52 protein-coding genes, 1 pseudogene and 1 riboswitch (2 of these 54 cut by a window edge) are annotated in these 56,331 nt (G+C 66.0%); of the genes and pseudogenes, 34 read left to right on the top strand and 19 right to left on the bottom strand.

The genetic code is table 11. The features are described from left to right. Positions 1-526, bottom strand: partial view of a TrkA family potassium uptake protein gene (locus NNX38_RS03925; RefSeq protein WP_255797004.1) — the 5' portion only. 113 nt of this gene lie to the left of the window's left edge; the window shows 526 of its 639 coding nt (coding positions 1-526); its start codon is at positions 524-526; its stop codon lies beyond the left edge, outside the window. A gap of 22 nt (positions 527-548) precedes the next feature. Beyond that, a complete protein-coding gene (locus tag NNX38_RS03930; protein ID WP_370646361.1) occupies positions 549-1,958 on the bottom strand; it encodes a TrkH family potassium uptake protein in 1,410 nt (469 codons plus the stop codon). A gap of 106 nt (positions 1,959-2,064) precedes the next feature. On the opposite strand from NNX38_RS03930, the gene NNX38_RS03935 reads away from it, so the two are divergent. The 7 genes from NNX38_RS03935 (at position 2,065) to NNX38_RS03965 (ending at position 6,835) form a co-directional block, all read left to right on the top strand. After that, positions 2,065-3,273 (top strand): acetoin utilization protein AcuC, encoded by a 1,209-nt coding sequence (locus tag NNX38_RS03935; RefSeq protein WP_255796849.1) that lies wholly within the window; start codon positions 2,065-2,067, stop codon positions 3,271-3,273. Positions 3,274-3,356: 83 nt separating this feature from the next. Then, positions 3,357-3,731 (top strand): TetR/AcrR family transcriptional regulator, encoded by a 375-nt coding sequence (locus NNX38_RS03940; RefSeq protein ID WP_255796850.1) that lies wholly within the window; start codon positions 3,357-3,359, stop codon positions 3,729-3,731. Further along, the gene (locus tag NNX38_RS03945; protein ID WP_255796851.1) at positions 3,728-4,090 is read left to right on the top strand and encodes a hypothetical protein; all 363 of its coding nucleotides are present in this window, start codon (positions 3,728-3,730) and stop codon (positions 4,088-4,090) included. The genes NNX38_RS03940 and NNX38_RS03945 overlap by 4 nt, the downstream gene beginning before the upstream one ends. A gap of 105 nt (positions 4,091-4,195) precedes the next feature. Beyond that, complete coding sequence (locus NNX38_RS03950; RefSeq protein WP_255796852.1) at positions 4,196-4,675, top strand: helix-turn-helix transcriptional regulator; 480 nt, start codon at positions 4,196-4,198, stop codon at positions 4,673-4,675. A 103-nt stretch (positions 4,676-4,778) separates the two neighbouring features. Next, positions 4,779-6,119: an NADP-specific glutamate dehydrogenase gene (gdhA, locus tag NNX38_RS03955; protein WP_255796853.1), complete on the top strand. Its 1,341-nt coding sequence runs from the start codon at positions 4,779-4,781 to the stop codon at positions 6,117-6,119. 198 nt (positions 6,120-6,317) lie between these two features. Continuing rightward, positions 6,318-6,530, top strand: coding sequence for a helix-turn-helix domain-containing protein (locus NNX38_RS03960; protein WP_255796854.1), 213 nt, complete (start codon positions 6,318-6,320; stop codon positions 6,528-6,530). Positions 6,531-6,736: 206 nt separating this feature from the next. Beyond that, entirely contained in the window at positions 6,737-6,835 is a 99-nt protein-coding gene (locus tag NNX38_RS03965) for a 30S ribosomal protein bS22 (protein WP_003792170.1), read from the top strand. Between the two features lie 138 nt (positions 6,836-6,973). Here the strand turns inward: NNX38_RS03965 and NNX38_RS03970 are convergent, their stop codons facing one another. Beyond that, positions 6,974-7,786, bottom strand: coding sequence for an HAD family phosphatase (locus tag NNX38_RS03970; protein ID WP_255796855.1), 813 nt, complete (start codon positions 7,784-7,786; stop codon positions 6,974-6,976). A 66-nt stretch (positions 7,787-7,852) separates the two neighbouring features. Here NNX38_RS03970 and NNX38_RS03975 point away from each other — a divergent pair, with 66 nt between their 5' ends. Then, a complete protein-coding gene (locus tag NNX38_RS03975; protein ID WP_255796856.1) occupies positions 7,853-8,104 on the top strand; it encodes a glutaredoxin family protein in 252 nt (83 codons plus the stop codon). After that, complete coding sequence (locus NNX38_RS03980; RefSeq protein ID WP_255796857.1) at positions 8,104-8,862, top strand: redox-sensing transcriptional repressor Rex; 759 nt, start codon at positions 8,104-8,106, stop codon at positions 8,860-8,862. Before NNX38_RS03975 ends, NNX38_RS03980 begins: the two co-directional genes overlap by 1 nt. On the opposite strand, the gene NNX38_RS03985 is transcribed toward NNX38_RS03980, so the two are convergent. The 3 genes from NNX38_RS03985 to NNX38_RS03995 form a co-directional block, all read right to left on the bottom strand. Further along, complete coding sequence (locus NNX38_RS03985) at positions 8,818-10,029, bottom strand: hypothetical protein (RefSeq protein ID WP_255796858.1); 1,212 nt, start codon at positions 10,027-10,029, stop codon at positions 8,818-8,820. The genes NNX38_RS03980 and NNX38_RS03985 overlap by 45 nt on opposite strands. Before the next feature lie 977 nt (positions 10,030-11,006). Further along, on the bottom strand, positions 11,007-11,738 hold the full coding sequence (locus NNX38_RS03990) for a hypothetical protein (RefSeq protein ID WP_255796859.1): 732 nt from the start codon (positions 11,736-11,738) through the stop codon (positions 11,007-11,009). A gap of 228 nt (positions 11,739-11,966) precedes the next feature. After that, positions 11,967-12,506 carry a YceI family protein gene (locus NNX38_RS03995; protein WP_255797006.1) on the bottom strand — a complete coding sequence of 180 codons (540 nt, stop codon included), beginning with the start codon at positions 12,504-12,506 and terminating at the stop codon, positions 11,967-11,969. 158 nt (positions 12,507-12,664) lie between these two features. Here NNX38_RS03995 and NNX38_RS04000 point away from each other — a divergent pair, with 158 nt between their 5' ends. The 5 genes from NNX38_RS04000 to ccsB all read left to right on the top strand — a co-directional run bounded on the left by NNX38_RS04000 (position 12,665) and on the right by ccsB (position 17,641). Next, entirely contained in the window at positions 12,665-13,327 is a 663-nt protein-coding gene (locus tag NNX38_RS04000) for a histidine phosphatase family protein (RefSeq protein WP_255796860.1), read from the top strand. A gap of 59 nt (positions 13,328-13,386) precedes the next feature. Then, on the top strand, positions 13,387-14,022 hold the full coding sequence (locus NNX38_RS04005; protein ID WP_370646362.1) for a TlpA family protein disulfide reductase: 636 nt from the start codon (positions 13,387-13,389) through the stop codon (positions 14,020-14,022). A 5-nt stretch (positions 14,023-14,027) separates the two neighbouring features. Next, positions 14,028-14,825, top strand: coding sequence for a cytochrome c biogenesis CcdA family protein (locus NNX38_RS04010; protein WP_229950272.1), 798 nt, complete (start codon positions 14,028-14,030; stop codon positions 14,823-14,825). A 66-nt stretch (positions 14,826-14,891) separates the two neighbouring features. Then, on the top strand, positions 14,892-16,613 hold the full coding sequence (locus NNX38_RS04015) for a cytochrome c biogenesis protein ResB (RefSeq protein ID WP_370646363.1): 1,722 nt from the start codon (positions 14,892-14,894) through the stop codon (positions 16,611-16,613). Then, a complete protein-coding gene (ccsB, locus tag NNX38_RS04020) occupies positions 16,613-17,641 on the top strand; it encodes a c-type cytochrome biogenesis protein CcsB (protein WP_255796861.1) in 1,029 nt (342 codons plus the stop codon). Before NNX38_RS04015 ends, ccsB begins: the two co-directional genes overlap by 1 nt. Before the next feature lie 154 nt (positions 17,642-17,795). Here the strand turns inward: ccsB and NNX38_RS04025 are convergent, their stop codons facing one another. Then, positions 17,796-18,167, bottom strand: coding sequence for a PLD nuclease N-terminal domain-containing protein (locus tag NNX38_RS04025; protein WP_229950268.1), 372 nt, complete (start codon positions 18,165-18,167; stop codon positions 17,796-17,798). An 84-nt stretch (positions 18,168-18,251) separates the two neighbouring features. Between NNX38_RS04025 and NNX38_RS04030 the strand changes: the two genes are divergently transcribed. Then, positions 18,252-18,557 (top strand): DUF4229 domain-containing protein, encoded by a 306-nt coding sequence (locus tag NNX38_RS04030; protein ID WP_255765024.1) that lies wholly within the window; start codon positions 18,252-18,254, stop codon positions 18,555-18,557. Between the two features lie 20 nt (positions 18,558-18,577). Here the strand turns inward: NNX38_RS04030 and NNX38_RS04035 are convergent, their stop codons facing one another. The 3 genes from NNX38_RS04035 to NNX38_RS04045 are packed head-to-tail and all read right to left on the bottom strand — an operon-like array spanning position 18,578 to position 21,607. Next, on the bottom strand, positions 18,578-19,462 hold the full coding sequence (locus NNX38_RS04035) for a 1,4-dihydroxy-2-naphthoate polyprenyltransferase (RefSeq protein WP_255796862.1): 885 nt from the start codon (positions 19,460-19,462) through the stop codon (positions 18,578-18,580). Positions 19,463-19,509: 47 nt separating this feature from the next. Continuing rightward, complete coding sequence (locus NNX38_RS04040; protein WP_255796863.1) at positions 19,510-20,646, bottom strand: AMP-binding protein; 1,137 nt, start codon at positions 20,644-20,646, stop codon at positions 19,510-19,512. A gap of 7 nt (positions 20,647-20,653) precedes the next feature. Further along, positions 20,654-21,607 (bottom strand): 1,4-dihydroxy-2-naphthoyl-CoA synthase, encoded by a 954-nt coding sequence (locus tag NNX38_RS04045; protein ID WP_255796864.1) that lies wholly within the window; start codon positions 21,605-21,607, stop codon positions 20,654-20,656. 149 nt (positions 21,608-21,756) lie between these two features. Here NNX38_RS04045 and NNX38_RS04050 point away from each other — a divergent pair, with 149 nt between their 5' ends. From NNX38_RS04050 to NNX38_RS04085, 8 genes are read left to right on the top strand one after another with little or no spacing between them, the layout of a single operon-like run. Then, positions 21,757-25,476, top strand: a complete 3,720-nt coding sequence (locus NNX38_RS04050) for a nitrate reductase subunit alpha (RefSeq protein ID WP_255796865.1) — start codon at positions 21,757-21,759, stop codon at positions 25,474-25,476. Then, positions 25,476-27,233: a nitrate reductase subunit beta gene (gene narH, locus NNX38_RS04055; protein ID WP_255796866.1), complete on the top strand. Its 1,758-nt coding sequence runs from the start codon at positions 25,476-25,478 to the stop codon at positions 27,231-27,233. The genes NNX38_RS04050 and narH overlap by 1 nt, the downstream gene beginning before the upstream one ends. After that, on the top strand, positions 27,230-27,928 hold the full coding sequence (gene narJ / locus NNX38_RS04060; RefSeq protein ID WP_255796867.1) for a nitrate reductase molybdenum cofactor assembly chaperone: 699 nt from the start codon (positions 27,230-27,232) through the stop codon (positions 27,926-27,928). Before narH ends, narJ begins: the two co-directional genes overlap by 4 nt. Continuing rightward, positions 27,925-28,740, top strand: a complete 816-nt coding sequence (gene narI / locus NNX38_RS04065; RefSeq protein WP_255796868.1) for a respiratory nitrate reductase subunit gamma — start codon at positions 27,925-27,927, stop codon at positions 28,738-28,740. The genes narJ and narI overlap by 4 nt, the downstream gene beginning before the upstream one ends. 34 nt (positions 28,741-28,774) lie before the next feature. Beyond that, positions 28,775-30,007 (top strand): MFS transporter, encoded by a 1,233-nt coding sequence (locus NNX38_RS04070; protein WP_255796869.1) that lies wholly within the window; start codon positions 28,775-28,777, stop codon positions 30,005-30,007. A gap of 38 nt (positions 30,008-30,045) precedes the next feature. Further along, complete coding sequence (locus NNX38_RS04075; RefSeq protein WP_255796870.1) at positions 30,046-30,786, top strand: histidine phosphatase family protein; 741 nt, start codon at positions 30,046-30,048, stop codon at positions 30,784-30,786. After that, complete coding sequence (locus NNX38_RS04080) at positions 30,767-31,648, top strand: NAD(P)H-hydrate dehydratase (protein WP_255796871.1); 882 nt, start codon at positions 30,767-30,769, stop codon at positions 31,646-31,648. The genes NNX38_RS04075 and NNX38_RS04080 overlap by 20 nt, the downstream gene beginning before the upstream one ends. Positions 31,649-31,690: 42 nt before the next feature. Continuing rightward, entirely contained in the window at positions 31,691-32,455 is a 765-nt protein-coding gene (locus NNX38_RS04085) for a CPBP family intramembrane glutamic endopeptidase (protein WP_255796872.1), read from the top strand. A 179-nt stretch (positions 32,456-32,634) separates the two neighbouring features. Here the strand turns inward: NNX38_RS04085 and NNX38_RS04090 are convergent, their stop codons facing one another. From NNX38_RS04090 to NNX38_RS04100, 3 genes are all read right to left on the bottom strand, one after another. After that, positions 32,635-33,039: a hypothetical protein gene (locus tag NNX38_RS04090; protein WP_255796873.1), complete on the bottom strand. Its 405-nt coding sequence runs from the start codon at positions 33,037-33,039 to the stop codon at positions 32,635-32,637. A gap of 15 nt (positions 33,040-33,054) precedes the next feature. After that, positions 33,055-33,187, bottom strand: a riboswitch (SAM riboswitch). A gap of 199 nt (positions 33,188-33,386) precedes the next feature. Next, complete coding sequence (locus NNX38_RS04095; protein WP_255796874.1) at positions 33,387-34,157, bottom strand: hypothetical protein; 771 nt, start codon at positions 34,155-34,157, stop codon at positions 33,387-33,389. 368 nt (positions 34,158-34,525) lie between these two features. Next, positions 34,526-35,545, bottom strand: coding sequence for an LLM class flavin-dependent oxidoreductase (locus tag NNX38_RS04100; protein ID WP_255796875.1), 1,020 nt, complete (start codon positions 35,543-35,545; stop codon positions 34,526-34,528). A 72-nt stretch (positions 35,546-35,617) separates the two neighbouring features. Here NNX38_RS04100 and NNX38_RS04105 point away from each other — a divergent pair, with 72 nt between their 5' ends. The 3 genes from NNX38_RS04105 to NNX38_RS04115 all read left to right on the top strand — a co-directional run bounded on the left by NNX38_RS04105 (position 35,618) and on the right by NNX38_RS04115 (position 38,742). Further along, on the top strand, positions 35,618-36,169 hold the full coding sequence (locus NNX38_RS04105) for an alpha/beta hydrolase (protein WP_255796876.1): 552 nt from the start codon (positions 35,618-35,620) through the stop codon (positions 36,167-36,169). A 10-nt stretch (positions 36,170-36,179) separates the two neighbouring features. Next, entirely contained in the window at positions 36,180-37,247 is a 1,068-nt protein-coding gene (locus NNX38_RS04110; protein WP_255796877.1) for an ATP-dependent DNA ligase, read from the top strand. Between the two features lie 112 nt (positions 37,248-37,359). Continuing rightward, entirely contained in the window at positions 37,360-38,742 is a 1,383-nt protein-coding gene (locus NNX38_RS04115; protein ID WP_255796878.1) for an FAD-binding oxidoreductase, read from the top strand. Positions 38,743-38,805: 63 nt separating this feature from the next. Here the strand turns inward: NNX38_RS04115 and NNX38_RS04120 are convergent, their stop codons facing one another. Further along, positions 38,806-39,765 carry an SGNH/GDSL hydrolase family protein gene (locus NNX38_RS04120; protein ID WP_255796879.1) on the bottom strand — a complete coding sequence of 320 codons (960 nt, stop codon included), beginning with the start codon at positions 39,763-39,765 and terminating at the stop codon, positions 38,806-38,808. Between the two features lie 241 nt (positions 39,766-40,006). Here NNX38_RS04120 and paaZ point away from each other — a divergent pair, with 241 nt between their 5' ends. Next, positions 40,007-42,082, top strand: a complete 2,076-nt coding sequence (gene paaZ, locus NNX38_RS04125) for a phenylacetic acid degradation bifunctional protein PaaZ (RefSeq protein WP_255796880.1) — start codon at positions 40,007-40,009, stop codon at positions 42,080-42,082. Positions 42,083-42,101: 19 nt separating this feature from the next. On the opposite strand, the gene NNX38_RS04130 is transcribed toward paaZ, so the two are convergent. Beyond that, positions 42,102-42,782, bottom strand: coding sequence for a CGNR zinc finger domain-containing protein (locus NNX38_RS04130; RefSeq protein WP_255796881.1), 681 nt, complete (start codon positions 42,780-42,782; stop codon positions 42,102-42,104). Between the two features lie 206 nt (positions 42,783-42,988). Between NNX38_RS04130 and NNX38_RS04135 the strand changes: the two genes are divergently transcribed. Beyond that, positions 42,989-44,302 carry an MFS transporter gene (locus NNX38_RS04135; RefSeq protein ID WP_255796882.1) on the top strand — a complete coding sequence of 438 codons (1,314 nt, stop codon included), beginning with the start codon at positions 42,989-42,991 and terminating at the stop codon, positions 44,300-44,302. 13 nt (positions 44,303-44,315) lie between these two features. Here NNX38_RS04135 and NNX38_RS04140 read toward each other — a convergent pair whose 3' ends face one another. From NNX38_RS04140 to NNX38_RS04150, 3 genes are read right to left on the bottom strand one after another with little or no spacing between them, the layout of a single operon-like run. Then, positions 44,316-45,026, bottom strand: coding sequence for a TetR/AcrR family transcriptional regulator (locus tag NNX38_RS04140; protein WP_304661483.1), 711 nt, complete (start codon positions 45,024-45,026; stop codon positions 44,316-44,318). Positions 45,027-45,055: 29 nt separating this feature from the next. Beyond that, positions 45,056-46,408, bottom strand: coding sequence for a phenylacetate--CoA ligase PaaK (gene paaK, locus NNX38_RS04145; RefSeq protein ID WP_255796883.1), 1,353 nt, complete (start codon positions 46,406-46,408; stop codon positions 45,056-45,058). Beyond that, the gene (locus tag NNX38_RS04150) at positions 46,405-46,899 is read right to left on the bottom strand and encodes a hotdog fold thioesterase (RefSeq protein ID WP_255796884.1); all 495 of its coding nucleotides are present in this window, start codon (positions 46,897-46,899) and stop codon (positions 46,405-46,407) included. The genes paaK and NNX38_RS04150 overlap by 4 nt, the downstream gene beginning before the upstream one ends. 149 nt (positions 46,900-47,048) lie before the next feature. Here NNX38_RS04150 and NNX38_RS04155 point away from each other — a divergent pair. The 6 genes and pseudogenes from NNX38_RS04155 to NNX38_RS04180 form a co-directional block, all read left to right on the top strand. Further along, positions 47,049-47,711, top strand: a pseudogene (locus NNX38_RS04155) (VTT domain-containing protein); the annotation flags it as partial. A 636-nt stretch (positions 47,712-48,347) separates the two neighbouring features. Next, entirely contained in the window at positions 48,348-49,649 is a 1,302-nt protein-coding gene (locus tag NNX38_RS04160) for an ABC transporter substrate-binding protein (protein WP_255796885.1), read from the top strand. Positions 49,650-49,740: 91 nt separating this feature from the next. Then, positions 49,741-50,700 (top strand): carbohydrate ABC transporter permease, encoded by a 960-nt coding sequence (locus NNX38_RS04165; protein WP_255796886.1) that lies wholly within the window; start codon positions 49,741-49,743, stop codon positions 50,698-50,700. Further along, the gene (locus NNX38_RS04170) at positions 50,697-51,641 is read left to right on the top strand and encodes a carbohydrate ABC transporter permease (protein ID WP_255796887.1); all 945 of its coding nucleotides are present in this window, start codon (positions 50,697-50,699) and stop codon (positions 51,639-51,641) included. Before NNX38_RS04165 ends, NNX38_RS04170 begins: the two co-directional genes overlap by 4 nt. Before the next feature lie 2 nt (positions 51,642-51,643). Continuing rightward, positions 51,644-53,110 carry a GH1 family beta-glucosidase gene (locus NNX38_RS04175; protein ID WP_370646364.1) on the top strand — a complete coding sequence of 489 codons (1,467 nt, stop codon included), beginning with the start codon at positions 51,644-51,646 and terminating at the stop codon, positions 53,108-53,110. Beyond that, positions 53,107-54,159 carry a LacI family DNA-binding transcriptional regulator gene (locus NNX38_RS04180; protein ID WP_255796889.1) on the top strand — a complete coding sequence of 351 codons (1,053 nt, stop codon included), beginning with the start codon at positions 53,107-53,109 and terminating at the stop codon, positions 54,157-54,159. The genes NNX38_RS04175 and NNX38_RS04180 overlap by 4 nt, the downstream gene beginning before the upstream one ends. A gap of 137 nt (positions 54,160-54,296) precedes the next feature. Here NNX38_RS04180 and NNX38_RS04185 read toward each other — a convergent pair whose 3' ends face one another. Next, positions 54,297-56,331, bottom strand: the 3' portion of a protein-coding gene (locus tag NNX38_RS04185; protein ID WP_255796890.1) for a S9 family peptidase. It continues 143 nt past the right edge of the window; the window shows 2,035 of its 2,178 coding nt (coding positions 144-2,178); its start codon lies beyond the right edge, outside the window — the gene reads right to left on this strand; the stop codon is at positions 54,297-54,299.

The following is a 56,331-nucleotide window of genomic DNA, read 5'->3' on the forward strand; positions in this document are numbered from 1 at the left end:
ATTTCACCCCCACGACAGTGACGCCGTACTTGGCCCGCACATTGGACTCGCCCAGGGTGAAGCCCTGCGTCTCCTTCGGCGGGTACATCTTCACGATCGCGAAACCGTCGTCGAACTCGATGAAGTCCAGCATCCGGCCGCCCACCAGGTGCGCGGCCCGCCGGCCGGCGTCGGCCTCCGGATAGATCACGTGGTTCGCGCCGATGCGCGTGAGGATCTTGCCGTGGGCAGGCGTGATGGCCTTGACCCACAGGTGCTCGATGCCCAGGTCCACCAGGTTCACGGTGATGAGCACGCTGGACTCGATCGAGGTTCCAACGCCCACGACGGCGGCCGAGAAGTCCTCGGCGCCCAGCTGCTTGAGTGCCTCGATGTTCGTCGCGTCGGCCTGGACCACGTGCGTCAGCAGGCCCGAGGCCTTCTGCACCAGCGCCGGATCGCGTTCCACGGCCAGGACTTCGCGGCCCTGCCGGACCAGCTGCTCGGCGGTGGCTGCACCGAAGCGGCCAAGTCCGATGACCAGCACCGGGGCATTGTGGGGAGGTCTGTCAGCCAATGATCGGCCTTTCTTCGGGGTAGTGGTAAAGGGTGTTGCGGTGGCGCACGGCGAGGGCCGCGGCAAGGGTGATGGTGCCGACGCGTCCGGCGAACATCAGCATCGACAGGACGTACTTGCCCGAGGGTGGCAGGGCCTCGCTGAGTCCGGTGCTCAGCCCCACTGTGGCGAAGGCGGAAATCACCTCGAACACGACCGGCTCCAGGGACTCATCCGTAATGACCAGGAGCGCGGACGTGGCCACCGCCACCAGTGTGGCGCCCAGGATGGTCACCGAGATGGCCACCCGCATGGCGCCCTGGGGGATGGTGCGGCCGAAGGCGCGGACATCGGTGTCGCCGCGGGCCTCGGCCACCACGGCCAGGAACAGGACGGCGATGGTGGTGACCTTGATGCCGCCGGCCGTGGAGGCGGAACCGCCGCCCGCGAACATCAGCATGTCAGTGACGAGCAGGGTGCTGGAGTCCAGATCCGTCATGGAGACCAGATTGAAGCCGCCGGAGCGGGTCATCACCGAGGCGAAGATCGAGTGGATGATCTTGTCGCCCAGGGACAGGTCCCCGATGGTGCGGGAGTTGAACCACTCGAACGCACCCCAGATCACGGCACCGGCCACCAGCAGGATGGAGGACACCAGTATTGTCAGCTTGGTGTGCAGGTTCCATTTGCTGACCCGGGCCCGGGTCTGCAGCAGGACCATGATGACGGGAAAGCCGAGCGAGCCGATAAACACACCGAGCATCAGCGGAATGAGGATCCACAGGTCCTCTTCATACGGCACCAGGCCGTCGGAGTGCGGCGTGAAACCGGCGTTGTTGAACGCGGAGATGGAATAGAAGACCGCATGCCAGATGGCCTGGCCGGGGGACTCGCCCAGGATCATGAAGCGCGGTGCCATGATCAGGGCGAGGGCCAGCTCAATTACGACGGCGGTGCTGAAGACAATGCGCAGCAGGTGGCCCACTTCGCCGAGCCGGCCCGTGTTCATGCCTTCCTGCGCCATGAGCTTGCCGCGGACGCCGAGCCGCTTGTTCACGGCCAGGGCCAGCAGGGAGGCCAGGGTCAGGATGCCCAGGCCACCCACCTGGATCGCGATCAGGATCAGCACCTGCCCGAAGGTGGACCAGTAGGTGGCGGTGGAGACCACGGTCAGGCCGGTGACGCAGACCGCCGAGACAGCGGTAAAGAAAGCATCGTGCAGCGGTGCGGATTCGCCGCTGCTGGAAGCAGCAGGCAGGCTCAGCAGGGCGGTGAACAGCAGGATGACCAGGCTGAAGACGATCAGCGCCAGCCGGGCCGGCCGGCCGGTGACCATTCCGCCCACGAACCCGCGGACCCCGGCAACAATGGCGGCACCGCTGCGCTGATCTTTCTCCAGCAGTGATTGCCGTGGGATTGCCATGGTGGTCAGATCTTTTCCGCGGGTTTCCGCAAGTAGTAGCACTTATCCGTCAGATGGGCGCGGACACCAATATCAGAGTAGCGCCCGCATCACGTAGCCTGTCTGCATGATCAGTTCCGGGCTAAGCCTTCCCATTATGCCGACGTGCATTGTCTGGGATGAATCCATGCTGGCTTACGACTTCGGTGCAGGCCATCCCATGAGCCCGGCGCGCCTGGACCTTACCGCCCGGCTGGCCCGTGAACTGGGACTTTTCGACCTCCAAGGGGTCTCCATGGCCGAGCCGTATGTCGCCTCGGCGGCCGACCTGCTGACCGTCCACGGCTTCGACTACATCAGTGCCGTGCAGGCCGCCGGAGCCGATCCGGCGAACTGCAATACGCTGCTGGGGCTGGGCACCGAGGACACCCCCGCCTTCGCCGGCATGCACGAGGCCAGTGCCCGGCTGGTCGGCGGTTCCCTGGCCGCTGCGGACGCCATCCTGTCCGGCGAAGCTACGCATGCGGTCAACTTTGCCGGCGGGATGCACCATGCCGGCTATGAAAAGGCGTCCGGCTTCTGCGTGTACAACGATGCCGCGGCCGCCGTCGCGCGTCTCCTCGCCAACGGTGTGCAGCGGGTGGTGTACATCGACGTCGACGCCCACCACGGCGACGGGACGCAGAACATCTTCTGGGACGATCCGCGCGTGATGACCATTTCGCTGCATGAAAGCGGTCTGACCCTGTTCCCGGGGACGGGATTCGCCAATGAAACCGGCGGCAAGGCAGCCGAAGGAACCGCGGTCAACATCGCCGTCCCGGCGCGCACCTCCGACGCCGGCTGGCTGCGGGCGTTCCATGCAGTGGTTCCGCAGCTGACGGAGGCCTTCGCTCCGGAAGTGATTGTCAGCCAGCACGGCTGCGACAGCCACACGGATGATCCCATGACCAGCCTCCGGATCAGCGTGGAGGCGCAGCGGCAGGCCGCCCTGACCATCAGCGATCTGGCCGGCCGGCTGTGCGAAGGCCGTTGGATCGCCACCGGCGGAGGCGGCTACAACGTCGCCTCCGTGGTGCCGCGGTCCTGGGCGCTGCTCATGTCAGTGGCTGCCAACGGGCGGGTGCGTCCCGCCACCCCGCTGCCCCCGGCCTGGCGCGACTATGTGCTGGAGAAGCACGGAGTGAAGTCCGGCGAGACGCTGGGGGACGGGGCGGATATCTGGTGGCGGTCCTGGGAAGTGGGCTACGACCCGAATGACGAGATTGACCGGACCGTGATGGCCACGCGCAAGGAACTGTTCCCGCTGCACGGGCTGGATCCATGGTTCGACTAGCCGGTTGCCGGCCCGAGGCTGTAGGCGGGAAACGGTAAAAACTTTTTCTTGACTGATTGTTCTTGAATGACTATTCTCAAACCATGGGTCGTCCACGTAAGTTTGAGGAAACGGGTGCAGTGGAAGCCGCCGCGGCGGTGTTCCGGCAGCGAGGGTATGCGTCGGCCTCGGTAGACCACCTTGTCGAAGCGACGGGTGTGCACCGGGGCAGCCTGTATGGGGTCTTCGGGAGCAAGCATGGGCTGTTTCTGCGGGTTCTCGATGCGGTCGACGCGGCAAGCGGCTCGGATGAAAGCCTCGACGTGATCCTGGTCGGATTGCTCGAACTCGCCCCTACCGACCAGCGTGTCCGCGAGCGGATCACGGGTCTTCTCGAAGCGAACAACATCACCGAAGAGCAACTAGGCAGGCGCCTGCTGACCCGCGCAGGGCTGCGTAAGGAGAAGGATTCGGCATGAGCAGCAATGAAGTCACGGTCACCCCGGCGAACCTCGTGGTCGAACCGGTCGGACTGAACAAGATGTGGTCGTTCAAGCGCCGCCTGCGGTTTCCACTCGAGCACGTCCGGGGAGCGACCTTCGATCCAGGTATGCGAGACGAACCGAAGGGCTGGCGCGGTCCCGGCCTGGGACTACCGGGGAAGCTGTCCGGCACCTTCCATTCCGGTGGGAAAAAGCAGTTCTGGAATATTTCCGGATATGACCGCGCCGTCGTCATCACTCTCGATCCCGCGGAGCAATTTGACCGTCTTGTGATCACGGTCGAGGACCCGCACCAGCTAGTGGACATGATCAACAACGCAGTGGGCGCACGCTAGAGCAGCAGAACCGCGCAAAAACATCAAACAACGTCCGTGCCTCGTGCAGCTGGCCTTACGTTCCTTCGGGATGCTCCCGGTTCCATATCCGCTAGGGTAAATGCCATGGTCTTTGACGATGTGTTTGCAGTAATCGCGGAAGGTACGCGGCGAGAAATCCTGGGCGCCCTGCGTACCGGCGACAAGTCCGTAGGGGCACTGGTGGAAGAACTTGAGGTCAGCCAGCCCACGGTTTCCAAACACCTCAAAGTGCTCCGCGAAGCCGGGCTCGTCTCCATGCGGGCCGAAGGCCAGCGCCGGTACTACTCGCTGGAGACTGCCCCTCTGGAGGAGCTGGTCCTGTGGCTGCGGGCCTTTGACCTTCCGTCACTCACGGAATCCCGCCTGGCGTCCGTTGCTGCAAGCCCGCAGCCCGCCACCGCGGCCGCCGCGGCGGCCGGCGCGCTGGTGCCCGGCGCCGCAGAGGCCCGCCCGCTACCGGTGGACGCGGGCGGGCAGAACCTCGGCCGCACCGTGGGACGGGCCGCCGAGCGGGCCGCTGACCTCTTCGGCCAGTTCCCTAAATTCCGCCGCCGCCGGCCCTAGGGGCGCGGCGCGCAGGCACTTTGGTCCGCCTCCATCGCATCCCCGGCGTCCGCGGGGCTAGCGTAGTCCTAACCGGGGGAATCCAACCTCTAAGGAGCAGCACATGGAACGTGTACTGACACGCGTACGCGACGACGTCTTCCGCCGCAATCCGGGTGAGACTGAATTTCACCAGGCCGTCGTGGAAGTCTTCGACTCCCTCGCCCCCGTGCTGCGCAAGCATCCCGAATTTGCCGAGGCCGCGATCCTGCAGCGGATCTGCGAACCTGAACGGCAGATTATCTTCCGGGTGCCCTGGGTAGACGACAAGGGCCAGGTGCAGATCAACCGGGGCTTCCGGGTGGAATTCAACTCCGCCCTCGGCCCGTACAAGGGCGGGCTCCGGTTCCACCCCTCGGTGTACCTGGGCATTATCAAATTCCTCGGTTTCGAACAGATCTTCAAGAACGCTCTCACCGGCATGCCGATCGGCGGCGGCAAGGGCGGCTCGGACTTTGACCCGCGGGGAAAGTCAGACGCTGAAGTGATGCGTTTCTGCCAGTCCTTCATGACCGAGCTGTACCGGCACATCGGCGAGTACACTGACGTTCCGGCCGGTGACATCGGCGTCGGCGGACGCGAGATCGGTTACCTCTTCGGGCAGTACAAACGCATCACGAACCGCTATGAATCGGGTGTCCTGACCGGGAAGGGCGTGAGCTGGGGTGGATCCCTGGTCCGTCCCGAAGCCACCGGCTACGGCGCGGTGATGTTTGTCGAGGAGATGCTCAAGACCAAGGGCATGAGCCTGGACGGGCAGCGGGTGATTGTCTCCGGGTCCGGCAATGTGGCCATCAACGCCATAGATAAGGCCCAGATGCTCGGCGCTACAGTGGTGGCCTGCTCTGATTCCTCGGGCTACATAGTTGATGAAAAGGGCATTGACGTTCCGTTGCTTCGGCAGATCAAGGAGGTGGAGCGGGGCCGGATCTCGGAATATGCCGAGCGCCGCGGACACTCCGTGAACTACGTGACGGAGGGTTCCATCTGGAACGCGGGAGCCGGCGTCGCCCTGCCCTGCGCCACCCAGAACGAACTGGATGAAGCAGACGCGCTGGCACTGATCAAGTCCGGGATTCGGGCCGTGGCCGAGGGTGCGAACATGCCGTGCACTCCGGCGGCCATCTCCGCCTTCCAGGCCGCCGGGGTGCTCTTCGGCCCGGGTAAGGCTGCCAACGCGGGCGGTGTCGCCACCTCCGCGCTGGAGATGCAGCAGAACGCCAGCCGGGATTCCTGGTCCTTCGAGCATACGGAACGCCGGCTCAGCGAAATTATGGTCAACATCCATGAACGGTGCGCCCGGACGGCCGAGGAATACGGCTCGCCCGGCGACTACGTGGTGGGCGCCAACATCAGCGGCTTCGTGAAGGTAGCCGATGCAATGCTGGCCCAGGGCGTGATCTAGGACCGGCTTGCACCGGCCGTGCCCGCGGCTGCGGAAAGAACTTCCACTATGGTTACTCCTGCCACTACAGTAGGGACCGTACGGGGCCATCAGTGACGCACGTCGCAGCAGGCCGGTGACGCGATGTCCTTCAGCCGCAGGTGCTCCCACATGGCTTGCTGTGGGAAACGGCGGCAATGAGCAAAGGAACGGGACTAAATGGCAGACGAGGGAAACTTCTCGGATGTGCGGTTTCTGACGGTATCGGAAGTTGCCGACGTCATGCGGGTCTCCAAGATGACCGTGTACCGGCTGGTCCATTCCGGCGATCTGCCGGCCGTCCGTTTCGGCCGGTCCTACCGTGTGCCGGAATCGGCCGTTCAGAAGGTACTCCGCGACGCCGTCATCGACCGGCGTACCGACACCGCCTGAGCCCTGCACCGGGTACCGCGTCGGTGAACAGCGCCGCAACGGGCCGTTCCCCGTTGCTGGTATGCGCTGGCAAATTCCACAGCCTTGAAGCTGTACCCTGTTAAGGAACGTTTTAATTGTCGCCAGTAACTACCGGCAACCAGCCCCTCTGCCCACGGCAGCAGGGGAGGGGAACCGGTGACTCCTAATAAGTTTGTGAGGACTCTGTGGGTTCAGTAATCAAGAAGCGCCGCAAGCGTATGGCCAAGAAGAAGCACCGCAAGCTGCTTCGCAAGACCCGCCACCAGCGTCGCAATAAGAAGTAGATCCTTCTTAGCGACAGTTGTCAGCTGGCCCCCTCTGCACGTTCAGTGCCGGGTCCGCTAAGGCAGAGCCCGCCAGTCCTCAGGGATAGGCGGGCTCCGGTTTTTAAGGGGCTTTGGGTGGTGAGCTGGGCCGGGCGGTTAACGGGCCCGCACCCAGGAGAATCCCCGCCACAGGCCGTAGGTCGCCCCGGCAACGGTCGCGGACTTCAGGCCCAGTGTTGCTGCCCTGCGGCCTGAACGGAAGTCGTACACGGGCCAGTTGCGCTCACGGGCATGACGGCGCAGGCGTGCGTCCGGATTGATTGCCACCGGATGCCCCACCAGGCTCAGCAGCGGAACGTCGTTGTAGGAATCGCTGTACGCCCAGCAGCTTTGCAGGTCCAGGCCTTCTTTCTCAGCCAGTGCCCGGACGCCGGCAGCCTTGGCCGGCCCATGCAGGAACTCACCCACCAGGCGTCCGGTGTACATGCCGTCGGCGACCTCGCTGACCGTTCCGAGGGCGCCGGTGAGGTCGAGCCGGCTGGCGATGACCGAAGCAACTTCGATGGGCGTTCCGGTGACCAGCCAAACCGGCCGCCCGGACTTCATATGCTGCTGGGTCAGCGCCCGGGTGCCGGGCCAGATCTTGGAGACAATCATCTCGTCGTAGACTTCTTCGCCCAGAGTGCGTACATCCTCCGAAGAGAGACCAACAGCGAAGGCCAAGGCTGCATCGCGGACCGAGTGGACGTCCTTGAGGTTTTCACCCTGCAGCATGAACCTCAGCTGTTTGCTCGCGAACCCGGCTGCTTCACGGATCGTGAAGACTTTCCGCTGGTACATTTTCCGGCCCACGTGGAACAGGCTGGCACCGCGCATGAGTGTATTGTCGACGTCGAAAAAGGCCGCTTCGCCAGGTTTGCCCGCCGCGTCCGTGGTTCCGGTGGCTCGGACTACAGTGGCTCGGGGCATGGTCCGAGTCTACGCAAAACCCGGCCTGAGCGCGGAAATCCGACGTATTGGGGCTATTTTGGACATATGAGTGAATCCGTCGGACCGGAAGTCGTCCTCCTAACCCGGCCGGGCTGCCATTTGTGCGAAGACGCCCGCTTGGTGCTGCGGCGCGTGGGGGATGACCTAGGCGTGTCCTGGCAGGAACGCAGCGCGGAGGAGGACCCGGAACTCGCCGCCCGCTTCGGCGAGGAGATTCCGGTGTTGTTCATCGACGGCGTTCAGCGGGACTTCTGGAAAATAGACGAAGCGCGGCTGCGGCGTCTGCTGGGGGCGTGATGGCACCCGAGGAAGTCCGGTCGGACCGAGCAGCCCTGGAGCGCGAGACGGCTAACAGCGACCAACCGGCCCCCACGACGTCGGCCGGTGCGGGAGCAGGACGACACATACCGCCGGCGTCGCTGGCGCGGTTGACCATCTACCTGAGGGCGCTGTCCGCCATGCTCGCCGACGGGATAGAACGTGTGTCCTCCGAAGAGCTGGCCGAAGCCGCCGGCGTGAATTCGCCCAAGCTGCGCAAGGACCTGTCCTACCTGGGGTCCTATGGGACCCGGGGCGTTGGATATGACGTCCCGTATCTCAGCGGGCAGATTTCCGCCGCGCTTGGCCTGACATTGAACTGGCGTGTAGCCATAGTAGGCGCCGGCAACCTCGGCCGTGCCTTGGCAGGCTATCCAGGGTTCGGCTCCAGGGGCTTCGAGGTTGTGGCACTGTTCGACGCCGACCCGATGGTAATCGGCCAGGAGGTGGGCTGGCTGAGGATCAGCCCGGTGGACTCGCTTGAAGCAGTGCTCGCGAAGACCGGGGCAAACATGGCCGTGCTCTCGGTGCCCGCCGAGGTTGCGCAGGATCTATGCGACCGCCTCGTGGAGTCCGGCATTACCAGCATTCTCAGCTTTGCTCCAGTAGTGCTCCAGGCGCCCGAACATGTCCAGATCCGCAAAGTGGACATGGCGACCGAACTGCAGATCCTTGCCTACCACGCACAGCGTTCACAGGTTTCGCAGATCGCCGCCCGCGCCCGCCTGGCGCGCTAGGACCGGATCCGCCTGCAGGGGTTCCGCCTGGGCTTCTACTTGATGCTGCGGCTTTGTTTGGTGCCTTAGCGGCGGGAACGGCTGCACCGACAGGACCCGCCGTCGGAACCACGGAGCTGCTCCCTTGGTGAAGGTGATCGCGGCGCCTGCGACACCCAGTCCTGCTGCAAGTGACTGGGTCCCGGTACCTGCGTTCAGCGCATAGAACAGCGCCGTGCCCGCAAGGACCGCGGAGACTATCCGCGCCCAGCGGCGCTTTTCCCGAACGGCAACCGCGAGCAGGAGTGCGGTTCCCAGGATCACCAGGGCGTAGGCGAGCTCTACCGCCGCGAGCGTCCTGGCATAGTGGGTGGCGGTCACTCCGTACCGTTCGAGGAGGGACAGGACCGGCGGCAGCGAATCCGGTACGGGCGTCCGGGAAATGGTTGAAACGGTGCCCCACAGATTGAGCAGGCCGGCTCCCGCAATCAGGACGAATGCCGCTGCAATGGCAGGAACCGGGTTGCCGGTATTGGCAGGCAGGCGACGTTGCACCGCCCGCACCACCACGGCTATCGCGTGCGCTGTGGTGCGGGCTGCCACGGCCGTTGCATGGGCGACGGTGCGGGTTACCACTGAGACGGTGTGTGCGACGGCGCGGGCTCCGACCGCTGTGACATGGGCTGTGGTTCGGGCGCCTACTGCCGTGGCGTGTGCGGTGGTTCGGGCGCCTACTGCTGTGGCGTGTGCGGTGGTGCGGGCGGCTACTGCTGTGGCGTGTGCGCCGGCGCGGGCTCCTACTGCCGTGGCGTGCGCTGTGGTGCGGGCGGCTACCGAGGTGGCGTGCGCCGTAGTGCGGGCGCCTATGGCTGTGACATGTGCTGTGGTTCTGGCTGCCGTCGTAACGGAGCGGGCGAAGGCGCGGGCTCCTACCGCTGTGGCGTGCGCTGTGGTTCTGGCTGCGACGACAGTCGCGTGGGCGGCGGCGTGAGCCGCTACCGATACCGCGTGGGCGACGGTACGGGCCGCTACCGATACCGCGTGGGCGACGGTACGGGCCGCTACCGATACCGCGTGGGCGACGGCGTGAGCCGCTACCGATACCGCGTGGGCGACTGCGCGCGCCCCGGCAGCAGTCGTGTGCGCGGCGGATTGGACCGCCGCTGATGCGGCGTGTGCAGCGGACACCATCCAATTCCAGAAGGTATGGGCCACGTTTTGAACCCAGGCCGAGGCGGCACGGGCTCCGGCGCCAACCCGGTTGGCCCCGGCCTGGACCGCAGCGCTGGTGGCATGGGCACCTGCTTGGACCTGTTTCGATGTTGCATGCGCCCCGGCCTGGACTCCGGCGGAAGTTGCGCGGGCCCCCGTTTGGACCCGCAATGAAACGGCGTGTGCCCCGCTGTGGACCCGGACGACTCCTGCACGGACCCCGGCGGAGGTTGCCTGCGCTCCGGCCCGGGCTCGATTCGAGGTAGCGTGCGCGGCGGCCTGGACACGAGTGGACGTGGCGCGTACCAAGCTGCGGAGCCACGTGTAGCTTCCCTGCACTCCGGTGCGGAGCCAGGCATAGGTTCCTCCCGCTCCGACGCGGAGCCAAGCCGATATACCCCGCAGTCCTGAACCCAACCACGCAAAGGTGCCATGCAGGCCGCTGCCAATCCAGGCGAACATGCCCTGAAACCCCGCCCGGAGCCACAGGTAGAGGGCATGGCCGCTGCCATCCTCCCCGGTCTCGGCGGACGGGCCGGGTCCAGGAGAGGTATCTCCTTCCCATTGCGGGGAGCCATGGCCGTGGTCTGAACCGGTTACGGCGCCTCCGGAGACCGTCGGGGGATAGAGCGGTACTTCCGGGATGAAGATGTTCGTCCCTTCATGCTCCGGAGAGTCGACTGCCCGGTGCGGAAGGCGCAGGGGAATGCGTGTTTTTTGTTGCTGCGGGTTAGGAAGCAGAGCTGCCATGGTCCTCCCCTTCACGGCGGAACGGCACCTCCGGGGCACCTTGCGTAGCAACTCGCCGCCGGAAGAGAACACAACGCTACGCGGGCTCGACCGGCATGTGACCCCTCCACTGCGAAACCCGATCCGGCAAGGGAAAAGTCCCGCCGAAACCGACGGGACTCTGCGTGGATGCCCGGGGACGCTGAGACGGGATGGTGCGCAGCTCAGTAGGGGTACAGCGGAGCCTTGCGGAAGTACGGGGTGGACGGCCGCAGATACAGCATCACGATTCCGGCAATTCCCAGCAGGCTGGACACCAGCGAAATCAGGCTTAGTGGGGAGGTGAAGTAAGCGCCCAGCATGGTGAAGATGCCGATCAAGGAGAAGGCGGCAAACACCGTGCCTAGAATGCGGGCCCAGTTCTTTCCCCGCCGCACAAAGAGCGCGATCAGCAGGTAGATTGCAAAGCCGATCAGGGCCACAACGATGCCAAAGGAAACGAGGAAGGAGTTCACGCTGTCTCCGTCCAGGCCTGTTTCAGCGAACGCCTGCTCCTCCTGGGGGGTCATGATCGACGGCAGGCTGAACGAGGTGATGACGTTGTTGATGAGGCTCAGCACGCCTGCAGCAATGATCAGCCACGATCCGATGATGACCTCGCGCGGGGCAGGGCCCTTCGGCGGCTTTACCGGCGGTGCATAGGTGTAGGGCTGGGTGTAGCCCGAGGGCTGGGTGTAGCCGGAGGGGCCGGACTGGTCGTAGGGTCCGCTGGGAGCGTACTGGCCGTACTGCGGCTCCGGACGGGATCCGGGACCGGTCCCGGGACCGGATCCGGGACTGGCAAATCCACCGGGATTCGCAGGGCCGTCTGCACCCGCGGGGCTGTTTGGACCGTCAGGATTGGTCGGGTGGTTGGGCTCGCGCCCCGGCTCGGGAGTGTTCTCTGGTGTAGTCATGTCCGCCTGCTTGCTGGTTGGTATCTCGAAGCGGCTGGACGAAGGTGCCATCGGCTTGGCCGGGGGCGCCCCCGCAGCCAAGCATCCAGCGTATCGCGGAGGGTCCGGGACGGTCAGGGGTCCCGGAAAGATGGTCCCGGAAAACAGCCCCAGAAAAAACAGCACCAGAAAAAACGGCCCCGGACCAATAGGTCCGGGGCCGCCCTGTGGGGGGAATGGGGGAGGTTTCTAGGCTGCTACGAAGGCTGCGTCAACGTTGATGGTGACCTTGTCGCCCACCAGGACGCCGCCGGTTTCCAGTGCCGCGTTCCAGGTCAGGTCGAAATCCTTGCGGCTGATGACCGTGCTGGCGGAGAAGCCGGAGCGGGTAGCGCCGAAGGGATCCACGGCCACACCGTTGAACTCCGTGTCCATAACGACGGAGTGGGTGATGCCCTTGATCGTCAGGTCGCCTGTGATCTTGTAGGTGGAGCCGGCGCTCTCAATTCCGGTCGCCGTGAACGTCAGCTCCGGGAACTGCTCGACGTCGAAGAAATCCGCACTCTTGACGTGTGCATCACGGTTTGCGTCGTTGGAGTTGAAGGAATCAGCGGCAATCACCGCAGTGACCACGGTTTCACTCAGGGTCTCGCCGACCACGAGGGTCGCTTCGACCTTGTCGAAGTTGCCGCGGACCTTGCTGATGCCGGCGTGACGGACAGTGAAGCCCACTTCGCTGTGCGAGGCGTCGAAATTCCAAGTTCCGGTGGTGAGGCCGCTGGGGACCATGGAGAGCTCCTTCTGGTAGCAGTGCTGCCGGGAGGCCCCGACGGCACTTTCATGCATTTGCATACAGTGTTGCACGACTTGGTTAAAGGTTCAAGTGAAATGGTTCGGCGATTTGCAGAGATTTAGCTGACGGCTCCATCTCTGCGAAACTGGGACACATGTCCCGCTCATCCATACACCTCGTACGCCACGGTGAAGTCTTCAATCCGGACAAGGTCCTCTACGGACGCCTCCCGGAGTTCCATTTGTCCGACCTCGGGCGCCAGATGGCGGACCGCGTGGCGGAACACTTCATCGAAGAGCGCAGCAAGGGTGCCAACCTGGTCTACCTGGTTGCTTCGCCGCTGACCCGGGCCCAAGAGACCGCCGCCCCTTTGGCGGCCGGGCTGAACTTGGAGATCGCGACGGATGAGCGGATCATTGAGGCGGAAAACCGCTTTGAGGGCATGTCCCGCATTAAGAGCCAGCTGCGCAATCCGCGCTACTGGCCGCTCCTGCGCAACCCCATGCGCCCCTCCTGGGGGGAGCCGTATGCCAAGCAGGTTGCCCGCGTGATGTCTGCCGTCGACGACGCGCGGATGCGTGCAGTGGAACTCGGCGGAGACAATGCCGAAGCGGTTCTGGTCAGCCATCAGCTGCCCATCTGGGTCACCCGGCTTGCAGCCGAGGGCAAGAAGCTCTGGCACGATCCCCGCCAGCGTGAGTGCACCCTGACCTCCGTTACCACCCTGGAGTTCGACGGCGCCGTACTCACCGGCGTGCGCTACGCCGAGCCCAGCGCGGACCTCCTTCCCGGTGCAGCAAATGTTCCGGGAGCATAATAGAATTACTACGCGTTGTAGAAGTGGCTCCTCCCTGCCGCGATGAAAGCTGGAAATCCTTGAAGAACCGCACACGCCCTGCTGAGCCGGAAGCCCTCGGGCGCCGCTCCTTCCTTCGGCTCGGTGCCGGGCTGGCCCTCGCCGTCCCCTTTGCCGCAGCTGCCGCCGGCTGTTCCACGGATGATCCCCTGGCCGAGCAGGCCAACGCAGGAGACAACAAGAACTACATTGCCGGCGACGGCTCCGTCACTGAGTACGACGCCGCCGACCGCGGCGAAGCGGTGCAGCTCACTGGAACCCTGTTTGACGGCACAGAGGTATCCTCCGCTGACTGGGCGGGCGACGTCGTCGTGCTCAACTTCTGGTACGCCGCCTGCGCTCCGTGCCGGAAGGAAGCCCCGGACCTGGTGGAGCTGCACAATGAGTTCGCAGGTGCCGGTGCCCGCTTCTACGGCGTGAACATCCGGGACGAGAAGGCCACCGCGGAAGCGTTTGAGCGCAACTTCAACATTCCCTACCCCAGCTTCAGGGACAAGGACGGCGGCGTGCTGCTGGCCATGACCAACTTCGTTCCACCGTCTGCCGTGCCCACCACGCTGGTGCTGGACCGGCAGGGCCGCGTGGCCGCCCGCATCCTCGGACTGGCCGACAAGGGCACCCTGAAGGCCCTGATCAGCGACTCGCTGGCAGCGTAGGGACAGTGTCCTTCCTTCCCGCCGTCGTGGCCCCGGTGGCCGAGTCCACCGCCAATACCTTTGCCGACACCGTACTGAACGGCTCCGTACTGCTGGCCATCCCCGTGGCTGCCCTCGCCGGCCTCGTATCCTTCCTTTCCCCATGCGTGCTGCCCCTGGTTCCGGGCTACCTCGGTTATGTCACGGGGTTGACCGGCGTTGACCTGCAGAAGCAGCGGCGGGGCCGGATGTTCGCCGGGATCGGATTGTTCGTGCTCGGTTTCTCCGTGGTCTTCGTGGCCCTGGGCGCCGGAATCGGACAGTTGGGTGCGTGGCTGAAAGGCTCCGAACAGGCCTGGATCTCGCAGGTCCTCGGCCTCGTCGTGATTCTGCTGGGCATTGTTTTCATGGGCGGCATGAGCTGGTTCCAGCGCGACCGCAAGATCGAAGCCAAGCCTCCCGCCGGACTCTGGGGAGCTCCGGTGCTCGGCATCACCTTCGGCCTGGGCTGGGCGCCGTGCATCGGTCCCACGCTTTCAGCGGTCCAGCTGCTTTCCTTCTCCGGCAGCGACGCCAGCGCCGCAAAGGGAGCGCTGCTGACCTTTGTGTACTGCCTCGGGCTGGGGCTGCCGTTCCTGCTCATCGCCGTCGGGTTCCGCCGCGGAATGGGTGCCCTTGGCATCTTCCGCCGCCACAGGCTGGCCCTGCAGCGTTTCGGCGGCGGCATGCTGATTGCCCTGGGCCTGCTGATGGTCAGCGGAGTCTGGAACCTGTGGATCAACCAGCTCCAAGGTTGGTTGGGTAACGTGACCCTGCCGATCTGATGCCAAACCAACGAATTCTGAGAACAGACGACCAATGAGAACACCTTGACCCCGGGACCGGATGACGTGACAGACAAAGCAACAACGCCCCGCCCGTCCAAGCCCCGCCCCGACAAGGGACGCCGGGACGACGTCGCGCTGCCCGCCCTCGGGCTGCTCGGCACGCTGCGCTGGGCCTGGAACCAGCTGACCAGCATGAAGACGGCGCTGTTCCTGCTGCTGCTGCTCGCCGTCGCCGCCGTGCCCGGTTCACTGTTTCCGCAGCGCCCCGCCGATCCCTCGGTGGTCACGCAGTACATCAAGGACAATCCCGAAACCGGGCCCTGGCTGGACCGCTTCCAGCTTTTCGACGTGTATTCCTCCGTCTGGTTCTCGGCGATCTACCTGCTGCTGTTCATCTCGCTGATCGGCTGCGTGATTCCCCGGGCCAAGGCCCACTTCAAGGCCATGCGCTCCAAGCCCCCGCGCACGCCGAGCCGGCTTTCCCGGATGCCCGAGTACGGCACGCTCACCGTGCCGGCATCCATGTCGCTTTCCCCCGCCGAAACCGTGCGGGACGCCGCAAAGATCCTGCGCCGCCGCGGCTACCGCGTAGACATCCGGGATGAGGGCACCGACCGGCCCTCCGTCGGAGCCGAGCGCGGATTCGCCAAGGAAGTGGGCAACCTGGTCTTCCACACCAGCCTGATCGGCGTCCTGGCCTGCGTGGCTTTGGGCGGGTTGTTTGGCTACAGCGGGCAGAAGATCGTGGTGGAGGGCGAGTCCTTCGTCAACACCCTGGTCAGCTACGACACCTTCACGCCCGGCTCCAACTTCACCGAAGACCAGCTGAGCCCGTACTCGCTGACGCTGGACGACTTCGAGATCGAATTCGACCGTGAATCCGAGACCCACTACGGACAGCCCCTGGACTTCACCGCCAACGTGACGGTGAAGGCAGACCCCGAGGCCGAGGCCGAGGAACAGGTGCTGAAGGTCAACTCGCCCCTGACGCTGGGCGGCACCCGGGTGTACCTGGTGGGCAACGGCTACGCCCCGGTAGTGACGGTGCGCGACGGCGAGGGCAATGTGGCGCTGGAAGGCCCGGTTGTCGCGGTGCCCACGGATGCCATGTACACCTCCCTTGCCGTGATCAAGGCCCCGGACGCCAAGCCTGACCAGCTGGGCTTCGTCGGGTTCTTCCTGCCCACCGCCATGATCGACGACGCCGGTGTCAGCTACTCCGGTGACCCCGATCCGATCAACCCCCAGCTGAACCTCAACTCCTACTACGGGGACCTGGGACTGGACGAAGGCGTGCCCTCCAATGTCTACGTGCTGGAAACCGAAGACCTGACCCCGCTGAACAACCGCGACCTCGACGCCGGCGGCATCGTGCTGGGTGCCAACCAGACCTACGAGCTCCCCGACGGCAAGGGGTCCATCACCTTCAGCGACCTCAAGCGGTACGCGGCGCTGGACATCCACTACGATCCGGGAAAGACCGGTGTCCTCGTGTTCGCCGTGCTCTCCCTGTCGGGTCTGGCTGCCTCGCTGTTCCTGGCACGCCGGCGGGTGTGGGTCCGGGCAGGCCAGCATCCCGACGGACGGGTCATGGTCGAATACGGGCTGCTGGCCCGGGGCGAAGATCCCCGGCTGACCAGTGAAGCAGCTGCGCTCCGCAGCCTGTTCGCTGAGAAGTGGTTGGCACAGCAGGACGCAGAAGGAAAGAATGTTGGACGGGCCACCGTCTCTGCAAACGCAACGGCGGACAGCAATGCCGCAGAAGAATCAGGTAAGGACCAGTAATGCCCTCCATCGATTACACCCTCGCCCTATACAGCGAGCGCTTTATGCTGCTGGCGGCATTCGCCTACACGGTCGCCTTCCTGGCGTTCGCGTGGGACCTGGCGAAAAGCAGCAAGACCATCCGGGCGGTGGAGAGCCGGCTGGAACAGAAAACCGCCGTGCGTGAAACCGTTCCAGCCGGCTCCGGCAACGGCTCCGCCCGGGACTGGGATGTCGACGGCAGCCGCGAGGCGCAGACCGCCGACAGTGCCATGGGCTACACCGGTCCGCGGCGCAACGCAGCACGGGTAGGCGTGGCCCTGACCGTGCTGGCCGCAGCCGTCCACGCGGCCGGCGTCGTCACCCGCGGCATGGCCGCGCACCGGGTGCCCTGGGGCAACATGTACGAGTTCTGCACCACGGGCGCCCTGGTCGTGGCCGTGGTGTTCCTGCTGGTGCTGACCCGCCGGGACCTGCGCTTCCTCGGCACCGTGGTGGTGGGCCTGGTGCTCGTCATGATGATGGCTGCCACCATCGGATTCCCGACGCCGGTGGCACACCTGGTTCCCGCGCTGCAGAGCTACTGGCTGATCATCCACGTTTCGGTTGCCGTGATCGCCTCGGCACTGTTCACGCTGACGTTCGCCATGTCCGTCCTGCAGCTCCTGCAGGCGGACCGGGAAACCCGGATCCGGTCCGGACGCAAGGAACGGCTGCCGTTCATGCGCATCGTGCCTTCCGCGCAGAGCCTGGAAAACCTGTCCTACCGCATCAACGCAGTGGCATTCGTGCTGTGGACCTTCACCCTCATGGCCGGCGCCATCTGGGCCGAACAAGCGTGGGGCCGGTACTGGGGCTGGGACACCAAGGAAGTCTGGACCTTCGTGATCTGGGTGGTCTACGCCGGTTACCTGCATGCCCGTGCCACCCGCGGCTGGACCGGAACCCGTTCCGCCTGGCTGTCGATTGTCGGCTACCTCTGCGTGGTCTTCAACTTCACGATCGTCAACATGTTCTTCTCCGGACTTCACAGCTACTCCGGGGTCTAGCTACTCCGGGGGTTAACTACTCCGGAGCCTGGCTCCACCGGGCCCTGACGGCCCCGGCATGAAAGACACAGAAAGACCCGTTCCGGGAACATCCGGAACGGGTCTTTTTCGATGCGGTGGTCAGCTAGCTGCGCAGTATTGCAAGAACCGTTTCTCAGGCGCCGGGCTTGCCGTCGTCGTTCTGTTTATTCCTGCCTTCTTCCTTGGCCCTCAGCTCGGCCTCCCGGGCCCGGAGCTCGGCTTCCTTCTGAGCCTGACGGCGCCGGACCTCGAGATTGCGCAAGAACTCGGGATCGTCGTCGGGCGCCGAGGGGCGCCGGGGCTCGCGCGGCCCGGGGCCTGCGGAGGGACGGCCGAACAGGAACCAGAGCACTGCGCCCAGGACCGGAATCAGGACGATGGTGAACATCCAGGACACCTTGGAAATGCTGCGCACCTCGTTTGCCCGGGACATGAGGCAGTCAATGGCGGCGTAAATGATCACGGCAGCGACGATGATGACGCCGAACAAGACAAGACGGGGCATACGGCCATTGTAGTGGAGGGCACGGTCCGTGGCGCCGGGTGGACGGAAGGAACGCTAAGGACGCCGAGCGCCTAGAATGGAGGCGTGGCTTTCTGGAAATTTACTGCTCTCCGCCTGGGTTTGGTGGCCGTCTTCTTCGTAATCTGCATGGTGCTGCAACTCGGCCTCCTGCTCTCGGCACTTGCTGCCGCCGTGCTGGCCTGGTGCGTGACCTACCTGTTTGCCCGCGATATGCGGGACGAAGCGGCCCGCACCGTGCAGCGGCGCTTCACCGAGGAACGTGCGCCCAAGCGCAACCGCGGGGAACTGGATGATTCCGCGGCAGAGGACACCTTGGTAGCCGAGAACCCGGACGTGCAGATCGACAACGACCGCCGCCGCGACGCCTAGCCTGCCGCGACGCGGTAAGCCTAGGCCAGCAGGCGCGTGAGGACGAGCCCGGCGCCGTAGAGCACGCTGAAGCCGAGGTTGATCAGCCCGGTGTGTTTCAGGACCGGGATCAGGCTGGAACCCTTTTTTCCGGTGAGCATCAGCCCGCAGGGCAGGATGCACGCCGGAATGAGCAGCAGCACCAGCAGGATCCACGGGTAGCTGCCCGCGATGAAGAGCGGCAGCAGCAGGGCCAGGGCCAGCATCATCACGTAGCTGATCCGTGCCGCGCCGTCACCCAGCCGCACGGCGAGGGTCCGCTTGCCGGCCACCCGGTCCGTGGGGATGTCCCGGACGTTATTGGCCATCAGCAGGGCCATGGCGATCAGGCCGGTACCGATGGCGCCCAGCACCGCGGCGGTGTTGATTTCCAGTGCCTGCGTGTACGTGGTGCCGAGTGTGGCGACGAGCCCGAAGAACACAAAGACGAAGATATCTCCCAGCCCCCGGTAACCGTAGGGGTTCTTCCCGCCGGTGTACCCCCAGGCCGCGGCGACGCAGCCGATGCCCACGAGGATCAGGTACGGGGTGCCGGCCAGGACCACGAGGGCCACTCCCGCCAGCATGGCGGCGGCAAAGCACCCGAAGGCCGTGTACTTGACCTGCTTCGGGGACGCCAGCCGGGAACCGGTCAGCCGCAGCGGGCCCACCCGGTTGTCATCCGTGCCGCGGATTCCGTCGGAATAGTCGTTCGCGTAGTTCACGCCCACCTGCAGCAGCACGGCGATCAGGGCGGCCAGGACGGCGCGGACGGGAGAGAACCCCCCGAGGTCGTATGCGGCGGCGGATCCGATGATGACCGGCGCGATTGCCATCGGCAGCGTCCTGGGGCGGGCGCCTTCTAACCATTGGGCGGCTGTAGCCACGGTGTTTTTCCTTAGTTCTTGAGTTGAGACAGGTGCGTAAAGGCGGGTCAGTGCCGCGCGGCGGCCAGGAGCCGCAGCAGCGTCATCCGGTCCGCCTTGCCGTTGGGCAGCAAGGGCAGGGATTCAAGCAGCAGGACCACCTTCGGGACCGCAGCGGCGCCCAGCCGGGAGCGGACGGCGTCGCGGACCAGTTCGGGGTCCACGCTGCCCACGACGGCGGCACCCACCCGGGAGCCCCATTCGGCGTCATCCAGGCCCAGCACAAAGGCCTGATCGACGCCGTCCACCGTCTCCACGGCTTCGGCCACGGCCTGCGCGGAGATCTTGATCCCGCCGCTGACAATCACGTCGTCCAGCCGGCCCGAGACGGTGACCTTGCCGGCGTCGTCCACCGTGCCGGTGTCATCCGTGCGGAACCAGCGGCGTCCGGAGTTGAACCGGAAACGGTCCTCGGTCAGGTCCGGCCGGCCCATGTACCCGTCCGCAAGGACGTCACCGGCAATCCACAGGCGCCCCTCCCACCGGATGACGTCGACGCCGGGCAGCGGCACGCCGTCGTAGACACAGCCGCCGCATGTCTCGCTCATGCCGTAGGTGGTCACCACGTTCAGCCCGTAGCCGCGGGCCTTTTCCAGCAGGGGAGCTCCGGCCGGTGCGCCGCCGAGCAGGATGGCGTTGAACCGGCGCAGCACGCGCAGGGTTTCCGGCGCTGGATCCTGCAGCAGACGGTGGAGCTGGGTGGGCACCAGCGAGGTGAAGCGGTTGCGGTCCGTCATGTCCTCCGCGGCCCGAGTGAACACCTCGGCGCTGAACGGCACGGACAGGTCCATGAAGACCGGCTGCGTCCCGGCGTACAGGGAGCGGACCAGGACCTGGATGCCGGCAATGTAGTTGACCGGCAGGGCAGCCAGCCACTGGCCGTCCGCCTTCAGGGCCAGGGCGGTGGCCATCGAGGATGCAGCCAGCGCGTCCGTGCTGAGCATGGTCTGCTTCGGGGTGCCGGTGGAGCCGGAGGTGCTCACCACCAGGGCAATGTCGTCATTGGGCAGTTCACCGGTGAAGGCCTGGGCCGGGTCGGTGTGCGGGGCCACCGCGGGGCCCTCTCCGGCCAGCGCATCGGCCAGCGGGGAGAGCAGCATGCCGGCGTCGAAGCCGGGGGTGATCAGGACTGGGAGCAGTTCCAAGGAGGTCCTAGAAGTAGTAGGGGAACGAGGACCAGTCCGGGTCACGTTTGGCAAGGAAGGCCTCCTTGCCCTCCACCGCCTCGTCCGTCATGTAGGCCAGCCGCGTCGCCTCGCCGGCAAAGACCTGCTGTCCGGCCAGGCCGTCGTCGGCCAGGTTGAAGGCGAACTTGAGCATCCGGATGGCCTGCGGGGACTGACGGGCAATGTCTGCGGCGTATTCCAGGGCGACCTTTTCCAGGTCTTCGTGGTCCACGGCTTCGTTGACCGCACCCATGGCGACCATGTCCTCGGCGGAGTACTCCCGGGCCAGGAAGAAGATCTCGCGGGCCTTTTTCTGGCCGATCTGCCGGGCCAGCAGAGCCGAGCCGTAGCCGGCGTCGAAGCTGCCCACGGTTGCATCGGTCTGCTTGAACTTGCCGTGCTGGCGCGAGGCGATGGTCAGGTCCGAGACCACGTGCAGGCTGTGCCCGCCGCCCGCGGCCCAGCCGTTGACGACACTGATAACCACCTTGGGCATGGTGCGCATCAGGCGCTGCACTTCCAGGATGTGCAGCCGGCCGGCGCGTGCCGGGTCGATGGTTTCCTTGGTCTCCCCCTCGGCGTACCGGTAGCCGTCGCGGCCGCGGATCCGCTGGTCCCCGCCGGAGCAGAACGAGTGCCCGCCGTCCTTGGGGGAGGGGCCGTTCCCGGTGAGCAGGACGGTTGCAACGTCGGGTGTCATCCGGGCATGGTCCATGGCCCGGTACAGTTCGTCAACGGTACCGGGGCGGAAGGCGTTGCGGACCTCCGGCCGGTTGAAGGCAATGCGCACGGTCGGCAGGTCCCGCACGACTGCGCCGTCGGCGTCGCGCTCCACCTGGCGGTGGTACGTCATGTCCTGCAGGTCCTCGAACCCGGAAACGAGACGCCACTGCTGCGGGTCGAAGATATCGGACACCTGTGCTGGAAGTTCTGTGCTCACAAACCGAGTTTATCGCCCGTGGGCAAAACCGCCGGACGGTGGGCCTTCGGTGCGGTAAGCCGCTGCCCGTGCGCCGGTGTTCCCCGCTCCGGAGGCAGTTCTCCGCTTACCCCTGTCGGGTCCGGGCGCCCTGCCCCAAGCTTGGATGTATGGCTGGCTCCGTTTCGGGGATCGATGGCCCCGCATCCGATGCAATGCTCGCTCTTGGCAGGTTCTTCACCCGGTGGGATGAAACGGGTGACGGCCGGGCCGTGTTCCGGGAAGGCGGCCGCGAGGGAGACGCCTTCTACCGGAACCGGTGGAGCCACGACAAGGTGGTGCGCTCTACCCACGGCGTGAACTGCACGGGGTCCTGTTCGTGGAAGGTGTACGTCAAGGACGGGATCATCACCTGGGAGGCACAGGAAACCGACTATCCCTCGGTGGGGCCGGATCGGCCCGAGTATGAGCCCCGCGGCTGCCCCCGCGGTGCGGCCTTTTCGTGGTACACCTATTCCCCCACCCGGGTCCGGTTCCCCTATATCCGCGGCGTGCTGCTGGAGATGTACCGGGAAGCCAGGCGGCGTACGGGAGACCCGGTGCTGGCCTGGGAGGAGATTGTCCGCGACCCGCAGCGCCGTCGTACGTACCAGCAGGCCCGCGGGAAGGGCGGGCTGGTGCGCTCCAGTTGGGCCGAAGCCCTGGAGATGACGGCCGCAGCGCACATTTCGACGATCAAGAACTACGGCCCGGACCGCTGCACGGGCTTTTCGCCGATTCCGGCCATGTCCATGGTGTCGCACGCGGCCGGAGCCCGGTTCATCAACCTCATCGGCGGGGTGATGAACAGCTTCTACGACTGGTACGCGGACCTTCCCGTGGCCAGCCCGCAGGTGTTCGGCGACCAGACGGACGTCCCCGAATCCGGAGACTGGTGGGATGCCACCTACCTGATGATGTGGGGGTCCAACATCCCGGTGACCCGCACGCCGGATGCGCACTGGATGGTGGAAGGGCGCTACCGCGGGACCAAGGTGGTCTCCGTCAGCCCGGACTATGCGGACAACACGAAGTTCGCGGACGAATGGCTGCCTGCCGCCGCCGGCTCCGACGGCGCGCTTGCCATGGCCATGGGACACGTGATTCTCAAGGAAAACTTCGTTGACCGGCGCGTGCCGTTTTTCGAGGGCTATGTGCTGCAATACACCGACCTGCCGTTCCTCGTCACGCTCGAGGAGCGGGACGACGGCACCGTGGTGCCGGGGAAGTTCCTCACCGCCGCAGACCTGGGGCGCCGCGAAGCCAAGGCCTCCGACTCCGCGTTCAAGACGGTCCTGCTGGACCGCGGCGCCGGCACCCCGGTAGTGCCCAACGGATCCGTGGGATTCCGGTACAACGAGGCCGACGCCGGCAAGTGGAACCTGGACCTGCAGGGGGTGGTGCCGGCACTGTCCATCGCGGATGCCGCTACCGTCCGGCAGGGGACCAGCCGGGTGGACCTGCCCGCCTTCACCGAGCCCGGCGGCACCGGCTCCGTCCTGCGCCGCGGCGTGCCGGTGACCACGGTGGCGGGGAAAACCGTGACCACGGTGTTCGATTTGATGCTCGCCCAGTACGGGCTCGGGCGGAACGGACTGCCGGGGGACTGGGCGGCCGGATACGACGACGCCGGCACCCCCTACACTCCGGCGTGGCAGCAGGAGATCACCAATGTGACTCCCGAAGCCGTGATCCGCACGGCCCGGGACTTCGCAGCCAACGCGGAGAAATCGAACGGCCGGTCCATGATCATCCTCGGCGCCGGCATCTGCCAGTGGTACCACGGGGACGTGACCTACCGGGCCATCCTGGCGATGCTGATGCTCTGCGGCTGCCAGGGCCGCAACGGCGGCGGGTGGGCCCACTACGTGGGCCAGGAAAAGTGCCGGCCCATCACCGGCTGGGCAGCCATGGCTTCGGCCGGGGACTGGAACCGGCCGCCGCGCTTCATGATCGGCACCGCGTTCTGGTACATGCATACCGACCAGTTCCGTTCCGACGGCTATTCCTCCGATTCGATGCAGTCGCCGTTGGCCACCGGACACCTGCGCGGGCTGCACACTGCCGATGTCATCGCGAAGTCCACCCGGATGGGCTGGATGCCTTTCTTCCCCCAGTTCGATGCAAAGAACTCCCTGGATGTTGCCGACGACGCGGCCGCAGGGGTGGCCCGGGGCGAGGCGAGCGACGAGGCGGGGTGGGTGGCGCAGCAACTCAAAGACGGGCGGCTGCGGTTCGCGGTGGAGGACGTTGACGCCCCGGAAAACTGGCCGCGGACGCTGATCCTGTGGCGGTCGAACCTGTTGGGCTCCTCGGCCAAGGGGGAGGAGTATTTCCAGAAACACCTGCTGGGCACGTTGAACAACGTTATGGGCGCGGATCACAGCGAGTCCCGGCCACGCGACGTCGTCTGGCGTGAAGACGCGCCGCAGGGCAAGCTCGATCTACTCGTCTCCGCCGACTTCCGGATGACAAGCTCCACGCTGCTGTCCGACGTCGTGTTTCCCGCTGCCACCTGGTACGAGAAATACGACCTTTCCTCCACAGACATGCACCCCTATGTGCACGCGTTCACCCCTGCGATCCCACCGCCATGGGAAGCGAAGACGGATTACGACCTGTTCCGCCTGCTCTCGGAGGAGTTCTCCCGGCAGGCCGCGACGCACCTCGGGGTGCGCAGGGACCTCGTAGCCACCGCGCTCACGCATGACACGCCCGGGGAGATCGCGCAGCCCGGCGGGCACGCCCCGGATTGGAAGGGCACGGACATCCCGGCGGTCCCGGGAAAGAACCTGCCCTCCCTCGCCGTGGTGGAGCGGGACTATACGGCCATCGCCGAGAAGTTCGCCGCCGTCGGACCGCTGGCGGACAAACTGGGATTCACCACCAAGTTCGTGAAGTACGACGTGTCCCGGCCCCTGGCGCAGCTGGCCCGCAAGCACGGCGTTTTTGACCGGGGTGCGGCGGCGGGCCGCCCGGCGGTGGACACCGATGCCCGCATGGCCGAAGCGATCCTGCTGCTTTCCGGTACCACCAACGGGGAACTGGCACTGCAGGGTTTCCGTACCCTGGAGAAACGGACCGGCACGCCGCTGGCGGATCTGGCCGAGGGCGCCGAGGACCGGCAGATCACCTTCCGGGACACCCAGGACCGGCCGACGCCGGTGCTGACCTCCCCGGAGTGGTCCGGCTCCGAGACCGGAGGCCGGCGCTATGCACCGTTCACGATCAACATCGAACGGCTCAAACCCTTCCACACGCTCACCGGTCGGATGCACTTTTTCCTCGACCATGACTGGATCCTGGACATGGGCGAGGCCCTGCCGATCTACCGGCCTCCGCTGGACATGCACCGCCTGTTCGGAGAACCGCAGCTGGGCACCCGCGGGGAGCTCTCCGTGGCAGTGCGTTACCTGACTCCGCACAACAAGTGGTCCATCCACTCCGAATACCAGGACAACCTGCTGATGCTCTCGCTGTCCCGCGGCGGAACGTCGGTATGGATGAGCCGGGAGGACGCCGCACTGATCGAGGTGTCGGACAACGAGTGGGTGGAATGCGTGTCCAACTCCGGGGTGCTGGTGGGCCGGGCCATTGTCAGCAGCCGGATGCCGGCCGGGGTCATCTACGTCTACCACGCGCAGGAACGGATCATCGACGTGCCCAAGTCCGAAGCCACCGGCCGGCGCGGCGGCATCCACAATTCCGTGACCCGGATCCTGGTCAAACCCACCCACATGATCGGCGGGTATGCCCAGCTGTCCTGGGCCTTCAACTATCTCGGTCCCACCGGCAACCAGCGGGACATTGTCTCCGTGGTGCGCAAACGTTCCCAGGAGGTGCAGTACTGATGCGGATCATGGCTCAGACAGCAATGGTGATGGCGCTGGACAAGTGCATCGGCTGCCACACCTGCTCGGTAACCTGCAAACAGGCCTGGACCAACCGGGCCGGCACCGAATACGTCTGGTTCAACAACGTGGAAACCCGGCCCGGGCAGGGGTATCCGCGCAGGTACGAGGACCAGGAGCGGTGGAAGGGCGGCTGGGAGCTGAATAGCCGCGGCAGGCTGAAGCTCAAAGCCGGCGGGAGGCTGGCCAAACTCTTCGGCATCTTTGCCAGCCCGGTCCAGCCGGAGCTGAACGACTACTACGAACCCTGGACCTACGACTACGAAAACCTGATCAACGCACCTGCCGGCAACGACTTTCCCGTGGCCAAACCCAAGTCCCTCATCACCGGCCAGGACATGAAAATCACCTGGTCGGCCAACTGGGACGACAACCTGGGCGGGTCCGAGCGGACCGGCGGGCAGGACCCCGTGCTGGAGAAAATGCGCCGGGACGCGGAGGAGAAGGTGAAGCTGGAGTTCGATTCCACCTTCATGTTCTATCTGCCGAGGATCTGCGAGCACTGCCTGAACCCCTCCTGCATGGCCTCCTGCCCGAGCGGTGCCATCTATAAGCGCGAAGAGGACGGCATTGTGCTGGTGGACCAGGACCGCTGCCGGGGCTGGCGGCAGTGCATCACCGGCTGCCCGTACAAGAAGATGTACTTCAACCACCGCTCCGGCAAGGCGGAGAAGTGCACGTTCTGCTATCCGCGCATCGAGGTAGGCATCCCCACGGTCTGCGCCGAAACGTGTGTGGGCCGGTTGCGGTACATCGGGATTTTCCTGTACGACGCCGACCGCGTCACCGAGGCCGCCTCCGTGCCCAACGAGCAGGACCTCTACGAGGCGCAGCTGGACCTGATGATGGACCCCAACGATCCGGACGTCATTGCCGGCGCACGGGCCGAAGGCATCCCGGAGGACTGGCTGGACGCCGCCCGGCGCTCGCCGGTCTACGCCCTGGCCAAGGAAATGCGGGTGGCGCTGCCGCTGCACCCCGAATACCGGACAATGCCGATGGTCTGGTATGTGCCGCCGCTGTCCCCGATCGTGGACGTGCTGAAGGAGCAGGGGCACGACGGCGAGGCAGCGGAGAATCTCTTCGGCGCCATCGAGGCCCTGCGGATTCCGGTGGAATACCTCGCCGAACTCTTTACCGCCGGAGACACCGACCTTGTCACCGCAGTGCTGCGGAAGCTTGCCGCCATGCGCGCCTACATGCGGAACATCACCCTGGGTGATGAGCCTGACGAGCGGATCGCGGCCGACGTCGGCATGACCGGCGAGCAGATCGTCGCGATGTACCGGCTGATGGCCGTTGCGAAGTACGAGGAGCGGTACGTGATTCCCGCCGCGCACGCGGAGGACGCGCACAACCTCGAGGAGATCGGCTGCTCTCTGGATGTCGAGGGCGGTCCCGGGATGGGACAGACCGGAGTCTTCGGTGAGGCCTCCGGGCGGCCGATGCCCGTGGCGGTGGAGAACTTCGAAGCCCTGCAGGCCCGGCAGCGCGGCGAGGACCCGACGGGCAACGGCAACCTGGGCGGGCGGGTGAACCTGCTCAACTGGGACGGACGGGGCTCACCGCAGGGGCTGTTCCCGGCCAACAACAACCGCGGCGCACCCGATGAGGGTGCCGGCGAGGGCCTGGGTGCCGGATACGACCAGGCCGAGGGCGACGGGCCTGCATCGGATCAAGGCAGGGCTGATAAATGAGCCTGCTGGAGAAGCTGCTCGGCAAACCCGGGAAGGGCACCCTCGCGCCCGAGCCCTACGCCGATGCCCGGCCCGGCCGCAGCCGGGTGATCCGGCAGGCGGCTGCCCTGCTGCTCGAATACCCTGACGAGCAGCTGGTGGAACTAATCCCGGGAATCCGCGCGGCCCTGGCTGAAGCCGGGGTGCCGGCAGGGGAGCTGGAACCTCTCTTCGACTGGCTGTCGTCCCGGCCGCTGCCGGATGTGCAGGCCGCCTATGTACAGGAATTCGACCTGTCCAAGCGGCACAGCCTGCACCTGACCTACTGGACCGACGGCGATACCCGCCGCCGGGGCGAGGCGCTCGCCGCCTTCAAGGAGATCTACCGCTCCCACGCCGTGCTGCCGGAAGGCACCGAGCTGCCGGACTACCTGCCCCTGGTGCTGGAATTCGCCGCGAAGGTTTCCCCGGAGGACGGGTACGAACTGCTGCAGCGCTACCGTCCGTCAGTGGAACTGCTCCGGCTGGCCCTGCGGGACGACGGCCTGCCCTACGAGGGCATCTTGACCCTGGTCTGTTCCACCCTTCCCGGAGTCTCACCCGAGACCCAGGCCTCCGTGATGCGTACGGCGGGCTACGGTCCGCCCACCGAAACCGTGGGGCTGGAGCCGTACAGCTCGCGGCTGCTGCCGGTGAGCGAAAGGAGCCACCCATGACTGCCGTAGCTGCACCGCTGGATGTGCCGCCGCCGGAGAACGTGCAGGTGGGCGTGGACGATGTCATGCTGTGGGGAGTGCTGCCCTATCTGGTGCTGGCCATCCTGGTGCTCGGCTCCATCTGGAGGTACCGGTATGACCAGTTCGGCTGGACCACCCGGTCATCCCAGCTCTACGAGTCCAGGCTGCTGCGCATTGCTTCCCCGCTCTTCCACTTCGGAATCCTGGCGGTGATTGTGGGGCATTTCGTCGGATTGGTGATTCCGAAAACCTGGATGGACGCCATCGGACTCAACGAGGACACCTACCACTTCTTCGCCCTGAGCGTGGGCATCCTGGCCGGCGTAGCCACGCTGGTGGGGATAGTGCTGTTGATTTACCGACGCCGGACCACCGGCCCGGTCTTCATGGCCACCACCCGCAATGACAAGGCGATGTACATCTTCCTGCTGGCGGCGATCCTGACCGGACTGGCGACCACGGTCTTTTCCGTTTTCGACACGAACATCGTCAACTACCGGGACACCGTGGCGCCGTGGTTCCGTTCTGTCTTCATCCTGCAGCCCGACATCACGGGAATGACGGCTGCCTCCATGTCCTTCAAGATCCACACGGTCTTCGGGCTGGTGCTCTTTGCCATCTGGCCCTTCACCCGCCTGGTCCATGCGTTTACCGCGCCCGTGCACTACCTGTTCCGGCCCTACATCGTCTACCGCTCACGGGGTCGGCGGCCGGTTACGGGGTCGAGGACGCCGCGCGGCGGCTGGGACCCCGTGGGGACACCCGACCGGGACCGTCCGGGCGGTCCTTAGGAACTGAGTTCATCTGGCGGAAGGCAGGCAGCCCATGTCCACAGCATCTTCTCCTCCGGCCGCAGGCGCAGACCTCCGGTCTGGCCAGCTACGGAACCTGATCGTGGCAACCATTGCCTCCACGGTGGGGTTCTGGGCCTGGACGATCATCGGACCGCTCTCCAGCCGCTACGCCGCAGACATGGACCTGGGCGCCGGACAAACCTCGGTCCTTGTGGCCATGCCGATTCTGGTCGGCTCGGTGGCGCGGATCCCCGTCGGCGCCCTGACGGACCGCTACGGCGGCCGGGTCATGTTCACCGTGATCCTGGGGGTGACGGCGCCGCTGGTGCTGCTCACCGGAATCGTCGGCCAGCTGGGCAACTTCCCGTTCCTGGTGGTCATCGCGTTCTTCCTGGGCATCGCCGGGACCGTCTTCGCCATCGGCATCCCCTTCTGCTCGGCCTGGTACGAACGGAGCCGGAAAGGCTTCGCCACCGGGGTATTCGGGGCCGGCATGGTGGGGACGGCCGTGTCGGCGTTCTTCACCCCGCGGCTAGTGGCCGCCGTCGGCTACATGGGCACCCACATCACCATCGCCGTCGTCGTCGCAGCCATGGCGGTGCTGAGCTGGCTGATCCTGCGCGAATCCCCGGCCTGGTCAAAACCCACGGAACCGGTGCTGCCGAAGATCACCCACGCCTTCACCCTGCGCGTCACCTGGCAGCTGTGCTTCCTGTACGGGGTGGTGTTCGGTGCGTTTGTGGCATTCTCCAATTACCTGCCCACGTATCTGGGCAATGTCTACGATTACGACGCGACTGCGGCAGGAACCCGGACCGCAGGCTTCGCCGTGGCCGCTGTTATCGCCCGCCCGATCGGCGGAACCATCGCGGACAAGGTGGGGCCGAAGCTGGTCACGCTCGCGTCCTTTGCCGGCACGGCGGTCCTGGCGGTTATTGTTGCCCTCCGTCCGGAGCAGGAGGAGGTCTACGGGACAGCGTTCATCCTGATGGCCTTGTTCCTGGGACTGGGCACCGGCGGAGTCTTCGCCTGGGTGGGCCGTGCCGCTCCGGCGCAGGACGTAGGTACCGTCGGCGGGATTATTGCCGCCGCCGGAGGGCTCGGCGGCTACTTCCCGCCCCTGGTCATGGGGGCAACCTATGACCCGGCGAACCGCAGCTATTTCGTAGGCCTCATGCTGCTTGCGGCCTTCGCCGCCGTCGCCCTGCTGCTGACCTTCACGGTGCGCAACGGCGGCCGGGTGGACACTCGCTCCGGCACCTGAGCCCTTGGCCTCCGGAGACCGGCGGGTAGAGTCGGAGCATGGGTGCAACTGAACTGATTCTGGTCCGCCACGGCGAATCCGCCGGCAATGTGGCCGCTACCCGCGCGGGCCGCGAGGGCGCCGAACGTATTGACCTTCCCTGGCGGGACCCCGACGTCCCGCTGAGCCCCGACGGCGAGCAGCAGGCCGCAGCGCTTGGCCGCTGGATTGCCGGGCTGCCCGCCGAAGAACTGCCCGATTCCGTCTGGTGCTCGCCCTACCTGCGGGCACGGCAGACGGCGGAACTGGCGGGGCTGGCCGGCCTCACGGGCGGCATGCGGGTTGATGAGCGCCTGCGGGACCGGGAACTGGGGATCCTGGACCTGCTGACCTCCGCCGGCGTCGCAGCACGTTATCCCGAGGAAGCCGAACGCCGGTCCTGGCTGGGGAAGTTCGCCTACCGTCCGCCGGGCGGCGAGTCCTGGGCCGATGTCGCCCTGCGGCTGCGTTCGGTGTTCCGGGACCTGGATGACGAGGAAGACGGCAAGCGTGTGGCAGTGGTTTGCCACGACGCCGTGATACTGCTGATCCGTTACGTCCTGGAACAGATGAGCGAGCAGGAACTGCTGGACACCGCCGCCGCCAACAGCGTGCGGAACGGCTCAGTGACCCGGCTGGTGCGCCCCACCGGCACCGGGCCCTGGAAGCTGCACACCTTCAACAGCGTGCTCCACCTGCAGGACAGTGGAGCGCCGGTAACCGAACATGCAGGAGAAACTGATGACATCCACCCCCGCTGAGCTTGTTACCCCCGCGCTGCTGCGCGGCTGGCGGCTCTCCACCGAGGCCTCCGGCAAGGAGGACCGCGGCACCGTGCTGGTGATCGGCGGAGCCCGGAGCACTCCGGGAGCGGTGATGCTGGCAGGGCTTGCCGGGCTGCGGGTCGGCGCCGGCCGCCTGACCATGGGTTTGGCGGAATCGGCGGCGATCGCCGTCGCTGTGGCGATCCCCGAATCCGGAGTGGTGGGACTGCCTGAGGAAGACGGCGGAATTGACGGCGGTGCGGCCGGAAAGCTGCTCGAATCCGATCTTTCGACGGCGTCGGCAGTGGTGATCGGCCCCGGCCTGGACGACGCCGAGCAGGCCGCGGCGCTCTTGCGGTCAGTGGTTCCGCTGCTCGGGGAAAAGACCCAGGTGGTACTGGATGCCTTTGCCCTCGGCGTGCTGCCCGGGCTGCCGGAACTTTACGACACCCTGGCCGGCCGGCTGGTCCTGACCCCGAATGGTGCCGAAATCCTGCGCCTCCTCGAGGACGAGGATGCAGACGAAGACTCCCTGGACCTGCCGAAAGCCTCCAAGGAGGTGGCACGGAAATACTCGGCGGTGGTCAGCGCGCACAACGTCATTACCGCTCCTGACGGAAGGAGCTGGGAAGTGCCGGCCGGGAACTCGGGCCTGGGTACTTCCGGGTCCGGGGATGTCCTCGCCGGTGCGGTGGGCGGATTCCTTGCCCGCGGTGCAACGCCGGAACAGGCAGCGTGCTGGGGCACGTATCTGCACGCGGTGAGCGGGGACCGGCTCTCCGCCTCGCGGGGACCGCTCAGCTTCCTGGCACGGGAACTGCTCGAAGCCATGCCTCCGGTGATCGCGGAGTTGAGCTAGCGAGGGGCTGTATCCCGGCAGAACGGCCCATATCCTGAGGTAATGACAGCGAACGAATACCGGACCGGTCCGTCGGGGCGCCCTGCGGCCCAAATCCCGTGGCTTTCCTACCGTTTCACTCGCCGTGACGCGGCGGCAGCGGGCTTCTACGTAGTGTTCCTGCTGGTCCTGAGCTTTGCGCCCGGACTCGTTATGCCTGTCCTGGTGATGCTGGTTCCGGATCCGGTTGCAGCCGCCTATGTCCTGAACCTGGCGTTTTACGGGGTTGCCGGTCTGCTGGCCTTCCTGGCGGCCCGGCCGTACGTGGTGCGGGAAACGAAGATTCTGGCAACCCGGCCGGTGCTGTCCCTTTCCCTGATTCCCGCCGGCGTCATCGCCATGCTCATTGTCACCATGATCGGGGCGCTGCTGAGCGGGCAGGTCGAAACGGCGGTAAACCAGGAAGCCGTAGAGGGATTCGTGGGGTCCGTTTCGCCCTGGCTGGTGGTGCCGCTGCTGGTGGTGCTGGCACCGTTTGTCGAGGAGTACATTTTCCGGCACCTGCTGATCGGCAAGCTCAGCCGGTACTGGAATCTCTGGGGCTGCTGCATCCTGTCGGTCCTGTTGTTCGCCTCCATCCACATTGTGGGCAAGGAATCCCTGTCCCTCCCGGTGCTGATGCCTTACCTGGCGATGGGCGTGACCCTTGTGGGCATCTACGTCTGGGCCGGAAACAACTTCATGCTTTCCTACGGTGTGCACGCCGCGAAAAACCTGCTGGGTGTCATCCTCATCTACAGCGTGCCGCCGGAGCTGCTGCAGCAGTAGCTACCGTTTCCAGCGCCCGCCGTGCCGGTTGACCGCTCCGGTAGCATCAGCACCATCCGGTCAGCAGCGGCAAGCCGGCAACAATGTGGGGGACACCCGCACTCTTCCAATGCCGCCGGTTTCGTCCGCAGGGCTGGCTCCGCCCCGGAATCCGTGCGGATCCCGAGACGGAGCGGCAACTAGGAGCCGGCTTTTTCGATCCGCTCAGTTTCCGGTGCCCGCACCAGGGAGCCGTTGCATGGAACCACCCGCTCCGGCCGGGCCAAGTAGAAAAAAGAGCTCCGGGCATCGGAATCGAATCCGCCCGGCACCATCAGGGTGGAATAACGCTGGCACCACTGCGGGGTATCGACGGCGGCCTCGAGCGCGGTGGCCACGGCCCGAACATTGTGGAACCACATCAGCTGCTGGGTCCCCTCGGACACCAGGTAGATGAGGTCCAGCTGCGGATCGGCCGTGACTTCGACGTCCGACCACTGCTCCCAGCCCTCGAGCCGGCGTCGGTGGATCCAATGGATGTTGTGGCCCGGGGCGAAGCCGCTGCAGTTGCTGAGGCCGGATTTGCTGACACTGGAAATGCTCACAGTGGGTTCCTTTACAGGTTGTCCTTGCCTGCAACGGACGAAGCAGGCCGCTTCGTCATCCGAACCACCCGCCGAACAGTGGGGTTGGTGTGGGGCCAGTCGGAGCTTTTGTGCCCGGGGAACCGGGCGGAGGCCACATCTCGTGAAGCTGAAAACTACTGTAGCTGAGGTCTCTGACATTTCGACAGAGGCTGTTCCTGGGTGCCGTTCGGGCGTTCCGGTGGGAGAGCCGGGTGTTCCGGTGGGAGTGCCGGGCGGACCGGAACGGCGGCAAGGAAAACTTCCGCTCGCTTCAGTCGCGAAAGTTATCAAAGCCGCCTAACCCGGCCCGTCCGGCGCCTAACGGGTCAGCCCGTCCAACTTGTGTATCCCACGAGATCGGGAATCGGCGCGAACGGAAGCGGGTCCGAACCGTCCACTGGCAGGAGCTTCCAGTCCCCGTCCTCCCACGTCAGGTTGTAAATACCCGAAAAGTACACTGTCTTTCCGGAGCTAGTAACTCGGGCCGCTATATCAACTGCCGCTGTCGCACCCTCGTAGCTGAGCAGCCGGAAACCGACAATATTCATTCGGGTGTGAGAGCCGTCGGAATTGCCCGTAGCTCCCAGTATGTCGCTCCTGTTTGGGGCATTGAGGGAGAGGAAGTAGTTTATGAAAGCGCCTTCGGGATCATGACTGCCCTGCACGACTGCATTGGCTGCCGTGAACAGAGCGCCCTCCGGAGAATGCTGGAAGCAGTACCGCACACCTGCATCGTTCGTCTTGGCAGGACCGTGCTTTTCCGAGGTTGGATAGGACATCATTCCTTGGTATTCCCATTCCGCAGCCGGGGCCTCCGCAATTTTTCCTGACAACACCTCTCCGTCTAGGCCACAGACACTGTCACCACCGCTCCCACCCTTGGCCTTCGCCGAGCTTTCGTCGGTCGGGGCCGCGCTGCTGGTGACGCTACTGCTGCTAGCAGGCGATGGTGGTGCGGAATTTGGCTCGGGTTCATTCCCGGACGCCTGCCACATTCCGAAAAGGACTCCCAACACCACGATTAGGGAGACCATCAGAGCTCCGACGATGAAACCAGGTCTCGTGAACCTGCTCTTTTCGCTTTCCCCCAGAGTCATGCCATTCCTTTCGTTGAGACTGATGCGGCCATGATAGGCGCACGCGGCGAAAGGACAGTGATTCCGACTCGCAGCCCGGAGCTGAAGGACGCCCCCGCCGCTGCTTGGAGCCGGAGGCGACGCACCCGCCGCCGGAGAGGCTGAAGGACGCAATCATTGTTGGGAGGCGCTGAGGCGACGCACCCGCCGCCGGAGGGGCTGGAGGAAGGCGGCTTTAATATTTCCCGCGAGCTCTGCGAGCGGGGAATTTCGTTGCCGCCGTTCCAGCCCCGCAGGGGGCGGACCCGGCGGACCCGGCGAACCGCGGACCCGGCGAACCGCGGACCCGGCGAACCGCGGACCCAGCGGACCCGGCCCAGGGACGAGACTTACCGCCAGCCGGCCCCCGGCGCCACAAGCTTCACGATGCTCTCCAGCAGATGCGCGTTGTAGTCCACGCCCAGCTGGTTCGGCACGGTCACGAGGACGGTGTCGGCTTCCTGCACCGCGGCGTCCGCGGCCAATTCGGCAGCAATAACATCGGGTTCACCGATGTAGCTCTTGCCGAACCGGGCCAAGCCGCCGTCGAGGTGGCCCACCTGGTCCCGTCCTTCGGCCTGTGCCCGCAGCCCGAAGTAGTGCCGGTCCTGCCCGGTCACCAGCGGAATGATGCTGCGGCTGACGGACACCCGCGGGGTGCCCTGGTGTCCGGCGTCGGCCCAGGCCTTCCGGTACACCGCGATCTGCTCGGCCTGGAGCTGGTCGAACGGAACCCCCGTGTCCTCGGTCAGGAGCGTGGAGCTCATCAGGTTCATGCCCTGCTCGCCGGTCCACTTGGCGGTGGCCCGGGTCCCGGACCCCCACCAGATCCGCTCCGGCAATCCGGGGGACAGCGGGTCAATGGCCATGGCGCCGGTGCTGCCGGTCATCGCCGGATCAGCCTGTGCCACTCCGGCGCCGGCAATGGCGGCTCGGAACACTTCGGTGTGCTGCCGGGCCATCTCTGCGTCGGAGGAATCCGGGCCGGGAACGTAGCCGAAGGACTCGTAACCGCGCAGGGCAGGCTCGGGGGATCCCCGGCTGATGCCGAGCTGCAGCCTGCCGCCGCTGATCAGGTCCGCCACTGCGGCATCTTCTGCCATCGCCAGCGGATTCATATAGCGCATGTCGATCACTCCCGTGCCCAGCTCGATCCGGCTGGTCCGTGCCGCCATGGCGGAGAGCATGGGGAATGGGGCGGAGAACTGCGGGGCGAAGTGGTGCACCCGCATGTACGCGCCGTCGACGCCGATTTCCTCGGCGGCGACCGTCAGTTCAATCTGCTGCAGTATTGCGTCCTGCGCGCTGGGAGTCATTGATCCCACGGCATTCCGGTAATGTCCGAAGGACAAGAACCCTATTTTCTTCATACGAACTCCAGCGCCGGAAACGTCGGCAGTATTCCCGCTCACATGCGGCACCAGCGAAAGGATGCAGGCACAGTGCATATCACCATTGTCCCGGGCTATCAGGGCTCGCCACCGGAGCAGTGGCAGAGCCGCTGGGAGGCGGACCTGCCGGACGTCACCCGCATCGCGCCGTCATCGTGGGATGAACCCGAACTGGAGGACTGGATGGCCGCGCTGGACCGGGCCGCCGGAGCCCGGAACGGGCAGACAGTCCTTGTGGCCCACAGTTTGGGCTGCCTGGCTGCGGTGGAATGGCTGCATCGCAACCCCGACGGCGCCCGCGGAGTGTTCCTGGTCAGCCCGCCGGATCCGGTTGCCGCGTCCTTTCCGGAAGTGGTCGGAACGTTCCGGAATCCGCGGATGCAGGAGCTGCCCGTGCCCGGCCTGTTGATCGCCAGCCAGAGCGATCCGTACTGCGCGCTCCCTGCCGCCCAAAGCATCGCTGCCGCCTGGAAAGTGCCCGTTATTGATGCCGGTGAACTCGCCCACATCAACGAAAAGAGCGGAGTGGGCTACTGGCAGCAGGGCCGCGACCTGCTCACGGCCTTCACCGCAGGGCTGGGGGAACCGGCCGCACTCGGATAAGAATGGGCACATGGACCTTCCAGTGATGCCTCCGGTTGCCCCGATGCTGGCCAAATCCGTCAGCGCCCTGCCCCGCGGGGACTACCTGTACGAACCCAAATGGGACGGATTCCGGTCCATCATTTTCCGGGACGGCGACGACGTCGAGATCGGCTCCCGCAACGAGAAGCCGATGACGCGGTACTTCCCCGAACTCGTCGAAGCCCTTCGGCAGAACCTGCCGGAGCGGTGCGTGCTGGACGGCGAGATAGTTATGGTGGCCCCGGACGGCAAACGGCTGGACTTCGAACTGCTGCAGCAGCGCATCCATCCCGCCGCCAGCCGGGTGGAACTGCTCGCGGAAGAAACCCCGGCCCGGTTCGTGGCGTTCGACCTGCTGGCCCTGGGTGACGTCGACTACCGGGACCGGCCGTTCTCCGAACGCCGGGAGGCCCTGGTCCAGGCGCTGAAAACGGCGCAGGCACCGGTGTCCGTCACCGCCGCCACCGACGACGCCGACCTGGCACAGGACTGGTTCGGACGCTTTGAAGGTGCAGGCCTGGACGGTGTGGTGGCCAAACCCCTCGCCGGCCCGTACGCACCGAACAAGCGCACCATGGCCAAGCTCAAGCACGAACGCACCGCCGACTGCGTGCTCGCCGGCTACCGGGTGCATAAGTCCGGCCTCGATCTGATCGGCTCCCTGCTACTCGGCCTTTACAACGACGACGGCGTGCTGGTGAACGTGGGCGCCGCAAGTTCCTTCTCGATGGACCGCCGACGCGAACTGTTCGAGGAACTCCAGCCGCTGGTCGCCGTCGAGGACGGACACCCCTGGGCCGAAGGGGAGCAGGAGAAGGGCAACCGCACCCCGCGCAACTCCGAAGGCAGCCGCTGGAGCGGGAAAAAGGACTTTTCCTTCGTGCCGCTGCGCCCGGAACGGGTGGTGGAGGTGCGCTACGACCACATGGAGGGGGAGCGGTTCCGCCATGTGGCCCAGTTTTCCCGCTGGCGGCAGGACCGCACGCCCGAATCGTGCACCTATGGGCAGCTGGAGGAGCCGGTGAAGTTCGACCTGGCGGAGGTGCTGGGGAGCTGATTTTCCGGCGGGGCTAGGCAGGGAAGGTCCGCGATGCCTAGCATTTGCTGGCAGCACTCTCCGGTCAGCGGACCCGGCGGCCGCGGACACCTGCCCAGCCAAGGAGTCGAAGATGATCCAGGATGCCGACCTTGAAACCCTCCGCAGGGTTGTCCACGGCCCGCTGAACAGTCCCGGGGGTCCGGGGTTCGCCGTCGACACTGCCGGCTTCAACCCCTCGGTGGTCCAGCGTCCCGATGCGGTGCTCGGTGCAGCCGGCGTCGAGGATGTACAGAATGCCGTCCGCTGGGCGGCTGAGCGCGGTATCCCTGTCGGGATCCAGGCGACCGGCCACGGTGCCGCGGCCGCGATGGACGAGGGCCTGCTGATCAACACGTCCCGGCTGCAGGACCTGGCGGTGGACCCCGACGCCGGCACGGTCACCGTGGGCGCCGGCGTCCGCTGGCGCGCGGTGCTGGAGGAGACCGTGCTGCTGGGGCTTACAGGCCCGCACGGCTCCTCCGGAACCGTGGGAGTGACAGGCTACGCATCCGGCGGAGGGCTGCCGCTGATGGGCCGGGCACTGGGATTCGCCAGCGACCATGTGCAGGCCATGGATGTTGTCACTCCCGACGGCAGTCTGAGGCACCTCGAAGCAGGCAGCGCCGAAGATGCCGGATTGTTCGCGGCGCTGCGCGGCGGCAAGGGCAATTTCGGCGTCATCACGTCCATGACGCTTGGTCTGACTCCGTTCCGGGAGTTTTACGGCGGCGGCATTATGTACCCGGAAGATGCCGGCACAGAGGTCCTCGCTGCGTTCCGCGCCTGGACACCCCAGCTGCCGACGGATGTTTCAGCGTCCCTGGCCTTCCTGCACCTGCCGGACGTCCCGTTCCTGCCCGAGGAACTGCGCGGTACCTCGCCGGTGCACCTGCGGTTCGCGGTGTTCGGCAGCCGGGAAGAGGGCGACACTCTGCTGGAACCCATGCGGCATGTATCCGCGCCCTTCATGGATACCGCCGGACCGATGGACTACGGGGCAGTGGGAAGCATCCACATGGATCCGGACGAACCGGTGCCCAGCCTGGACCGCGGAACCCTGCTGGCCGAGTTGCCCGATGAACTGGCGGCGGGTTTGCTGGGCCAGGTGGGGCCGGGATCGCATACTCCGCTGATGATGACGGAACTCCGGTTGATGGGCGGATCACTGGCCCTGGATCCTCCGTTCGAGGATGCGGTGTCCGGCCGGGAGGCAGGCTTCAACCTCTACTCCGTGGGACTCAACGTTCCGCCGGCTGCGGACGCCACAGCAGCGGCCCTGGATCGGCTCGACGTCGTCGTCGGCCCCTACGTTGCGGGTGCGCTGGTCAACCTCCGCGGACCGGCACGCACGGAGGCAGGTGCCCAGCCTGCATGGGATGCGGAAGTTTTCGCGCGGCTGCAGGCAACCAAGGCCGCCTACGATCCGCAGAACCTCTTCCGGTTCGGCCACGCGGTTCCGCTGCCGGTCTCCTGACAGCGGCTTCCGAAGCCCGGGCCGCCGGCGGAGGCAAGGCGGGGAGGGCTGCCAACGCTGCGCCTAGCGCCGTCCTCTGCAGCCGACCCCGAACTCGCTGCCTGCGTCCTCGAGGATGGCCGCGGTGTAGCCCTCCCTGTAACCCGTTTCCGTGGGGTGCAGGTCCAACGGGCCGCCCTCGAAGATGATCCAGGGATCGGCGGAACCGACACCGTGCCCGGCGAACTCGTCCACGACGTCCACGAACACCCCGCTGTCCGGGACCTGATCCGCGATGACCGCGTTCAAGGCGTCGGTTCCCTCGTTCAGGAGAGTCTGCGCCTCGGTACTGATCGGTCCGGGGGTTCCGGCTTCAAACAGGTACGGATACCCGGTCACCACCAGGGTTGCCCTCGGAGCCAGTCCCGTGATCCGGGCAAACTCCGCTGCCAGCTGCGGTGCCAGGACGGTCTGTGCATAGGCGACAGCGGAGTCGATGGCCGGGGCACAGGTGGCCGGCAGCTGCGGCCCGGCACAGGCGAGTATCACGGAAGCGAACCGGAGGTCATCGCCGCCGATGGTCACCGTGACGGTGTCCGTCCTTCGATTCAGCAGACCCCGGGCAGCGGCGTCGTCGATCTGCTCGGGAAGGTCCACCGGAGCGTCGAGCGGGGTGGTGAGGGCAGTGGCGCCCGAACAGGTGACATTACCGTCCAGCTCCACCCGGTCCAGGGCGTCCAGAAGCGCGGGGTAGCCCTGCGCGGTGCGGCGGCACGCATCCAGCTCGGGTCCGCCGCCGACGCCGGAGGCATAGGAGTCGCCGAACGCGACGTAGTCGACACTGCGGTTCCCCTGACCGTGCCCGCCGTACCCGCCTCCATGCCCGTGCCCGCCGCCGTACCCGCCTCCATGCCCGTGCCCGCCGCGGGAATCGGATCCATGGGCGCCGCCGGCAGTGGCCGGGGCAGTGCCTCCGGCCAGAAGGGCGACGGTGGTCAGGGCCAGGACAGCCAGACGTCGGAACAGCAACGGTTTGGGGCTCATCATCGTGCTCCTTAGCGGGGGTATTGCAAACGTTCGAGGGCAGAAGTTTGGCGCAGGGAGGGGCCAGCGGCAACAGCAGTACGCCGTTGCGGCACCGCGGCAGTATTAAAAGTCCAACCGGTGTGGACCGGACCACTTTCGGCTAGGCTGGCGATATACCGACCGCATGGTCAGTAATCCGGCGGCAAGGATGCCTGCAGGAGAGCGGCTGCGGTTTCTTCCCGTCTCGAAAGGCACCGAAATGACGGCAACTGCCATCGACGTCGAAACCGTTCCCAGCTACGTCCGGGGTGCCTGGTGGACTCCGGATCCCGCCGGGGCACGCGGCACCGAAGTGCACGATGCCAGCACCGGTGAGCTGTTGGCACTGGTCAGCAGCGAGGGTCTGGATACCGCCGGCGCCGTTGACTATGCCCGAACCGTAGGGCAGGCAGAACTGGGGAAATCCACCTTCCACCAGCGGGCCCTGCTCCTCAAGGAACTCGCAATGCACCTCAATGCGCAGCGTGAGGAGCTTTACGCCGTCTCCGCGCGGAGCGGCGCCACGCGGACCGACTCGCTGGTGGACATTGACGGCGGGATCGGGGTCCTGTTTGCCTACGGTTCCAAGGGCCGCCGGGAACTGCCGAACTCCTCCGTGATCGTCGACGGCGCCGTGGAGCAGCTCGCCAAGGACGGTTCGTTTCTGGGTGAGCACATCTATAGCCGGATCCCGGGCGTTGCCGTGCAGATCAACGCCTTCAACTTCCCGGTCTGGGGCATGCTGGAAAAACTGGCTCCGGCGTTCCTCGCCGGAGTGCCGAGCATCGTCAAGCCCGCCACCCCCACGGGGTACATCACGGCGGCTGCCATGCGGATGATCGTGGACTCGGGCATCCTTCCGGCCGGATCCGTCCAGCTGATCTCCGGCTCCGCACGGGACCTCCCGGACCACCTCGACTACCGGGACATGGTCTCCTTCACCGGCTCGGCGTCCACCGCCGAACGCCTGCGCGCCCATCCGCAGATCGCCGTCGGCGGCGTCCGCTTCACCGCGGAAACGGATTCGCTGAACGCGGCACTCCTTGGTCCGGACGCCGTTCCGGGCACCCCCGAGTTCGACGCCTTCATCCGCTCGCTGGTCACCGAAATCACCGCCAAGGCCGGCCAGAAATGCACCGCCATCCGCCGCGCCATTGTTCCGGCCGGGCTGGTCAATGACGTGGTTTCCGCCGCCGGGGAGCGCATCCGCGGGCGCGTAGTCCTGGGCGATCCGCACGCCGAAAACGTGACAATGGGTGCCCTGGCCTCCCGGGAGCAGCTCGACGGCGTCCGGGAGGCAGTGCAGCGGATGCTGGCGGCCGGCGCGCAGCTGGCGCTGGGATCGCTGGACGCCCCCGACGTCGTACGCGCCGACGGAAGCGAGGGAACCGCGCCGGACGGCGCCTTTATGGAACCGCTGCTGCTGACCTGGCCGGACAGTGACGCGGATGCCCTGCACAATATCGAAGCGTTCGGGCCTGTGGCCTCGGTGGTGGGCTACACCGACGTCGCCGACGCCGTCCGGCTGGCCGCGCGGGGCGGAGGGTCGCTGGTGGCAACCGTCTGTACCAATGACCCGGAGGTGGCCCGCGAAATGCTGACCGGCATCGCCGGACACCACGGGCGGGTGTTGTTCCTGAACCGCGAAGACGCCCGGAGCTCCACGGGGCACGGTTCGCCGGTGCCCCACCTGGTACACGGCGGGCCGGGCCGTGCCGGCGGCGGCGAGGAGCTGGGCGGCATCCGCGCGGTGCGGCACTACATGCAGCGCACCGCAGTGCAGGGTTCGCCCAACATGCTCACCAGCCTCACCGGTATCTGGCATCCGGGGGCGGACCGCCGGTTCGACGCCGGACATCCGTTCCGTAAGCCGCTCAGTGAGCTGCGGGTGGGCGACGCCGTGCGGTCCGACCTGCGCGAAGTCACCCTCGAGGACATTGCCGCCTTTGCGGAAACCACGGGGGACACGTTCTACGCCCACACGGACGCTGCAGCGGCGGAAGCGAATCCGTTCTTCCCCGGCATCGTGGCGCACGGCTACCTGCTGCTGTCCTGGGGCGCGGGCCTGTTCGTGGATCCCGCACCGGGTCCGGTGCTGGCCAACTACGGGCTGGAAAACCTGCGGTTCCTCACGCCGGTGGCCGCGGGGGACTCCATCCGCGTCACGCTGACCGCCAAGAAGATCACGCCGCGTGAAACTGACGAGTACGGCGAGGTGGCATGGGATGCCGTGCTGACCAACCAGAATGACGAGCTGGTGGCCACCTACGACGTGCTGACCCTGGTGGAGAAGTAAGTCCCTCGCGGGGGTCGGGCTAGGTATTCCGTTTTCGGTAGGCCTGCATCTTGCTGCGGGCGCCGCAGATCTCCATGGCGCACCAGGTTCCGCCGCGGTTGCGTGAACTATCGAAGAAGACCCAGCGGCAGACGTCCCGCCGGCACGCTTTCAGGCGCTGCAGCTGGGCCGGATCGGCATGGACCAGGACGGCTCCGATGCGGGCGAGTGCCGTGCGCACGGGAGGCTGAGGCACCGGCTCGACGCGCGGAACCCCTCCGGAGACCGCGACCCGAACGGGAAGCTGCTTCAGCGCACGGTCGAGGCGCTGCAGGCCGTTGACGACGTCGGGTGCTGGAGCGCCGTGCGGGTGCCCGCCGTCGTCGTCCGCGCCTTCCGTGTGGCCGCCGTCGTGGTCCGAACCCTCGCTGTGCCCGCCGTCGTGGTGCGTGAGGAAGAGGGAGCGCAGCCCCTCCCGTAGGTCGAGCGCCAAGGCCAGATCGGCGGCCGTAGCCGGGGTGCCTGCCTCGACCAGCCCGTAGCTGGCCAGCCAGTCCGCCAGATCAACAGGGTTGCCCAGGGCGTCCTCCCCGGCCTCCCGGTCAGCGGTATTGACGAAGACCTGGAGGAGCCGCAGGGGAGCAGGGGCCGGTGCGCGCCCGCCCGGCTCCGGGTATCCGCTGTCCGAGGGGATTCGCCCTTCAAGAGTGTTACCGCTCATAGTCGATTGCCGGTAACGTATGCCGGAGCAGCGGAAGAGGACAAACCGACGGGGGACCCAGCTATGCACGCATCAGCTCGCTTGAGGGCTTCTGGGCGTCGCGACGGCCTGGCGCGATTCCGCGCCGCAGCGAGTCTCCGTATCCGGCACATGCCTTCATTATTGCCCTTCACGTCCGCAGGCGCCGTGCAGCCGGAGGCCGCGGCGTGAAGGACCCAAGCTGGGTGCTGCTGCGCACCGACCGCAGCTTCCGCCGTTACTGGCTGGGGCAGGGCGCTGCCAGTGCCGGGGCCCAGGTCACCGGCATCGCGATCCCGCTGGTCACCGCCATCGCCCTCGATGCCGGTCCGGCGGCGGTCAGTATTGTCGCTGCAGCCGGCACCCTGCCGTACCTGCTGTTCTCGCTGGTGGCCGGCCATCTCCTGCAGGGGAGGGACCAGCGGCGCTCCATGGTGGCGGCCGATATTGCCCAATGCGTGATCCTGGCACAGATTCCCCTGGCCTGGGCAGGGGGATGGCTCAGCGTCCCCCTGCTGGCAGCAGTCACGTTCCTCAGCGGCTGTTGCGCCCTGATCTTCGGGTTATCGGCCTTCGCCTTTGTCCCCGCCCTCGTTGTGGATCAGGACCTCGCGCCGGCCAACCGTGCCGTCCAAGCCACTCGAACCGTTACGGAAATCAGCGGCCCCGGGTTGGCCGGCCTGCTGGTCTCGGCGGTGGGTGCTCCCGGCGCCTTGATCGCCACCATGCTTGGACATCTGGCTTCGGCTGTAGGAGTGGCTTCGAGCCGCCCCCGGAAACAGCGTTCCGTTGCGGCGGCTCCCGCATCGGGGGCATCGATGCCTGCGGGGGAGGAAAGCCGGAACGCGGTTCCGGGCTCAGTCCAGCAGAAGCGGCCCACGCTCCTCACCGGACTGCGGATCCTGTTCGGTGACCGCCATCTGCGCGCCTTGACCGTCCATGCGGCCACCTATAACGCGGCCGAACAGATCCTGATGCTGAACCTGATTCTCTGGGCGGTGCAGCAGCAGGACGTCGGTGTTGGTGCGTACGGCCTGGCGCTGGCCGGAGCCGGTGTCGGCGGCCTTCTCGGCACCCTGACAGCGCTCCGCCTGGCCGACAAAGCAGGCCTGGGTCCGGCCTTCGCCGTTTCGCTGGTGCTGTCCTGCGCGGTGCCGCTGCTGCTGCCGGTCTGGCCGGTCACCGGGTGGACTCTGGCAGCTGTCATTGCTGCGGTCATGCTGCTGCGGGGCATCGGGGAGGGCAACGCCAATATCTACTCCCTGACGATGCGTCAGCAGTTGATACCCAGGGATGAACTCACGCGGTCCGCCGGCGCCTATACCCAGGTGATGTACGGCTCGATTCCGCTGGGCGCCCTGCTTGCCGGCGTCGTCGGCGAAACGCTGGGGATCCGTGCCGGCGTCCTGATCGGCGCCGTCGGGCTGGTGCTCTCTGCCCTGCCGATGCTCACCCCGGCTTTCCTGCGGCTCCGCACCATCCCCGCGGTGGCCGCGGCTTAACGCATGTGGGGGGTCAGGCCCGACGTGTATGCAGCCCGTCGAAAACCATGGTGATGATGTTGTCCGCGAGCTTCTGCGCGGGCAGCGGCCCGCCGGGTTTGTACCATTCCACAATCGAGTTGATCGTGCCGAACAGCAGGCGGGTGGTGGTGCGCGGATCAATGTCGCTGCGCACCGACCCCTCGCTGCGGGCGGCGTCCACGAGTCCGGCCACCCGGTGGTCGAACTCGCGGCGCCGGGCCAGGGCGCTGCGTTCAACGTCGGTGTTGCCCCGGAGTCGCAGCAGCAGGGTGACGAATGGCAGCCGCTCGGTCAGCACTTCGATGGTGCCGCGCAGGACGAATTCCAGCCGTGCATCCGCTGCACCGGCCGAAGCCTTTGGATCATCCAGCACCGCCTCGAGTCCGTCCAGGGCATGATCGAGTGCCAGTCGCAGCAGGTCACCTTTGGACGTTACATGGTGGTAGATCGCGGACTTCGTAATGCCCAGGTTTTCGGCCAGGATCCCCATCGAGGTGGCTTCGTAGCCGTGCCGGTTGAAAACGTCTACGGCCACGTTCAGCACCGTCTGCTGGTCATATCCCGGACGGCCGCGGCGCGGGCCGGACGCAGGGCCGGACGCGGGCACGGACACGGGGTCGACGGCGGCAGCGGTCTGCTCCGGTTCAGTATCGGCAGCGGAAACGGGAGCAGGTTCGGAGGAGGCTCCGGCGGCGGCAGGCATGGCGCCATTTTCCCACGTCAACGGGCGGTTCACCGCGGCGGGACGGCGTCGGTGTTCCGCCGCAGGTCATAGATCCGGCGGAGCTTGCCGCTGGAGCGAGCCAGCGTCCCGGGGTCGACCACCTCAACAACGCAGGAGGATCCAACATGGATCTTGACCTGCGCGGCGAGTTCCAACGCAGCCGCCGCCGAGTCCGGCGTCGAGGTGTCCTCCCGCCGCTCGATCCGTACCGTGAGTTCGTCCAGGCGTTCCGGACGGCTGATTTCGAGCTGGAAATGAGGGCTCAGGGCCGGGATGCGCAGGGCGATTTCTTCGATCTGGGTTGGGAAAAGGTTCACTCCGCGCAGAATGATCATGTCGTCGCTGCGGCCGGTGATGCGTCCCATCCTGCGCATGGACGGCCGGGCGGTTCCGGGCAGCAGGCGGGTGAGGTCATGCGTCCGGTAGCGGATGATCGGCAGCGCTTCCTTGGTCAGGGAGGTGAAGACCAGCTCGCCCGGTTCGCCGTCGCCCAGGACCCGGGTCTCGTCAAACGGGTCGATGATCTCCGGCAGGAAGTGATCCTCCCAGATGTGCGAGCCGTCCTTGCTCTCCACGCACTCGCCGGCCACGCCCGGGCCCATGACTTCCGAGAGTCCGTAAATGTCGCACGCATCCAGATCCATCAGCGTTTCGAGTTCGTGCCGCATTTCCTCGGTCCACGGCTCGGCGCCGAGGACCGCGTTCTTCAGCGAAGTGGACCGCGGATCGATGCCGGCGGCTGCCATGCCGTCGGCGATGGCCAGCAGGTAGGTAGGCGTGCAGAGGATGGTATCCGGTTCGAAGTCCACGATGAGCTGGACCTGCCGCTCCGTCTGCCCTCCGGACACGGGGATCACCGTGCAGCCGAGCCGCTCAGCGCCGAAGTGCGCGCCCAGGCCGCCGGTGAAGAGCCCGTAGCCGTAGGCGTTGTGCACCTTGTATCCCTGCTTCACTCCGGAGGCGCGGAGCGAACGGGCCACCAAAGAGCTCCAGCGCTCCAGGTCTCCGGCTGTGTAACCGACGACGGTGGGCCGCCCCGTGGTTCCGGAGGAGGCGTGGATGCGGGCCACCTGCTGCTGGGGGACGGCGAACATGCCAAACGGATACGTCGAGCGCAGGTCCTCCTTCGTGGTGTACGGGAACCGTGCCAGGTCGCTCAGTTCCCGCAGATCGGAGGGGTGCACGCCGGCGTCGTCGAACTTGCGCCGGTACAGCGGAACCCGATCGTACGCGTAGGCGAGGGTCTGCTTAAGGCGTGTCAGCTGGAGGGCCTCCAGCTCGTCCCGGCTCATAAGTTCCTCAGGGTCCAGTGTCGAGGGATCGGCTGCGGCGGACTTGAGCGGAGCGGAGGTGGCTTTCATGCGCGGCTTTCGGTTGGGACGCCGGACGGGGTCAGGGCGGGGTTGGGGATGGTGCGCGAGCGTCCTCGGAAAAGGGCGACGACGGCGGCGGTCCCGTCGGGACGTTCGGACCCCACCTCAATGTCGTACACGCCGCTGCGGCCGTTGCCGGCACGGTGCTCGGCGGAAGCAGTCAGCCGGTCACCCGCCATGACCGGAGCCAGGAACGTGATGTCGGCGCCGGCGGCCACCGTGATCTGTTCCCGTTCCCGGGCAGGCCCGCCGCCCTCCGGATTGCAGGCCAGGGCGAAGGCTGTGTCGGCAAACGCGAAGACCATCCCGCCGTGGCCGATGCCGAAACCGTTGACCATCTGCGGGCGGAGAAGCATCGAAATACGTGCCGTGCCGGGGCCGATCGCCAGGACATCGATGCCCATCCATGCCGAGGCGGCGTCGTCGACCAGGAGAGGATGGGCGCGGTATGTGCCGCGGGGGACCTCGGTGTCAGCCATGGAACCTCTTTTCTTTACCGAATGTTCATTAGGTAATCCCGCCGGGCGTTCGGCTGTCAAGGATCCGGCCGCTGCGGTCAGCAGACCGCTCGCGGTTGAACTTGCAGACGGCCGGGGACCGGCCGGAGGCCGTGGCGTACCCTAGTGAGGTGACTCTCTCTGCGGCCACAGCCGTTTCCGGTCCTGTCCGCCCTCCAACTTCTTCCCTTTTGCCTGAGTGGCTGGACCCCCAGGTTTTCCTTGCCGACCCCGCCCTCGGACCGTGGGTGGTCCTGATGGTCTGCGGCATCGTGTTTGCCGAAACCGGACTGCTGATCGGCTTCTTCCTGCCGGGGGATTCCCTGCTGTTCACCGCCGGGCTCCTGGTGGCAACGGGCACCATCGACATCAACGTGTGGCTGCTGGCGATCCTGGTCTTCATCAGTGCCTTCGTCGGCGACCAGACCGGCTATTACATCGGCAGGAAGGCCGGCCCCGCCGTCTTCAACCGGCCGGACAGCAGGCTCTTCAAGCGGGAGAATGTAAAGCGCGCCCAGGTGTTCTTTGATCGCCACGGCGGCAAAGCCGTGATCCTGGCCCGGTTCGTCCCTGTGGTCCGGACCTTCACCCCGGTGGTGGCCGGCGTTGCCCAGATGAACTACAAGGCGTTCGTTTCGTTCAATGCCGTGGGGGCGTTCGTCTGGGGCGTCGGCGTGACCCTCTTGGGTTACGTTCTCGGCGACCGGGTGCCCTTTGTCCGGGAAAACCTGGACCTGATCTTCGTGGCCGTGGTGGTGCTCTCCGTGATCCCGATTGTCATTGAGGTTCTGCGCCAGTCCCACAAAGCCGTCACCAAGGATGATGACGAGGAGGACGACGGCGAGGAGGGCAGTGACGCCGCGGCTCCCGCAGCCGAAGCCGGGGCCGGATCGGAGCGCAATGCCGACGCCGGCCGCACCACCGACGCCGCCCGTGCCGCTGACACCGGCCGCAACGCCGACGCCGTCGAACACACCGGCCGCCGCACCAGCCCGGTGGAAGGCCGCCGCGTCGCGGCACCGAAACCGAAGGCGGAAGGTGCCGGCGCGGCGGAGTAGCTCTTCCCGACCCTGCTGGAGGATGTCCAGCGCAAGCAGGCCCGGACCGATTTGGTCCGGGCTTTTTTGTGTTCGAGGCGCTTTCCGGCCATGAGCGGGAGGTAACGATTGGATAACCGTAGGCCCGAAACGCGCCGCTGACCTGCGGTTACACAGTGGAGGCGGTTTTTCTTTGCGGTATGGGAGCGCTCCCACTTGACATTGTGATTCAGCGCACATCACGATTGGCTGAGCTTGTGGGAGCGCTCCCACCATTTTTTCTTGGCCGCCGGTTCGGCAGCAGGGCGCATCCGTAAGGCAGCGGCACGGAAGGCGCGGAGGTATCGCGGACACTCGTGCTTCGACACCCGGATTATGACAAAGGAGTCAGCAATGAGTACCAAACCCACTTCCGCCGGCCGTGCACGCCGCGGACCTGCGCTTGCCGCATCCGTTGCAGCCGCAGCCCTTCTCCTGACCGCCTGCGGCGGGGGAGACGAAGGAGCTTCCGAAGGAGGGGACGGGCAGGTCACGCTCAGCATCAGCACCTTCAACGAGTGGGGCTACGAGGAGCTGCTCGAGGAGTACCAGGAGGCGAACCCCAACATCAAGATCGTGCACGACAAGAAGGCCACCTCCAACAATGCCCGCGACAACCTGAACACCAAGCTCGCTGCCGGTTCCGGCCTCTCCGACATCGAGGGCATCGAAGTGGACTGGCTGCCGGAACTCAAACAGTATCCGGACCAGTTCGCGGATCTGGCCAGCCCCGAGGTGGAAGGCCGCTGGCTGGACTGGAAGGTCGAGGACGCCACCACCGAGGATGGGAAGCTGATCGGCTACGGCACAGACGTCGGCCCCGAGGCTATTTGCTACCGGTCGGACCTATTCGCCGAAGCAGGCCTGCCGACGGACCGCGAGGAAGTGGCTGCGCTGCTCGAAGGCGACTGGGACCACTACTTCGAAATCGGTGAACAGTTCACTGCGAAGTCCGACGCCGCCTGGTACGACTCCGCCATGTCCGCCTACCAGGGCATGATCAACCAGGTCGAGAACGCCTACGAGGAAAATGACGGCACGGTCATAGCCACCGAGAACCCGGAGGTGAAGGACATCTACAACCAGGTGCTCGAGAACTCCGTGGACAAGGATCTCTCCGCGCATCTGCAGTTGTGGTCCGATGACTACGAGGCCGGCTTCCAGAGCGGTGCCTTTGCCACCACCTTCTGCCCGGGCTGGATGCTGGGCAGCATCGAGGGCAACGCCGCCGGCGTCGAAGGCTGGGATATCGCCAACGTCTTCCCCGGCGGCGGCGGCAACTGGGGCGGGTCCTACCTGACCGTTCCCACGCAGGGAAAGAACCAGGAAGAGGCCATCAAGCTGGCTCAGTGGCTCACCGCTCCCGAGCAGCAGATCAAGGCCTTTGCCTCCAAGGGCAACTTCCCCAGCCAGGTCGAGGCCTACGAAATGGAAGAACTGACGGGTTCGACAAACGAATTCTTCAATGACGCTCCGGTGGGTCAGATCTTCGCCGATCGGGCCGAAGCCGTCAGCGTGACGCCGTTCAAGGGACAGAACTATTTCGCCATCAATGATTCGATGCAGCAGGCGCTGGACCGGGTGGACGTCCTCAAGTCCGACGACCCCGACTCTTCGTGGCAGAAGTTCGTCACCGGAGTAGAAGCGCTCCAGTAGCATCCACAGGCGTCCGGTGCCTGCGGCCGCGTAGAGCGCCGCAGGCACCGGAACCAAACTTCGATACCCCTTGGACGTTAGGAAGATAGCCATGGCTGTCACCGTCAAGCCGCCGGCAGCGCGGACGCCGGTACGCCGGGTAGGGTTCAGCAGCCGGCTGGCCCGTTGGGACGTCAAAGTCTCCCCGTACCTCTATATCTCGCCGTTCTTTATCCTGTTCGCGATCGTGGGATTGTTCCCGCTGATCTACACCGGGTGGGTCTCGCTACACAACTGGAACCTCATCGGCGGCAACCTCGGATTCAGCGGCACCGAGAACTTCACCTTCGTCCTCTCGCAGCCGTACTTCTGGAACGCGGTGGGCAACACCTTCAGCATCTTCCTGATCTCGGCGGTTCCGCAGATCATCCTGGCAATCGGCATTGCCGCCGTTCTGGATGCGAACCTGCGGGCCAAGACGTTCTGGCGCATGGGCGTACTGGTTCCCTATGTGGTTGCCCCAGTGGCAGTGGGCCTGATCTTCGGCAATGTCTTCGCTGACCAATCCGGCGCCATCAACGGGCTGCTGACCTCCATCGGCCTGGATCCCGTTCCGTGGCACTCCAACACCCTGGCGAGCCACGTCGCCATCGCCACCATGGTGGATTTCCGCTGGACCGGGTACAACGCCCTGATCTTCCTGGCTGCCATGCAGGCAGTGCCAAGGGACATGTATGAAGCAGCCATCCTCGACGGCGCCAGCCGCTGGCGGCAGTTCATTTCGGTGACCGTTCCCATGCTGCGGCCCACCATCATTTTCGTGGTCATCACCGCCACCATCGGCGGCCTGCAGATTTTCGACGAGCCGCGGGTCTTTGACGCCTACGGCCTGGGCGGCGCGGACCGGCAGTGGCAAACCCTCACCATGTACATCTGGGAACTGGGCTGGGGGCAGCGCAACCTGGGCCGCGCCTCCGCTGTCGCCTGGCTGCTGTTCGTCATCATCGTGCTTATCGCGGCCCTCAATTTCCTCATCACCCGCCGCATTGCCTCGCAGGGAGGACGGAAATGACCTCCGTACCCATGGTTGAACAGACGGCCGGCAAACGAGCCGCCGAATCCGCCAGACGACGTCGGGACCGCGGCGGTGCACAGCCGCCGCGCCCGGCACGGGTCCGCGGGCGGAAAACCGGCGGATTCAACCGCCGTCCGGGTTTTGTCACCTACGGGCTGCTGGGGGCCGTGGTCCTGGGCTCAGCCCTCCCGATCCTCTGGTCCGTCCTGGTGGCCAGCCATGACAGCACGGCGATCGTCAAGGGAGTCCCGCTGATTCCCGGCGGCAACTTCTTCGCAAACGCGGCCACGGTGCTGGATACCATCCCGTTCTGGAAAGCCCTGGGTAACAGCATCCTCGTTTCCACCGTGACGGCAGCTTCCGTAGTGATTTTCTCCTCTCTAGCCGGTTTCGCGTTCGCGAAGCTGCGCTTCCGGGGAAGCAAGGCACTGCTGGTGTTCGTAGTGGCCACGATGGCCGTACCCACCCAGCTCGGTGTCATCCCGCTGTTCATCGTGATGTCCAAGCTCGGCTGGACCGGGACCATGGGAGCGGTCATCATTCCGGGGCTGGTCACTGCCTTCGGTGTCTTCTGGATGACGCAGTACCTGCAGGACGCTCTGCCGGATGAACTGATCGAAGCGGTACGGATGGACGGCGCCAACATGTGGCAGGCCTTCTGGCATGTCGCCCTCCCAGCTGCGCGTCCTGCGGCAGCGATGCTGGCACTCTTCACCTTTGTAGCCACCTGGACCAACTTCTTCTGGCCGTTCATTGTCCTCAATGCGCAGAACCCCACCCTGCCGGTGGCACTGCAGCAACTGCAGTCCGCACGTTTTGTCGACTACTCAGTGGTCCTGGCCGGCGTGGTGCTCTCCACCATTCCGCTGCTCATCGTCTTCGCCGTCGCCGGACGGCACCTGGTTGCAGGAATCATGCAGGGAGCGGTTAAGGGATGACCATGAACAACAACGCCTCATTCCCGTCCGGGTTCGTGTGGGGTGCGGCGACCGCCGCCTACCAGGTGGAGGGTGCTGCATCGGAAGACGGCCGGAAGGATTCCATCTGGGATACCTTCAGCCGCGTTCCCGGCGCAGTGGTGAACGGTGACAACGGGGACATCGCCTGCGACCACTATCACCGCATGGACGATGACGTGGCCCTCATGAAGTCACTGAACCTGGGCTCTTACCGGTTCTCCACCTCCTGGGCACGGATCCGGCCCGACGGCGGCCCGGTCAACGCTGCGGGGCTGGACTTCTACAGCAGGCTGACGGATTCGCTGCTCGAAGCCGGGATCCAGCCGTGGCTGACCCTGTACCACTGGGACCTGCCGCAGGCCCTGCAGAACCAGGGCGGCTGGGCCAACCGGGACACGGCGTACCGGTTTGCCGACTACGCCCTCAGCGTCCATGACGTGCTGGGCGATCGGGTGACGGCTTGGACCACCCTGAACGAGCCCTGGTGCTCCGCGTACGTCGGCTACGCCAGCGGCGAGCATGCGCCCGGACTGCAGGATCGAAAACTCGCGGTTGCCGCGAACCACCACCTGCTGCTGGCGCACGGACTTGCCGTCCAGGCGCTTAAGGGACGGGACCCGGGACTGGACACCGGCCTGACCCTGAACTTCACGGTTGCGGATCCCGCCGATCCGCAGAACCCCGACGACGTCGACGCAGCCCGCAGCATCGACGGGCAGTTCAACCGGATGTTCGCGGACCCCGTCTTCCATGGGAAGTACCCCGAGGACGTGGTGGCGGACCTGGCTCCCTACGGCTTCGAATCCCACGTCCAGGACGGAGACCTGGCGGTCATCAGTTCCCCCATCGACTTCCTGGGGGTGAATTACTACCACGGTGATGCCTTCACCAAGACCCCGCCGGCGGCACCCCTGACGACGGCGGCCCCCTCGGCACGTCCTACGGCGAGCCCGTATCCTGCCGCCGACGGGATCCATGCCGTGCGGCGCGGACTGCCGCAAACGAACATGGGCTGGGAAATCCAGCCCGAGGGACTTCGGCGGCTGCTGAACCGGCTGCAGCGCGATTACACCGGGCCGGCGGGCGTGCCGCTGTACATTACCGAGAACGGTGCAGCCTTCGATGACGACGTTGTGGCCGACGGGACCGTCCAGGACCTGGACCGGCTCGACTTCATCCGGTCGCACCTCGCAGCGGTGCAGGACGCGGTGGCGGACGGCGTCGACGTCCGCGGCTACTTTGCCTGGTCCCTGATGGACAACTTTGAGTGGGCCTGGGGCTACGCCAAGCGGTTCGGGATTGTGCACGTCGATTACGAAACCCTGCAGCGGACGCCCAAAGCCAGCGCCCGCTGGTACGCGGAAGCGGCCGCCGCCAATGCCCTGCCCGCAGGCACTCCGGTGCCGGGCACCGCGACACCTGCGTATGTCGTATCGTCGGAACTATGAGCATCCTCAGGCCCGGGCCCCGGAGCGGGCCGGTGAAACTCCGGCGCAGCAGCCCCACGTTGGAAGACGTGGCGGCGCTGTCCGGAGTTTCCCGCTCGACTGTGTCCCGTGCCATCAACGGAGGTGCCCGGGTAAGTGCCCAGACGCAGGCCGCCATCGATGCGGCCATCGGGGAGCTGGGTTTCACACCTAACCGCGCGGCTCGGTCCCTGGCGACCAGCCGTGCCGATTCCATTGCGCTGGTCATCCCGGAGCCGGACGGCCGTGTCCTGGTGGATCCCTTCTTCGCCATGACTCTGAACGGAATCACGGAGGCCTTGAAGGACACCGAAGTGCAGCTGGTGCTGCTGATTGCCCGCCAGGGGGAGAAGGAAGGGCAGTTCATCCGATACCTGCGCAGCGGCCATGTGGACGGAGCCATCATCGTCTCCCACCACAAAGCTGACGCCCTGGAAACCGAACTGGCGGACGCAACGCTGCCCGCAGTTTTCATCGGCCGGCCCTGGCAGGACCACGCCGGACTGGCGTTCGTGGATACGGACAACCGGACCGGAGGGCTGCTCGCTGCCCGGCACCTCACGGACCGCGGCTACCGACGGATCGCCACGGTCACCGGGCCGGCGGACATGACTGCCGCGCAGGACCGGACCGAGGGGTGGCGGCAGGGACTGGCCGAGGCGGGGCTGGAACCGGCCGGCGTCGAATCCGGACACTTCACCACCGAGGGCGGTGCGGCCGCCGCCGCCCGGCTGCTCGACGCCGACCCCGGCATCGACGCGATCTTTGCCGCGTCCGATCCGATGGCGTTGGGCGTGCTGGAGGTGCTGCGCGGGCGCGGACTGTCCGTGCCCGGCGACGTGGCGCTGGTGGGATATGACAACCACCGGCTCGCATCCACCAGCACGCCGGGCCTGACCACGGTGGTCAACCCGATGGTCGAAATGGCCCGGCGGGCCGCGGAGATGCTGCTGCGCGAAATCGAAGAGCCCGGTTCACATCTGGAGCCCGTCGTCTACCCGCCGGAGCTCGTGGTCCGGGAGTCCGCCTAGGCTACCGGGACATTCTGCCGCCCTTAGCGCCGCGACCCCGCCCTCCATCTCGCAAGCTCGAAGAGGGAATCCTGGTTCGCGGCTGCCTCGCTCGTTCCTCGCTCGGCGATGCGGGCTACGCAGAATGCCCCGTCCGCCTAGGCCGCGTTCTCCCGGCGGGCGGCCGGAAGCAGTTCCCGGGCGCCGAGCGCGGACAGGATGAACGCGTAGTCCCACGCCCGGTCCTTCCAGGCCTCGTACCGGCCCGAGGCTCCGCCGTGGCCGCCGTCCATTTCGATCTTCAGGACGATCGGTTCGCTGCCGGTAGTGGTTTCACGCAGCTGCGCCACCCATTTGGCCGGTTCGACGTACAGCACACGGGTGTCGTTGAAGCTCGTGACGGCGGCGATCTGCGGGTAGTCCACGGCCCGGATGTTTTCGTACGGGCTGTATTCCTTCATGTACTTGTAGACCTCCGGATCGGTAATGGGGTTACCCCATTCCTCCCATTCCAGGGCCGAGAGCGGCAGGTCCGGATCCAGGATGGTCGTCAGTGCATCCACGAAGGGCACCTGCGCCACGATTGCCCGGTACTTTTCCGGGGCCAGGTTTGCGACGGCGCCCATCAGCAGCCCGCCGGCGGAACCGCCCATTGCGGCGATCCGGTCCGGATCCGCCCAGCCGGAGGCGGCAACCCAGTCCGTCGCATCCACGAAGTCGGTGAAGGTGTTTTTCTTGTTCAGCTTCTTGCCGTTGTCATACCAGGCGCGGCCCATCTCGCCGCCGCCGCGGATGTGCGCCACCACGTAGACGACGCCGCGGTCCAGCAGCGACAGCCGGGCGATGTTGAACGCCGGATCCATGCTCAGTTCGTAGCTGCCGTACGCATAGACCAGTGCCGGGTTGCTGCCGTCTTTCTGCAGGTCCGCCCGGCGGATGACGGAGAGCGGAATGCGGGTGCCGTCCGCCGCCGTCGCCCATTCCCGCTCGGCCACGTACTCCTCGGAACGGTAACCGCCCTTTACGGGGGTTTCCTTCCGCAGCTCCAGCTCTCCGGTGGCCAGCACGTAATCGTAGACGCGCGGCGGCGTGAGGTAGGAGGTGTAGCTGAGGCGGGCGATCGGGGAATCGAACTCGGCGTTGGCCAGGTTGGCTGTGTAGAGCTCTTCGTCAAACGCCGGTTCCACAGGCGCGCCCTGCGCCGGGGTGCCGAGGCCTTCCACAGGCAGGATCTGCACCCGCTCGGTGGTGTCCTTGCGGACCGACACGAGCACATGGGTGCGGGTTACGGCGGCACCGTTGACGCGCACGGTGTCATCGTGGGCAATGACGGTGTCCCAGTGCTGGTCCGCCAGCGGCTTGCTGAACTCTTCTTCGGCGACGAGCGAAAGCATCGAGTTCAGGGCGTTCCGGTTGTGCGTCACCAGGTATTTGCGCGTGCCGTCCAGGGTCAGGGGCTCGGCTTCGTAAAGGATGCGCTCGCTGCGCGGGATCAGGGTGCGCACGGTATCGGTGGGGTCGTCGAAGTCCAGGACCCGGTATTCGCTGTACTCGGAGCTGCTGATGCCGATCAGTAGCTGCCGGCGGTCCGCCGAGAGATCGAAGCCGGTCCACATGGCGATGTCGTCTTCCTGGTAAATGACGACGTCGTCCTCCACCGGGGTGCCGAGCGTGTGGGCCTTGACCTGGTACGGACGCCAGGAATCATCCACCACGGTGTAGAAGACGCGGCGGCCGTCGGGGGAGAAGGCCAGCGAATAAAAAACGTTGGAAATGACGTCCGGCAGCAGGTCCCCGGTGCGCAGGTCCTTGATCCGCAGCGTGAACCGCTCGTCTCCGGCGTTGTCCTCGGAGTACACCAGCAGGTTGCCGTCTTCGGTGACGGCCAGTCCGCCCAGCGAGAAGAACGGCTTGCCTTCAGCCTCTGCGTTGCCGTCCACGAGAATCTGTTCGCCAGGGACCGGAACGCCGGGGACGACGGCGGGCGGCGTCCAATCGGCGTCGAGGTTCCCAGTGTCCTGGGCTGCGGTGCGGCAGTGGATGGCGTACTGCTTGCCTTCCTCGGTGCGGGTGTAATACCACCAGCCCTTCTTGCGTGCCGGAACGGACAGGTCCGTTTCCTCGGTGCGGTTCTTGATCTCGTTGAAGATCTCGCCGCGCAGCTGTTCCTGGTCTGCCGTCATTGCCGCGGAG

This window comes from Arthrobacter sp. zg-Y238, from assembly GCF_024385525.1.
Classification (GTDB): Bacteria; Actinomycetota; Actinomycetes; order Actinomycetales; family Micrococcaceae; genus Arthrobacter_B; species Arthrobacter_B jinronghuae.

Excerpts from the sequence above, each read along its gene's own strand:
- NNX38_RS03930 (WP_370646361.1), bottom strand. The coding sequence starts at position 1,958 with ATGGCAATCCCACGGCAATCACTGCTGGAGAAAGATCAGCGCAGCGGT.
- NNX38_RS03935 (WP_255796849.1), top strand. The coding sequence starts at position 2,065 with ATGATCAGTTCCGGGCTAAGCCTTCCCATTATGCCGACGTGCATTGTC.
- NNX38_RS03940 (WP_255796850.1), top strand. The coding sequence starts at position 3,357 with ATGGGTCGTCCACGTAAGTTTGAGGAAACGGGTGCAGTGGAAGCCGCC.
- NNX38_RS03945 (WP_255796851.1), top strand. The coding sequence starts at position 3,728 with ATGAGCAGCAATGAAGTCACGGTCACCCCGGCGAACCTCGTGGTCGAA.
- NNX38_RS03950 (WP_255796852.1), top strand. The coding sequence starts at position 4,196 with ATGGTCTTTGACGATGTGTTTGCAGTAATCGCGGAAGGTACGCGGCGA.
- gdhA (WP_255796853.1), top strand. The coding sequence starts at position 4,779 with ATGGAACGTGTACTGACACGCGTACGCGACGACGTCTTCCGCCGCAAT.
- NNX38_RS03960 (WP_255796854.1), top strand. The coding sequence starts at position 6,318 with ATGGCAGACGAGGGAAACTTCTCGGATGTGCGGTTTCTGACGGTATCG.
- NNX38_RS03970 (WP_255796855.1), bottom strand. The coding sequence starts at position 7,786 with ATGCCCCGAGCCACTGTAGTCCGAGCCACCGGAACCACGGACGCGGCG.
- NNX38_RS03975 (WP_255796856.1), top strand. The coding sequence starts at position 7,853 with ATGAGTGAATCCGTCGGACCGGAAGTCGTCCTCCTAACCCGGCCGGGC.
- NNX38_RS03980 (WP_255796857.1), top strand. The coding sequence starts at position 8,104 with ATGGCACCCGAGGAAGTCCGGTCGGACCGAGCAGCCCTGGAGCGCGAG.
- NNX38_RS03990 (WP_255796859.1), bottom strand. The coding sequence starts at position 11,738 with ATGACTACACCAGAGAACACTCCCGAGCCGGGGCGCGAGCCCAACCAC.
- NNX38_RS03995 (WP_255797006.1), bottom strand. The coding sequence starts at position 12,506 with ATGGTCCCCAGCGGCCTCACCACCGGAACTTGGAATTTCGACGCCTCG.
- NNX38_RS04000 (WP_255796860.1), top strand. The coding sequence starts at position 12,665 with ATGTCCCGCTCATCCATACACCTCGTACGCCACGGTGAAGTCTTCAAT.
- ccsB (WP_255796861.1), top strand. The coding sequence starts at position 16,613 with ATGCCCTCCATCGATTACACCCTCGCCCTATACAGCGAGCGCTTTATG.
- NNX38_RS04025 (WP_229950268.1), bottom strand. The coding sequence starts at position 18,167 with ATGCCCCGTCTTGTCTTGTTCGGCGTCATCATCGTCGCTGCCGTGATC.
- NNX38_RS04050 (WP_255796865.1), top strand. The coding sequence starts at position 21,757 with ATGGCTGGCTCCGTTTCGGGGATCGATGGCCCCGCATCCGATGCAATG.
- narH (WP_255796866.1), top strand. The coding sequence starts at position 25,476 with ATGCGGATCATGGCTCAGACAGCAATGGTGATGGCGCTGGACAAGTGC.
- narJ (WP_255796867.1), top strand. The coding sequence starts at position 27,230 with ATGAGCCTGCTGGAGAAGCTGCTCGGCAAACCCGGGAAGGGCACCCTC.
- narI (WP_255796868.1), top strand. The coding sequence starts at position 27,925 with ATGACTGCCGTAGCTGCACCGCTGGATGTGCCGCCGCCGGAGAACGTG.
- NNX38_RS04070 (WP_255796869.1), top strand. The coding sequence starts at position 28,775 with ATGTCCACAGCATCTTCTCCTCCGGCCGCAGGCGCAGACCTCCGGTCT.
- NNX38_RS04075 (WP_255796870.1), top strand. The coding sequence starts at position 30,046 with ATGGGTGCAACTGAACTGATTCTGGTCCGCCACGGCGAATCCGCCGGC.
- NNX38_RS04080 (WP_255796871.1), top strand. The coding sequence starts at position 30,767 with ATGACATCCACCCCCGCTGAGCTTGTTACCCCCGCGCTGCTGCGCGGC.
- NNX38_RS04085 (WP_255796872.1), top strand. The coding sequence starts at position 31,691 with ATGACAGCGAACGAATACCGGACCGGTCCGTCGGGGCGCCCTGCGGCC.
- NNX38_RS04095 (WP_255796874.1), bottom strand. The coding sequence starts at position 34,157 with ATGACTCTGGGGGAAAGCGAAAAGAGCAGGTTCACGAGACCTGGTTTC.
- NNX38_RS04100 (WP_255796875.1), bottom strand. The coding sequence starts at position 35,545 with ATGAAGAAAATAGGGTTCTTGTCCTTCGGACATTACCGGAATGCCGTG.
- NNX38_RS04110 (WP_255796877.1), top strand. The coding sequence starts at position 36,180 with ATGGACCTTCCAGTGATGCCTCCGGTTGCCCCGATGCTGGCCAAATCC.
- NNX38_RS04115 (WP_255796878.1), top strand. The coding sequence starts at position 37,360 with ATGATCCAGGATGCCGACCTTGAAACCCTCCGCAGGGTTGTCCACGGC.
- NNX38_RS04120 (WP_255796879.1), bottom strand. The coding sequence starts at position 39,765 with ATGAGCCCCAAACCGTTGCTGTTCCGACGTCTGGCTGTCCTGGCCCTG.
- paaZ (WP_255796880.1), top strand. The coding sequence starts at position 40,007 with ATGACGGCAACTGCCATCGACGTCGAAACCGTTCCCAGCTACGTCCGG.
- NNX38_RS04130 (WP_255796881.1), bottom strand. The coding sequence starts at position 42,782 with ATGAGCGGTAACACTCTTGAAGGGCGAATCCCCTCGGACAGCGGATAC.
- NNX38_RS04140 (WP_304661483.1), bottom strand. The coding sequence starts at position 45,026 with ATGCCTGCCGCCGCCGGAGCCTCCTCCGAACCTGCTCCCGTTTCCGCT.
- paaK (WP_255796883.1), bottom strand. The coding sequence starts at position 46,408 with ATGAAAGCCACCTCCGCTCCGCTCAAGTCCGCCGCAGCCGATCCCTCG.
- NNX38_RS04150 (WP_255796884.1), bottom strand. The coding sequence starts at position 46,899 with ATGGCTGACACCGAGGTCCCCCGCGGCACATACCGCGCCCATCCTCTC.
- NNX38_RS04160 (WP_255796885.1), top strand. The coding sequence starts at position 48,348 with ATGAGTACCAAACCCACTTCCGCCGGCCGTGCACGCCGCGGACCTGCG.
- NNX38_RS04165 (WP_255796886.1), top strand. The coding sequence starts at position 49,741 with ATGGCTGTCACCGTCAAGCCGCCGGCAGCGCGGACGCCGGTACGCCGG.
- NNX38_RS04170 (WP_255796887.1), top strand. The coding sequence starts at position 50,697 with ATGACCTCCGTACCCATGGTTGAACAGACGGCCGGCAAACGAGCCGCC.
- NNX38_RS04175 (WP_370646364.1), top strand. The coding sequence starts at position 51,644 with ATGAACAACAACGCCTCATTCCCGTCCGGGTTCGTGTGGGGTGCGGCG.
- NNX38_RS04180 (WP_255796889.1), top strand. The coding sequence starts at position 53,107 with ATGAGCATCCTCAGGCCCGGGCCCCGGAGCGGGCCGGTGAAACTCCGG.